The organism is Citrobacter sp. RHBSTW-00859 (assembly GCF_013729795.1).
GTDB lineage: Bacteria > Pseudomonadota > Gammaproteobacteria > Enterobacterales > Enterobacteriaceae > Citrobacter > Citrobacter braakii.
The window spans coordinates 3319791-3377461 of the sequence record NZ_CP056284.1 but is presented as its reverse complement, the minus strand read 5'-3'; the positions used below and the strand labels follow the sequence as shown (position 1 = coordinate 3377461).

Below are 57671 nucleotides of genomic sequence, written 5' to 3'. Positions count from 1 at the left end.
CGTGTGGCGGGATCACCTGAACATGCAGCGTCATTACCGGTTTTTCGCCCACCATCCAGACATGGACATGGTGAACGTTGCGGACTTCAGGAATATCCCGGCTGAGATGGCGCTGCAGTGCGGCGATATCCAGCGTCAGCGGGGCACCTTCCAGTAATTCATTAACGCTATCTTTTAGCAATCGCCAGGCGCTACGCAGCACCAGCACGGAAACCAGAATCGAGAGAATTGGGTCCGCGGGTGTCCAGCCCGTCCAGATAATAATCAGCGCAGCGATGATTGCCCCGACCGAGCCGAGTAAATCGCCCATCACATGCAGCGCCGCGGCGCGGACGTTCAGATTTTTCTCTTCACTGCCGCGATGTAAAACCCAAAAAGCGAGCACGTTGGCCAGTAGACCCGCGATAGCAATAACCATCATCATGCCGCCAGCCACGGGGCGAGGCGTCTGGAAGCGCTCAATCGCCTCCCAGACGATTAAAATGGTGATAACGACCAATGCGATGGCATTAACAAATGCGGCCAGCGTCGTGAGCCTCAGCCAGCCGAAGGTGTGTCGTATTGTGGGCGGGCGACGGGAAAACCGGACGGCCAGCAGCGCGAAAAGTAGTGCCGCAGCATCCGTGAGCATATGCCCGGCGTCGGCCAGCAAGGCCAGTGAACCAGAAAGTATTCCACCCACCACTTCAACCAACATAAATCCGGCTGTAATGCAGAATGCGAACATCAGTCGGCGGGCATTATTGTCCTTGGGTTGCTCAGAGGAAGTATGAGTATGTGCGTGCGCCATTATGCCATCCCTTTGTTATTCTCATCTTTACTGTATGCCATCATACCGTTTTTGGGATGATAAAATTAAAAAGGAGAGCTATTGCTCTCCCGTTATTAGCTTTAATTTCAGCGTTACTGCGTGGTGCCATCAGTTTTTGTGTCAACATCATTGTTGATTCCGTTTCCGGTCTCAACCTTCTTATTCACATCAGGGCAGCGACCGTCCTTACACATAGTGTTTTTGTGCATCTCATCTTTGGTCATCCCTTCATGGTTCATTGATGAACCGTCCGGGTGCAGCATTGTGCCACCTGAATTCACGTTACTGTTGTCGACATTATTTGGCGCCACGTTTTCGCGGGCGTCTGGGGCTATTTGTCCTGCATCAGCCGAGGAATTTGCCTGACCGTTATTGGACTGCGCGTTGCTTTCTGCAGCCAGTGCCGCGCCGCTGGCGAGGCTGAGTGTAGCGGTAAGGAAGAGTGAAGCCAGCTTTGTCATATGCATAATATGCTCCTGTTAAGGTCGATATGTCGGATAACGTCTTCCAACAGTGCATGTGCCAGTTACATCATTAATATGTGGTTAATCAATATGTGGTTAATCGTTTTGCTATGGAAATTAAAACCAGCATAGAATCTTGAAATCTATGAAAATTAAAGCTGTTACAGTTAGAAATTGTAGTTTGGATCTCGTTTTTCGCTACTTTATTGCGTTTTTTTGGCCAATTCCAGGATTAATCCGTCCAAAGTGTAAAACCCCGTTTACACTTTATGATTGAAGATATAGATTGGAGGGATTGCATTCATTTATATAAGTATGGCAACGCTGGAATAATCATGAATTATCAGAACGACGATTTACGCATTAAAGAGATCAACGAGTTATTACCACCAGTCGCACTGCTGGAAAAATTCCCCGCTACTGAAAATGCCGCCAATACGGTGGCTCATGCCCGTAAGGCGATTCATAAAATTCTGAAAGGGAGCGACGATCGCCTTCTGGTGGTGATTGGGCCGTGCTCTATTCATGATCCGGCAGCTGCCAAAGAGTATGCCACTCGTCTGCTGGCGCTGCGCGAAGCGTTAAAAGGTGAGCTTGAAATCGTCATGCGCGTCTATTTTGAAAAACCGCGTACCACCGTTGGCTGGAAAGGGCTTATCAACGACCCGCACATGGACAACAGCTTCCAGATCAATGATGGGCTGCGTATTGCGCGTAAACTGCTGCTGGATATCAACGACAGCGGATTGCCGACTGCGGGTGAATTCCTCGATATGATCACCCCACAATATCTCGCCGATCTGATGAGCTGGGGCGCGATTGGGGCACGTACAACAGAATCTCAGGTGCACCGCGAGCTGGCATCGGGTCTGTCCTGCCCGGTTGGTTTTAAAAACGGTACCGATGGCACCATCAAAGTGGCGATTGATGCAATCAACGCTGCAGGGGCACCGCACTGCTTCCTGTCTGTCACCAAATGGGGTCATTCAGCGATCGTGAATACCAGTGGTAATGGCGATTGCCATATCATTCTGCGCGGTGGCAAAGAGCCGAACTACAGCGCTCAGCACGTTGCGGACGTGAAAGAAGGCTTGGTCAAAGCAGGACTCTCTGCGCAAGTGATGATCGACTTCAGCCATGCCAACTCCAGCAAGCAGTTCAAAAAGCAGATGGATGTTGCTAAGGATGTTTGCGGACAAGTCGCCGGTGGCGAAAAAGCAATTATTGGCGTGATGATCGAAAGCCATTTGGTGGAAGGTAATCAGAATCCGGATAGCGGTGAGCCGCTGACCTACGGTAAGAGCATCACCGACGCCTGCATTGGTTGGGAAGATACCGATGCGGTGTTGCGTCAACTGGCGGATGCGGTAAAAGCGCGTCGCGGTTAACCAAGTCCCGTAGGCCTGAGAAGCGTAGCGCCATCAGGCATTCCGGTGCAGACTATCGGATGGGGCGATGCCTTATCCGGCCTACATTTTCTGGTAGGGCCGAAATAAAAAAGCGTGGAGAAATCCACGCTTTGTCTTTAACTTACCGCGAAAATTACTTCGCTTTACCCTGGTTCGCAACGGCCGCCGCTTTTGCTGCGATCTCGTCAGCGTTACCCAGATAGTAGTGTTTGATCGGCTTGAAGTTTTCGTCGAACTCATACACCAGCGGTACGCCGGTCGGGATGTTCAGTTCAAGGATCTCATCTTCGCCCATGTTATCAAGGTATTTAACCAGCGCACGCAGAGAGTTACCGTGAGCGGCGATAATTACGCGCTCACCGCTTTTCATGCGCGGCAGAATGGTTTCATTCCAGTAAGGGATAACGCGATCTATGGTCAGCGCCAGGCTTTCGGTAACCGGTAACTCTTTGTCGGTCAGCTTCGCATAACGCGGATCGTGACCCGGGTAACGCTCGTCGTCTTTGGTCAGTTCCGGCGGGGTAACCGCAAAGCCGCGACGCCACTGCTTAACCTGCTCATCACCGTATTTTTCCGCGGTTTCTGCTTTGTTCAAACCCTGCAGCGCACCGTAATGGCGTTCGTTCAGTTTCCAGGATTTCTCAACCGGCAGCCAGGCCTGATCCAGTTCGTCCAGTACGTTCCACAGGGTGTGGATGGCACGTTTCAGCACGGAGGTATAAGCAAAATCAAAGCTGTAGCCTTCCTCTTTCAGCAGTTTTCCTGCCGCTTTTGCTTCGCCCACGCCTTTCTCGGACAGATCAACATCATACCAACCGGTAAAACGGTTTTCGTTGTTCCACTGACTTTCACCGTGACGTACCAGAACCAGCTTAGTTACAGCCATACATTCACTCCTATAAATCATATCGAATGATAATAATTCTCATTATATTGCCGTAATGTGTAAGCGGCAATGCTTACGCATAACCATAGCGAAAATAGCGCTACAGTGTAAGGTTCTTGTGAACTCAAGGTTGCGATTTTGTCTTTGAGTGGTGGGGATTTGAGCGGTTCTACTGTGATTAACAAGCACCAGGCCCGAAAAGATACGTCATCGGGCCTGGGAGGGGAAACGATCAAGCTGGAATAAACTGATATTCCGTCACGCTGGCATACTCTTCACCCGGACGCAGGAAGCAATCCGCCTGTGGCCACTCAGGGTGGTTCGGGCTGTCCGGCAGAAATTCACTTTCCAGCGCCAGGCCTTGCCAGTCTTCGTAGGCCTCTGGCCCGCGGGAAGGTGTACCACCGAGGAAATTACCGGAGTAAAACTGCAATGCCGGGGCTGAGGTGTAGACCACCATCTGCAGTTTTTCATCCTGTGACCATAACTGAGCGACCGGCGTACGCGCGTTGCCCTGTGCCTGAAGCAGGAAGGCGTGATCGTAACCTTTCACCTTGCGCTGATCGTCATCGGCCAGAAATTCACTACTGATGATTTTAGGGGTGCGGAAATCGAACGTGCTACCGGCGACGGATTTCAGTCCATCATGCGGGATACCCATTTCGTCAACCGGTAAGTACTCGTCCGCCAGAATTTGCAGCTTATGCTGGCGCACATCCGTTTTATCGCCGTCGAGGTTAAAATAGACGTGATTTGTCAGATTCACCGGGCAGGGTTTATCGACCGTGGCACGATAAGTTATCGAAATACGATTATCATCAGTCAGGCGATACTGCGCGGTGGCGCAAAGATGGCCTGGGAAGCCCTGATCGCCATCGTCTGACGTTAAGGCGAACAGCACCTGACGGTCATTCTGATTGACTATCTGCCAGCGACGTTTGTCGAAACCGTCTGGTCCGCCGTGCAGTTGGTTATTGCCCTGACTTGGCAGTAATTCAACGGTTTCGCCAGCAAAGGTATAGCGGCTGTTGGCGATACGGTTCGCGTAGCGGCCAATCGAAGCCCCCAGAAATGCAGCCTGTTCCGGGTATTGTTCCGGACTGGCGCAGCCGAGTAATGCTTCGCGCACGCTACCATCGCTAAGCGGAATACGCGCAGAGAGCAGGGTCGCGCCCCAGTCCATGAGCGTGACTACCATCCCTGCGTCATTGCGCAGGGTGAGCAGGCGAAACGGTTGACCGTCCGGAGCCTGCACGGGGATTTCGTTTAACATTGTCCGGCTCCTTGTGAAGGTTTGCAGACGTAGAATGTTTCTTTAATACCGGTTTTTGCCTCGTACTGTGCTGCGACAGCCTGCTGTACGGCAGGAACCAAATCTTGCGGGATCAGCGCCACGATGCAGCCGCCGAAGCCGCCGCCGGTCATCCGCACACCGCCTTTATCACCGATGGTCGCTTTGACAATCTCTACCAGCGTATCAATTTGCGGCACGGTGATTTCAAAGTCATCGCGCATTGAGACGTGAGATTCCGCCATCAGCTGGCCCATGCGCAGCAGGTCGCCTTTTTCCAGTGCCTGTGCGGCTTCAACGGTACGCGCATTTTCCGTGATGACGTGGCGCACGCGTTTGGCAACAATCGGATCCAGCTCGTGGGCGACAGCGTTAAACGCTTCGAGGCTGACATCACGCAGCGCTGGCTGCTGGAAGAAACGCGCGCCAGTTTCACACTGTTCGCGACGGGTGTTGTATTCGCTACCGACCAGCGTGCGTTTAAAGTTGCTGTTGATGATCACCACCGCGACGCCCTCAGGCATAGAAACGGCTTTGGTGCCCAGCGTACGGCAGTCGATCAGCAGCGCATGATCTTTCTTGCCAAGTGCGGAGATCAGTTGATCCATGATGCCGCAGTTACAACCGACAAACTGGTTTTCAGCTTCCTGGCCATTCAGGGCAATCTGCGCGCCGTCGAGCGGCAGATGATAGAGCTGCTGGAATACCGTACCAACAGCGACTTCCAGTGAGGCAGAAGAGCTTAAGCCCGCACCCTGCGGGACGTTACCGCTGATCACCAGATCCGCGCCGCCAAAGGCGTTATTGCGCTTTTGCAGATGCTTTACCACGCCACGCACGTAGTTTGACCACTGCTGGCTGTCGTGGGCGATAATCGGCGCATCGAGAGAGAACTCATCAACCTGATTGTCGTAATCAGCGGCGATGACGCGTACTTTTCGATCGTCGCGCGCCGCGCAACTGATGACGGTTTGATAGTCGATTGCGCAGGGCAGAACGAAGCCGTCGTTATAATCGGTATGTTCGCCGATCAGGTTTACACGACCCGGTGCCTGAATAGTATGGGTGGCAGGGTAGCCAAACGTTTCTGTAAACAGAGATTGTGTTTTTTCTTTCAGACTCATTATTTACACTCCGGATTCGCGAAAATGGATGTCGCTGACCGCACGCAGTCGCTCAGCCGCTTGTTCTGCAGTCAGATCTCGCTGGGTTTCTGCCAGCATTTCATAACCGACCATAAATTTACGCACGGTCGCGGAACGCAGCAGCGGCGGGTAAAAGTGCGCGTGCAACTGCCAGTGTTCGTTTTCTTCACCGTTAAACGGCGCGCCGTGCCAGCCCATGGAGTAGGGGAATGAGCACTGGAACAGGTTGTCGTAACGACTGGTCAGTTTTTTCAACGCCAGCGCCAGGTCAGCACGCTGCTCGTTGGTCAAATCGGTAATACGCAGCACATGCGCTTTCGGCAGCAGCAGCGTTTCGAACGGCCACGCGGCCCAGTAAGGGACAACCGCCAGCCAGTGCTCAGTTTCAACGACCGTACGGCTGCCGTCTGCCAGTTCACGTTGGACGTAATCAACGAGCATCGGCGCGCCCTGTTCGGCGAAGTATGCTTTCTGTAGGCGATTTTCACGTTCAGCTTCGTTGGGCAAAAAGCTGTTGGCCCAAATTTGACCGTGCGGGTGCGGGTTCGAGCACCCCATCGCCGCGCCTTTATTCTCAAATACCTGCACCCAGGGATAGGTTTTCCCTAAGTCTTCGGTCTGCTCCTGCCACGTTTTTACGATTTCTGTCAGCGCAGGGATGCTGAGTTCTGGCAGCGTTTTGCTGTGATCGGGCGAGAAGCAAATTACGCGGCTGGTACCGCGCGCGCTCTGGCAACGCATCAACGGATCGTGACTGTCTGGCGCGTCCGGGGTATCGGACATCAGCGCCGCAAAATCATTGGTAAAAACATAGGTCCCGGTGTAATCCGGATTTACATCACCGGTCACGCGCGTATTGCCAGCACACAGGAAACAGTCCGGGTCATGTGCAGGCAGTACCTGCTTAGACGGGGTTTCCTGCGCCCCTTGCCACGGACGTTTGGCGCGATGCGGTGATACGAGGATCCACTGCCCGGTGAGCGGGTTAAAACGGCGATGTGGATGATCGACAGGATTGAATTGCGTCATGATTGGTCCTTAATCCGAATATCCTTGCGGGTGGCGTGACTGCCAGTGCCAGGTGTCTTGTGCCATTTCATCCAGTGTGCGGGTCACGCGCCAGTTGAGCTCGCGATCGGCTTTGCTGGCATCTGCCCAGTAAGCCGGAAGATCGCCATCACGGCGCGGGGCGAAATGGTAATTAATGGGTTTACCGCAGGCTTTGCTGAAGGCGTTGACCACGTCCAGTACGCTGCTGCCGATGCCTGCTCCGAGGTTGTAAATATGCACACCCCGTTTGCCCGCCAGTTTTTCCATCGCGACGACGTGGCCGTCGGCGAGATCCATCACGTGGATGTAGTCGCGAACGCCGGTGCCATCTTCAGTTGGGTAGTCGTTGCCAAATATGGCAAGGGACTCGCGGCGGCCTACGGCAACTTGTGCGATGTAAGGCATCAGGTTGTTGGGAATACCTTGCGGATCTTCCCCCATATCGCCCGACGGATGAGCACCAACCGGGTTAAAGTAGCGCAGTAAGGCGATACTCCAGTCGGGGTGTGCTTTTTGCAGGTCGGTCAGGATTTGTTCTACCATCAGCTTGCTTTTGCCGTACGGACTTTGCGGCGTGCCGGTGGGGAAGCTTTCAACGTAAGGAATTTGCGGCTGATCGCCATAGACGGTCGCGGAGGAGCTGAAAATGAAGTTTTTCACGTTGGCGGCGCGCATTGCATTCACCAGACGCAGGGTGCCATTGACGTTGTTGTCATAGTACTCCAACGGCTTGGCAACGGATTCTCCAACGGCTTTTAAACCCGCAAAATGAATGACCGTGTCAATGGCATGATCGTGCAGAATCTCGGTTATCAGCGCTTCGTTACGGATATCCCCTTCCACGAAGGTCGGCTGCTTGCCACCTAAACGCTCAATGACGGGCAAAACGCTGCGTTTGCTATTGCAGAGATTGTCCAGGATCACCACCTCGTGACCGTTTTTCAACAACTGCACGCATGTGTGGCTTCCAATGTAACCGCTACCACCTGTAACCAATACTCTCATAATTCGCTCCGTTAAGCCTATGGTATGCAATAACCATAGCATAACAAAGATGCGAAAAGTGTGACATGGAATAAATTAGTGGAATCGTTTACACTCCATAAGTTTCACGCATTTTTAATGGTTATTTTATTTTAAATCATTATGTTAGGTTGCTATTTCAGCGTTTGTCTGAAAAAAAGCAGAAAAAAAGGGCGTGATAAACGCCCTGCAATGAAAACTAACGCAGAGACGTTAGTCGATAGGCGTAGATGTCGTTCTCGGGCACAAACTCCAGTCGATGGGTTATGCAGGCTGGGGCATCTTCGGCGTGGTGAGAGACGAACAGCAGTTGAGTTTCACCTTCACCGATTAGCACATCCACAAAACGGCGAATCAGTTGGCGATTGAGCGGATCTAACCCTTGCAAAGGCTCGTCAAGGATCAACAACGTCGGGTGTTTAACCAGCGCGCGAACAATCAGTGCCAGCCGCTGCTGTCCCCAGGAAAGACTATGAAATGGCGCATCCGCGGTACGTTTATCGAAGCCAAGGATATCCAGCCACTGTTGCACCAGCTTGTGCTGCCTGTCGGAAACGGCCTGATAGATGCCGATTGAATCAAAATAACCAGAGAGAATAACGTTGCGAACTGTGGTACTCACCCGGTAATCCAGATGCAGACTGCTGCTGACGTAGCCGATGTGTTTTTTGATATCCCAGATAGTTTCACCGCTGCCACGGCGACGGCCAAACAGGGTCAGGTCGTTGCTGTAGCCCTGGGGGTGATCGCCGGTGATTAAACTGAGCAGAGTTGATTTTCCCGCTCCGTTGGGGCCGACGATTTGCCAGTGTTCCCCCGGATTTACCTGCCAGCTCAAATGGTGAAGGATAGGGCGATCGTTATACGAGACCGTGCCATCGTTAAGCACAATTCGCGGCTCGTTATCTGACAACGTACGGCGCACCGAAGGCTCGTCCGGTTCAGGTAACTGAATTCCTTCCAGCCGCTCGCTATGGGCAAGCTGAGCGATTAATGCTTGTTGCAGAAGGTCGGTTTTTGCGCCGGTTTCTGTCAGTGTGCAATCGGCAAGTACGCCAGCAAACTGCACGAATTCGGGAATCTCATCAAAGCGGTTAAGTACCAGCACCAGCGTAAAGCCGGCCTGATGCAACTCCGCGAGCAGTTCTGCTAACTGACGGCGTGACGCCACGTCCAGCCCGTCAAAGGGCTCATCAAGGATCAGTAAATCCGGCGCGGACATTAACGCCTGACAGAGCAGGGTTTTGCGTGTTTCACCGGTGGAAAGGTATTTGAAACGCCTGTTGAGAAGGGAAGAAATGCCAAACTGCTGCGCCAACGCAGCGCAGCGGGCGGGATCGTTGATCTCATCCTGGATGATTTCGGCGGTGGTGCGCCCGGTGTCGTCTTCACCGGGACTAAGAAGATCGGTGTTGTTTCGCTGCCACTCGTCGCTGACTAGCTTTTGTAGCTGCTCAAAGGAGAGTCGGGTAATACGCGTGAACTGACAGTGGCGCTCGCCTTTCAGAAGCGGCAGCTCACCCGCCAGTGCGCGGGCCAGCGCGGATTTCCCGCTCCCGTTAGCGCCAACAAACGCCCAGCTATCACCCGCGTTTAACGTCAACGCATCTAACTGGAGCGTTTTTGTGTCGCTAAGACGAAACGTGCCTTGCGAAATTTGCAACGATGACATTTTGTATCCCATTATTTGCAGCGATTAATAACAGGGATACGTGTTCTTCAGGCTGATGTCAATCTACTCAGCACAGCGTGGCGATAATCACTCTGTCTGCATTAAACCATGCGGTGACGTTAGCACCTTCTTGCAGCGTTGCGGCGTCTTGGGCCGGAACGGTGGCGCACAGCGTCTGGCCGTCTGGTAACGTCATCAGCACTTCACACTGTTCCGCACCGCGTTCAATATGGCTAATCGTGCCCTGCAACTGGTTATCGGCGGCCTGAGCGATGGCGTCGTCCTGAGTGATTCCTACCCACGGCGCTTTCAGCAGAATCAGTACTTCTTTGCCTTCCTCAAGACCCAGACGCTCGCCGCTTTGCGCAGTGATCGCCACTTTCAGGCGCGTTTCGCCATCGGCCAGCAGGACGTCGACATGCTGCTGGACCTGATCGTGGTCGCGGGCGGTGATTGTGCCAAACCATTGGTTACGGGCGCTGGTTTGCAGTGAAAATCGAGAGATAGCCGCCAGCAGGCTATTGAGCGGTAGCGCATCGTCATCGCTCAAAACATCAAAGGCTTTTTGTTGGATCTGCGCCAGCAAATCATACAACTGAATTAAGCGTTGGCCGTAGCGCGTTAATACCGCGCCGCCGCCGCCTTTGCCGCCGGTGGCGCGCTCAACCAGCGTCTGCTCGCTGAGTTGGTTCATTTCGTTAATCGCATCCCAGGCGCTTTTGTAGCTAATACCTGCATCCTTCGCGCCCTGACTGATGGAGCCGGAAAGCGCAATATGCTTAAGCAGAGAAATGCGACGGGGATCGGCAAACAGTTTTTGCTGAAGTTTCAGCGTAAGAAGGATTTCGGCCTGCATCACAAGCTCCTGGCAAAAGAGGGTATTGTGACGGAAAACCGGGCTTGAGCAAAGTCGACCGCACAAAAGGGGAGTGCTTTTCTGCGTTATGTGGTTAGAATACAGCTAAGGACTACATCTGGAGTTGACCATGTTAGAGTTATTGAAAAGTCTGGTATTCGCCGTAATCATGGTACCTGTGGTAATGGCCATCATTCTGGGTCTGATTTACGGACTGGGTGAAGTGTTCAACATTTTCTCCGGTATCGGTCAAAAAGACCAGTCCAGACAGAATCATTGATTCCCCAAACGCCCGCTCAGTCGGGCGTTTATATTTTTTACGCCTTCCAACCCGTTTTCTCTGTCTAGCGTTTCTCAAGATCCTGCTTTCCCTGCCGATATTTTCTTCGTGTAACCTCAAATTGGTATCAATAACCACTGGGAAAATCCTGGTTTACTCGTTATATTTGCGACTACATAACGAAACGCAAAGGAGTTACAGATGGCACGTACATGGTTACGCTTGTTTGCCGGGGCAACACTTTCTCTTACTGTTGCCGGGCATGCGCTGGCGGATGAAGGAAAGATTACTGTTTTCGCAGCGGCTTCACTGACTAACGCGATGCAGGATATTGCGACGCAATACAAAAAAGAGAAGAACGTTGACGTTGTCTCTTCTTTTGCGTCTTCTTCCACGCTGGCGCGCCAGATTGAAGCAGGCGCTCCGGCCGATCTGTTTATCTCTGCCGATCAGAAATGGATGGATTACGCGGTAGACAAAAAGTCGATTGATACCGCAACGCGTGAAACGCTGTTGGGTAACAGCCTGGTGGTTGTCGCACCGAAAGACAGTGCGCAGAAAGACTTCACCATCGACAGCAAAACCAACTGGACCCGTTTGTTAAATGGTGGGCGTCTGGCCGTTGGCGATCCGGAACATGTTCCGGCGGGCATTTATGCTAAAGAAGCGCTGCAAAAATTGGGGGCATGGGATACCCTGGCCCCGAAACTGGCACCTGCCGAAGATGTGCGCGGTGCGCTGGCGCTGGTAGAGCGTAACGAAGCGCCGCTGGGGATCGTCTATGGTTCCGATGCTGTCGCCAGCAAGGGCGTAAAAGTTGTTGCGACTTTCCCGGAAGATTCACACAAAAAAGTGGAATACCCTATCGCAATTGTTGATGGGCACAAAAACGCAACGGTCAGCGCGTTCTATGATTACCTGAAAGGACCGCAGGCTGCTGAAATCTTTAAACGTTATGGATTTACGACCAAGTAATGATACTGACCGATCCTGAATGGCAGGCCGTTATACTGAGCCTGAAAGTTTCTTCCCTGGCTGTGTTGTTTAGTCTGCCGTTTGGGATCTTCTTTGCCTGGCTGCTTGTGCGATGCAAGTTCCCGGGCAAAGCGCTGCTCGACAGCGTTCTGCATTTGCCGCTGGTACTGCCGCCGGTCGTGGTGGGCTATCTGCTGTTGGTCGCCATGGGACGCCGCGGATTCATTGGCGAATGGCTGTATGACTGGTTTGGCATTACCTTTGCCTTTAGCTGGCGCGGTGCGGTACTGGCTGCGGCGGTGATGTCTTTCCCGCTTATGGTACGGGCTATTCGTCTGGCGCTGGAAGGTGTCGATGTCAAGCTGGAGCAGGCGGCCCGCACGCTGGGCGCTGGACGCTGGCGCGTATTTGTCACGATTACTTTACCGCTGATGCTACCCGGCATTATTGTCGGTACGGTGCTGGCGTTCGCGCGTTCTCTCGGGGAATTTGGCGCAACGATTACCTTTGTCTCCAATATTCCTGGCGAAACCCGCACTATCCCGTCGGCGATGTATACCCTGATCCAGACCCCCGGCGGCGAAAGCGCGGCGGCAAGGTTATGTATCATTTCTATTGTGTTAGCGCTGATTTCACTGCTGATTTCTGAATGGCTGGCGCGTATTAGCCGTGAACGGACGGGGCGGTAATCATGCTGGAACTTAATTTCTCCCAAACGCTGGGGACGCATTGCCTGACGCTCAACGAAACGCTGCCAGCCAGTGGGATCACCGCTATTTTTGGCGTTTCCGGCGCGGGTAAAACCTCGCTGATTAACGCCATCAGCGGCCTGACGCAGCCGCAGTCCGGGCGCATCGTGCTTAACGGTCGGGTTTTGAACGACGTCGAGAACGGTATCTGTTTAACGCCCGAAAAACGCCGGGTGGGCTATGTTTTCCAGGATGCGCGCCTGTTTCCGCATTATAAAGTGCGCGGCAACCTGCGTTACGGTATGGCGAAAAGTATGGCCGGACAGTTTGATAAGCTGGTGGCCCTGTTGGGCATTGAATCGCTGCTTGACCGTCTGCCTGGCGGTCTTTCTGGCGGTGAAAAACAGCGCGTAGCCATCGGTCGGGCGCTGCTTACCGCGCCGGAACTGTTGTTGCTTGATGAGCCGTTAGCCTCGCTGGATATCCCGCGTAAGCGCGAACTGTTGCCTTACCTGCAACGCCTGGCGCGTGAAATTAATATTCCGATGCTGTACGTCAGCCACTCGCTCGATGAAATCTTGCACCTGGCAGACAAAGTGATGGTGCTGGAAAACGGGCAGGTCAAAGCGTTCGGTTCGCTGGAAGATGTCTGGGGCAGCAGCGTGATGCATCCGTGGCTACCAAAGGAACAGCAAAGCAGCATTCTGAAAGTCAGCGTGCTGGAACATCATCCACATTACGCAATGACTGCACTGGCGCTTGGCGATCAGCATCTATGGGTCAATAAGCTGGATCAACCGCTGCAAACTGCGCTGCGTATTCGTATTCAGGCATCTGATGTTTCGCTGGTGCTTCAACCGCCGCAGCAGACCAGTATTCGTAACGTGCTGCGGGCGAAAGTCGCGCAGTGCTATGACGATAATGGTCAGGTGGAGGTTCAGCTTGAAGTGGGCGGTAAAACGCTGTGGGCGAGGATCAGCCCGTGGGCCAGGGATGAACTGGGTATCAAACCTGGCCTGTGGCTGTACGCGCAAATTAAGAGCGTGTCGATTACCGCGTGATTACAGCAGGTGGGAGTAAATAAATTTCGCGATGCTGTCGGTGGTGTTGTCACCAATTACGATGTTGGCGCGGGCTTTGACCGCGTCGTCCGCATTACCCATCGCCACGCCGGTACCTGCAGCTTCCAGCATGCTGATATCGTTAAAGTTGTCACCAAAGGCAATGACGTTTTCCATTGACCCGCCCTGTGCTTCAATCCACTGGGTAAGGCGTCGTCCTTTGCTGTTGCCTTTACGGGCAATGTCGACCTGATCGTGCCAGGACCATTCACACTCCAGCCCCAACTGTTGTTCAACATGCTTACCAAACTGCTGCAGTTTCGGAATATCTTCGTCGGTGAGGGCAAATTTCCAGACGGCGTTAACGTCATGTGCGGCCTGCGCCAGCGAAGGGACCTGGGTGAAGGTCGGGCGCTGTTCCGGCGGCAGGGTTTGCGCCCAGTTAGCGGTACGCACCACATGCCCGGTTGGGCGCTCATACAGCATGGCCTCATCCACATACATCAGTCCGTGGATCTGATGTTCATCCAGCATTTCGATCAGCTCTAATGCCTGGTTTACCGAAAGGGGATCGGATTCCAGTACCGTTTTTGCCTGATAATCATACAAGTAGGTGCCGTTGCAGCAAATTGCAGGTGTATCGAGCGCCAGTGCCTGATAAAAAGGATGAATAGCAACGTGATGGCGACCTGTGACAATGATAAGTTGGTATCCTGCTTCTCTGGCGCGCGCGAGCGCTTCAACAGAGGATGGCAGTAAGGTTTTTTTCGGAGTCAACAGGGTACCGTCTAAATCCAGGGCAATCACGCGTGCGGTCATAGTTATTTCCAGATTAAGGTTGAGAATTTTGTCTGCTGGAATGGTACACCGAGACGGGAGCCGGACAAAATTCTGCGCCTTAATTAAGCATTCACCGTTAAATGCGTCTACCTTAGGCGTGTGTCAGGCAATTGCAGCCACCTGCCAAAAAGCAAAGGAGTATTCATGAAGCAAACCGTTTATACCGCCAGCCCTGAAAGTCAGCAAATCCACGTCTGGAGCCTGAATCATGATGGTTCTTTGACGCTGACGCAGGTGGTTGATGTGCCGGGTCAGGTACAGCCGATGGTCGTCAGCCCGGATAAGCGCTACCTCTATGTTGGCGTGCGCCCGGAGTTTCGCGTGTTGGCTTACCGCATTGCGCCTGATGACGGTGCGCTGACCTTCGCGGCGGAGTCTGCGCTGCCGGGTAGCCCGACGCATATTTCTACCGATCATCAGGGACGTTTCGTGTTTGTCGGCTCTTATAACGCCGGGAGCGTGAGCGTCACGCGTCTGGAAGATGGCCTGCCGGTGGAACAGGTTGACGTGGTTGAAGGTCTGGACGGCTGCCACTCGGCCAACATCTCACCGGATAACCGTATCCTGTGGGTTCCGGCGTTGAAACAGGATCGTATCTGTCTGTTTGAGGTAAGCGATGATGGACATCTGGTGGCGCAGGAACCGGCTGAAGTGACCACCGTTGAAGGCGCGGGCCCGCGTCATATGACGTTCCATCCGAATAAGCAATTTGCCTACTGTGTGAATGAGCTGAACAGCTCCGTTGACGTCTGGGCGCTGAAAGATCCGTACGGCAAGATTGAGTGTGTGCAGACGCTGGATATGATGCCGGCTGATTTCACTGATACCCGTTGGGCAGCGGATATTCACATTACACCGGATGGTCGTCATCTGTACGCCTGTGACCGCACCGGCAGCCTGATTACGATCTTTAGCGTGTCTGAAGATGGCAGCGTGCTGACCAAAGAGGGTTTCCAGCCAACTGAAACTCAGCCGCGCGGTTTTAATATCGATCACAGCGGTAAATACCTGATTGCCGCCGGACAGAAATCGCACCATATTGCGGTGTATGAGATTGCTGGCGAGCAGGGGCTGCTGGCAGAGAAGGGGCGTTATGCAGTGGGGCAGGGACCGATGTGGGTCGTGGTGAACGCCTACTAACGCCATCAGTCAGAGCAGGAAAAGCCTGTTCAAAGATAAAAAGGCGAGGTTCACATCCGTGTGAACCTCGCGGGTAAAATAAGTTATTTCAACGGATAAATACACTTAGCATCGACCCAGGGGAAACATTTTAAATCCGTCTTTTCTAATTGAAAATAAATCCCCGTGTCCTCAGGTGTGTCCCAGTCTGGGTATCGAGAATTATAGAAAAGCTTCACCTTGAGAACGTCAATATTTGTGAAATCGATTTCATCTGCATCACCATGAATAGACGTAGCACCGACATCCCAATATCCATCCGTATCGTTATTGGGGGGCGTCGAAGGGAAAGTAGCCGCAAACATTTCCATTCCCATTCCTGGCTTGGCATGCCTATCCGATCTTAATATCTTCATTTTCTTGCCCTGCCCTGTGGGGACATATTTTACAGCCGCAATAGGGAAGGTATAAAAGGCGTCATTTTTAAACACTCTCTTATTCGTATGCTGGAAACCAATGACTTCAATGACGAGATATTCCAGATCGTTACTTGATATAAGTATGTCTTTAGGGACTTGATGTCCATCCTGGCCACCGCAGAATCGACTGCCTGCTTTCTCACAGGGGGCTTCGCTTTGGGAAAAAAAGATCGCTGAGAGCCGGACATTAGGATCGTCCACCTCATCCTGCTTATTCGCCGGTGGATACTCGTAACCGCCATAGCGATGTCTAAAGAACCGTGTCGCTCTTTGAAGTTTATCGGGGACCTTGCCCTGAATATAAATACCATTGTCAATCTCGAGATAACTATAAAGCAAACCTTCAAGGTGTTCTGACGAAGCCTCCGAATTACCTCTAAGTTTGTCTCTACTGTTATCACATTGCCTTTCCTCTTTAAATGGACAACGCGGTAAATTTGGTGCAGTAACACTAAGATTATTACGACCTTTATCCTGATCGTACCCTTTCGTTTTCCAGTACACGTTCACGCCAAACGATTGTATAGCCTCAGTACTAAATTGCCGACTAAACGTCTCTGCCGTTACCCGAACGGTAAAATAATGTGGCCCCAGTGAGGCCGGCGTGCGTGTCAGAAAACCAAAATTTGCACTGAGGTCGTCTCCTGAATTGGGAGCATTATTCGAAGATATTGCACTTGTGCTAAAAAGCAGCATTGCCGAGATCAGCCCTGCCGATAAAACAGTCCTTTTCATTTGTCACTCCCTCTTTATGCGACGGAAATAATCTGATATTTACCACTGCGCAACAGCACGACCTGATAGTCGCCAAACACCATACTGCCTGGTGCCACGGTGCGCGTTTTGTTGTTAAACCGGACGGTAATCCGGGTTCCGCCCGGTCCCTGAGAAACCAGCACCACCCGAGGCTGAGCGTCGGATTTTTCTTCCGTGGACGCCCGTCCGGCGCGCGCCAGCATCGGGGTGTTGTTCAGCAAGGGCTGCGGGTCGAGCGCCACGCCCCGCCAGGCAATTTCCAGATGCAGATGCGGACCGGTGCTAAAACCGCTGCTGCCGGATGCGGCGATCTCTTCGCCCGCCGTCAGCTTTTCGCCCTTACGCACCCGCGCAGAGGCGAGATGAAAATAGCGGCTCAACCAGCCGTCCGCATGACGGAGAGTGATAAAGTACCCGGTGCCGCGACCGTAGCCGCTCTCCACCACTTCGCCGTCGGCAATTGCATGCACGCTGCTGCCGAATGGCACAGGAATATCCATCCCTTTATGCTGCATCATGCGCCCCAGCACAGGGTGCAGGCGTTGTCCAAATCCTGAGCTGATCTGGCGCTTCGCCACGGGCCAGATAAAGCGTACTGGGGCGTTATCATCATCCACCGCCGCAGCGCTGGACGGCATCCTCAGGTTCTCTTCTGACCACACTTGCGCCGCCTGTAATGACGGAACGAAAGCCTGCTGCCAGGCCTGCTCGCAGCTGGTCGTCGCCAGTGGCGCCATTGTCAGCCATATGCTCCATATCAGACACGACACGATCGACCCCCGTCAGAGCAGCAGTAAAAACGCGACCAGCGCGATAGCCGGACCGAACGGAATATAAAAGCGATGTTTGTCATCCTCTTGCGTATAAAAGAACCGCACGCAGGCGTAAAACAGCAGTCCGGTCAGCGCCGAAAAGCAGAGTAATTCCGGCAGGCGCTGCCAGCCAAGCCATGCCCCGCAGGCGGCGTAGAGCTTGACGTCGCCGTAGCCCAGACCGTCACGTTTGCAGAACGTCTCCCACAGCTTCATCACGCCCCACAGCAATAGCCAGGCGATGGCGACGCCATAAACCGCGTCCTTCACCCGCACCATGGAGTAGCCCGATGCGGCAAGCAGTAGCCCGCCCCAGAGCACGGTGAAGACCAGCGCGTCTGGCAGAATCAGATGTTTAAAATCGATAACCGCCGCGCTGTAGAGCACCATAAACAACAGCGCATATGCCAGCGCGAGCTGAGGAGACCATTGCGGCAGGTAAAACCAGGCCAGCGCCCCCCATACCAGCCCCATCGCCAGTTCAGAAACCGGATAAATAACCGGGATCGCAATGTTGCACTGGCGGCATTTGCCCTTCAGTAACAGCCAACTGAGAACCGGAATATTATCCCAGGGCTTAATATCCGATTTACAGGCAGGGCAGTGCGACGGCGGCCACCACAAATTAACAGCCGCCCCTTCTGAATCATCCTCATCTATTACGCCAAGCATCAGCGGCAGACGATAAATAATCACGTTGGCTAAGCTGCCAAACAGCAATCCAAGTGGGATAAAAACAGCCACCATCCATGGCATTAACAGTTCCATGATTTAATTTTCCTAAAAAGAACCGCTGGCGCCCATCGCCGCCAGCTTGTCGCTGAGCGAAAATAACGCGGCAAAAACCCAAATAACGCAACCGCCTAATATCAACGTGGAGAGCGCTTTTAATAACCCGGAAAGTTTATTGATATATTCCCGAATGTGTTCACGTGATTTATTCGATACCGCCAGCAGAACCTCATTAAACGAAGGTAGCGCGGCGTAAAGACTGATATTGAGCAGCGTTTCCGTGTTCAGTAAACCCGAGTTGAGCGCTTCTCCATAGCTGACGCCCGCCGCCATTTTCTTCTGCATCCCGGCCAGGTGCCAGCGCAGCCAGCGGCTGGAGTTCAGGCTAATAATGCTGAGCGCATCGTTGAGCGGAATGCCGTTTTTTAACATCAGCGCCAGGTTGTTGAGAAAAATAGAGGCAGTCAACTGCTTATACGTTGAGAACGGCATAATTCGGTCAAGAAACTGATTACGAATATTCCCGGTCATTTTGCCCATTGCTATTTTGATCACGGTAACCAGCGCAATAAAACCAATGAGGATATATATCCACAGCCCTTTACACAGCGCCATCCCAAAAATATAGAGCGCGCTGGTGACGCCAGGCCATTTTTCAACCGGTACAACGCCTTCAAAAGCCGGGAACACCTTATAGGCATAACCGCCTATCACCACCAGCGACAGGACCAGCATAATGAGCGGGAAGGTGATGGCGCCGACGATTTTCTTGCGCAGTTCATCATTATAATTAATCACGTTTACCAGGGTGATAAAGCCGTCGGCAAGGCTGCCACTGCGCTCCGCCGCGTTAATCACGCTCAGTTCAGATTCAGGGACCAGCCCCTCGAAAACCATCGCAATGGAGGTGGTTTTCGCCATTTTGCTTGTCAGATCTTCCAGACGTTTAGCAAATCCTTTGCCGAGCAGTTTTTCCCCTTCCGCGCGTAATTTTTGCAACGCGTCATATAACGGAAGTTCAGCGTTAATCATGTCTGCGCAAAACTGATAAAGATAAATACGCTGTTTCTTACCGAATTTTTTCAACTATTACCTCCAGCTCTTCCTGAACGACTTGCCCAAACTCCATTTGAAACCAGGTCGCGCACACGCGTCCCTGAAGTACCGCCGCCATCGTTTTTTCTTTAATTTCGAATCCTTCGCTCAGGCCGGTCTGTTTTAATCGCTTCGCGCGCCAGACGGTATAAACTTTAAGCCATTTCTGTTCAGCAATGGCCTCCAGCTCGTCATACACCGGCAGCAAATACTCCATCACCAGCTGGCGTCCGCCAATACCGGTGTGTTTGCAGTCCGGACAGCCTTCAGCGTTTTTTTCATAAAGCTGGAACTCACGTCCCTTAATGGCAGTGGTCCGTAACGACGTTTTACACTGCGGGCACAGTACAGGTATTAGCTTCTGGCACTGTAAGCCCGCAATAAAACCCGGCGTTGAAAGTTTATCGCTGGTAATACCTAGCGCGGATAAGCGTTGCAATAACGAAACGATGTTGCCTGCGTGCACGGTGGTAAAGCAGTAGTGACCACTTTCCACCGCCCCGGCCAGCGCGTTAGAAGAGATATTGTCGCGAATTTCCCCCACCATCAGTACGTCCGGGTCGCGACGCAGCGAGGATTTGATCGCCGAATGGAATCCTCCGGATTCGCCGCTTAATACCGAACTTTGCGTCGCGCCATAGATCTGATATTCGACCGGATCTTCTACGGTCAGAAAACAGCCGCGATTGTCATAGCGGTTGATCTGCATCCACTCCATCAGATTTTTCAGGGTAGTGGATTTCCCCGAACCGGTTGTTCCGGCAATAATATAAGCCCCGTAGGGGTTACTCAGGATCCTTTTGAGGTCGCTAATTTCCTCATCGGAAACGCCAAGCTTATCCAGGCTCGCGACGCTGGCTCTGTCCAGACCCGATGGAATAATACGCAATACCGCGTGATAGCAATCGCTGGTCTCGCCAAATATCGGATAGTGCGCATAGCGGAAGCGGTAGCTTTTCCCCGCCAGCGAATAGAGGATATTGGCGTTTTGCGCAATATTGCGGTTCCAGGTGGTGTCGCGGGTGCTTGCCTCAACGTTGTAGAGCACGAACACCAGCTCATCGCAGCGTGACGCCTTCATCTGTATAAACGGACAAAGCACGCCGTTAATGCGCAGCTCAATATTCGCCACCATATCATTACGGGTGATGTGCAAGTCGCTGGCCTTCAACGCCACGGCCTTTTTCAGCATCTCTTCCAGCGCAAGCTGTGTGTTACTGCTTTCCTGTTCAAGCAGCTTACTTCCCGCCGACAGCAGTTGTTCAACGATCAGGTAATAATTTTTCTCAGTAACCTGCGCTATTCCCTTAACCTGAATATTATGGGAAACCTGCAGGCGGTGGCACACCGCCTGCATTGGCGCCAGATTATCAATCAAAGGCGTGGATACCAGTAACCAGGCTTCATCCGCATGTTCAGCAACCAGAATATCGCCGTCATACTCCTGGAATTGCCACTCCTGAGAATGAATGTTCTCCTCGTTAAACTGGATATAATCGATCACTTACCCACAACCTCGACCGTCACGTCATTTGCCTGGTTATGACGCGCAATATAGTCATAACCGCCGTAGCTAAAACGCTGATTCAGCGGCACCATCTTCACGCCGCCGTCGGCGCCGGCAATCGCCACGCGTTTTTGACCCGCGATTTCGGAAATCAGCAGCGGCCGCAGCCCAGGCGCAGATTCTGACGTTGCTCCTGGGGAAGCGCTAATATAATCCATTGTGCTGGCGGTGCTCACCGGCATAACCGCCGCGCTACCCTCCTTTTTCTCACCGCGCAGCTTACGCAGCTCGCTGCGGACTTTTTCCAGCGCAAGCTGATTCACCAGCTCACGGTACTGGCTCTCGAAGTTGAAATCTTTTTCTATCATCTCAACAACGTGATCCTGCATCGGCGATACGTCGCTTAACGGTGGCGTGCCTTTCGCTTGTACAACCTCCTGCGCAGGGATGATTTCTGCCGTATCTGCGGCGTAAAGAGCAGGTGAAAGCGTCAACACTATTCCCGCAATAATTAATTTCCCTTTTTGCATGCCAGTCCTCCGGTAACAAGCGTTGATTTTTCATTGAATACGATTGATTTGATAATAAACGCGTCGGCAAAGGGTTGTTTATTCAACACCAACGACACGCCTGAGAAATCCATTTTGGTCGGTGAGGTGATCGTCCAACCGGCGAACAGCATGCCGAATGACGTTACCGCACTTTTCAGCTCGCTTTCATTTTTCTCGACGGCAGAGGAGGGCATCCCCGTTAATACCAGTTCGGTATTTCGTCCGCCTAATGAGTTCCAGGTGCTGATATAACTTAATACATCGGTACAGACCGGCAGATTGACCGTATTTTTACTCTGCCACGCGCTGAGCCATGGGTGTTTATTCATCCCGGACTCAACGCCCGTATAGTCCAGCGTGTTTTTTGAAAAACTGGGCGACCAGGTTTTGCCCCAGAGATTAATATCGGCCACGCTAAATATCCGCCCTGGATTCAGCGCATAGCTGAGTGAGCAACCCGTACTGGTACATTCAATACTTTTTGGCGCAAAGCCCACCTGCGACAGTTTTTTATTCGCCAGCAAGAGCTGCTCCAGCAGCAGGCTGGCATCAGAAATGCTGCCGCCCGTGAGTGACTTGCGATAAAAATCTTCGATAGCTTTGATTTTTTGCTGGCGGGCAGCCTGTTCAGCCTTGACTCTGGCCAATCGTTCCTGCTCCGGTTTCCAGATAAAATAGTAATAGCCCGATCCGCCGCCGCCAGCTAATAAAATCAGTAGCGTAACGACCCAGACGATAATATTACCTCCTCGCCCGGTAGAACCGCCCCCTATATTACGACGCTTCCAGAAATAGAGATTTTCAGAGACCGCCACGTTCTCATCCTTTTATAAATAATTTCAGTAGTGTCATAAACACCAGTAAAAATACGATGCCGCCTGCTATCAGAGCGCCGATCATCATCTGTCGCCGCTTTTTCTGCCGCCGCTGATGTCCAGTACAGCCTTCAATCACCGCCTCAATGTGCTGTTCCGTTAAATGAATTAACGGTAGCTCCGCATACTGTGGCGATTCTTTCAGCTGCTCTTTCAGCTTCATCCAGAAGCGTCTGGAGACCAGACGATCGCTGCCCGAAACGGGAACACCGTGCGAGATAATCAGGAAATAGCAGCTTTCCGCCTGCTCATAATAATAAATACCGTCACCGTACAGGGCTTTCATCCACAGGGCGAAAGGCTCATATAAGGTGGAGTGTTTAGTACAGAAACCTGTAACCATTTCCCCTTCATCAGACTGGCCCGTTAACTGGCGATGGGTTCGCCGCAAATGTGCCAGCCAGTCAAGATAATAAGGTTCGTGAGAGGCAGGCTCGTAGCTCCAGACCAGATCAATTAATACCCGATTTTCTGATAAGTGCTTAAGCATGATGCCCTCATCGGGTCTGCGTTGGGGCACGGTAATTATCAATACCGACTACCATAACCACGGTTTCGACATGATCGCTGTTGGTAACCGAGCCTGCCAGCACCGACCATCCCTGACCGTCAGCATCCTCTTTCGCTTCGTATTTGCTGACCAGCAGCAGGCTACCCGGCGTAATTGTGGAAATGTTAAACATTTCCGTCGTGCTTACCGACGGCAACTGAACTTCATCAAAGGTATCGATTGAGTTGAGGTAGCGCTTGGTAAAGCCGCTGGCCACTTCAATTCGCCCGTCGGTTAAGATACGCGGGGTAAGAATAAAGCTGGTGCCGGTGACCAGTTCCGTGGTTTCCACCTCCGTGCTGACGTCTCCTGAATTGGAATCTTCTTCCCTGGTGCGACTGGAGACATAATATTGCGACGTGGTCATGTTGAGTGGAATAGGGATGTTATTACGGGTAATAAACGAACCGCTCTGGATCACCTTACTGCCGGTGAGTTCGTACAGGGCATCCAGTTGAGAGCTGATATTCATATGCTGATTGGTCCAGCCTGCGGTTAAGCCGCCGGAGAGCTTCATCAGCATTTCTGAGCTGTCGATACCAAAAGAGGAGGTCCCGTCGTTGAAGGTCATATTGACCCCACCGCCCAGCTCTTTCGTTTTGCGCTTATCAAGGGTAAATATTTTGTAAGTCACGACAAACTGACGGGTATTATCCGCCTGGAATTTCTTCAGCGACTCATTCAGCGCGTGATACTCCGAAGGGCGCGCGGTGATCGTCAGAATCGAGGCGTCTTTAAAAATACTGTAAACGCCGCTGGAGACGAATTTTTCCGCCATATCCTCAACGTCGTCCCAGAAGCTGGATTCAAATTTGGTTTCGGCTTTGCCTTTCAGACCGCCGCCGGTAGTGGCTTCATTACCGGACAGGTCGAGACTGGTCTCAAACTTGTTGTCTTCGCCGTAAAAATCCAGCTTCAGCACATAGTTCTGGAAATAAGAGACGACCAGCACGCCGTTGTTATCCAGCACTGGGTTCACGTCATATAGTGCGGAAATATAGCGGGTAAATTCCTCAAACGTTCCGTTGAACTTAACGCTACGGAACTCAGGTTCCCCCGCATCCGATTTTCCACCGGGAATGGAAGTATTAATACGGTAGCTAATACCGGTTTGCGCGGTCACCGCCTCAAGAATTGTCGCCAGATCGGTAGGCTCGTAAGACTGAATACTCACCTGCTTACGCAGCAGCGCCTGTTTACGGGAGTTATATTCAACCTTTTTGCCCAGATAAGGCTCGTTATATTTCATATAACCGGTCGTTTTCATTTCATCCGGAGTGGTCGGGTTGCCGGTTTCCTGCTGGACAATACTTTTATCGTACTTGGTATCAATAGACGTACAACCCTGAAGAGCCAGCGTCAACGCCAGAAGCGAAACTTTAATTTTCATAGCATTATTCCCTTGCTTAATTACTGCTCATCAATGATCAGTACGTTATTCGCCTGGTAGTCTTTTATCACCAGCCCGTAGTTTTCTGACGTAAATACTTGTCCAAGCTTAACCAGCACATCCTGTATTGATTTACCCTGCAAATGAATTGCCTTGTAAATAACAAAATCAGTTGAGCTGTTCCAGAGCAGCTTATAGCCATTTTGCTGCGCCCATTTTGAAAGCTGCTGGCTTAATAACTCCTCCTCCAGTAAATCAATTTTTATTTCCACTACTGGCGCACTGACAGGTGCGACGCTTTTCACCGTATCATCCCCGGAAAAGGGATTTCGCGGCGTGGTTGTACTTTCTTTCACTGGCGTGGTGGTTAACATCCCTGCGTCAATTTTTTGCCCGGCTGGTGCGCTGGCGGCAAAACTTCCCTGGCTGCCTAATAATGCGGACACGGCAGCCCCAATTATCCATGTTTTTTTCATCTTACTCTTCCAATGATTAATAGGTGATTCTTTCATGGTCCGGAATATCAAGTTTATTACCGTTTTCTTTATAAAACTTAAGATCGTTATCTTCCGCAACAAGAGAATGGAGCATATACTTATTCGGCACCGCCTCATCCCAGGCGTAACCTTCGGATGAAATCATTCCCCCTTGCGGGATCGTGCTGCACCACTGGTTAATCACCACTGAGAGAGACTGCGGATTCATTTTATTGATACCATCACCATCGGGATTAATCATTGCCGAGGTGGCGCTGATTAACCAGAAGGGGGCGGGGTCGTCCCTGGTACCTGCACCTTTGAACCAGTCTTCCGCGATCCAGTCCTCAAAGGTTCCGTTTTTGTCCCTTTTCACCGGATCGTTGGCAGGGGCTGCAGTATCTTTGTTAACCACTATATTGGCCTGGATCGCAACACCCGCTACCGCTCCCACTTTGTTGCGGGTTTTAACGGTATTCAAACGCGTTGCCCCCTGCTGGGTGTAGTCAGTATAACCAGTGTCTGTTTCACCAGTGTCTGTTTTACCATTCTGATCTGCCGCGACCGATGATATGGCGACCGACAGGCGGGGATAGAGGCTTCGCAGCGTGGTGTTACCGTCTTTATCGATACCGGTTACTTTAGGACACGTTTGCAACGGTAAACGAATCACGCCTGGCTCACTTAAGAGACCAGCGTAATTTGCACTATCATTTGCGGCTGTATAAATAGCATCAGCCCCTGTCGGACCTTCACCCCGCGGATAATCGTTTTTAAATGACTGATAAAAAGTGGTGGTGGGCGTCACCAGCTCATACTGACCACTGAAGGCATCAGAAAATACGCGTGTGCCATCATCATTACCCTGTTGCCCATCCTTAAGCGCGTTTGCCTCTACTTGATCGTAAGCCACATGCCATTTCTCCGGATGCCTGCGCGAAGTATTTTCCATCACGATATTGGCGTACAGCGTGCCGGTGGTGCCTTTGAGTGAACTCGGCGAAGCAGGTTCCGCCTCGCTACCGTCTGTTTTATCCGCACTGGTACGCAGGTGCAGAATGCGATCGTCCGGGTTATCCGTGCCAGGATTGACTCCGTTGCTATTCATTGCCGCCAGGCACAGCGTGCTCTTGTTTTGCTCTCTGCTCCAGCACATCGCCGGTTCGTTTTTATCTTTGCCTTCCGCATCGCTGCTGGTAATCAGCAGGCGGTCTTCATCAATCGCCGTAATACACGGTCCGGCTTCATCTTTGGCATCGTTCCAGCATAGTTTGGCCGTTGGAACGGAACCATCGGCAGAGATATCTTCACTGCTTTTGTCGAAGCTTAAGCGAATGCCGTAATGTTTATTTGCATCGAGCCTGTCCAGATTGTTGGGAATGTCACCCATCTGCAGCGGCTGGCCTGCGGCCGTTGTTACCAGTTTAAAATTACCGCTACCCTCGATTTCAAACACCACCGCCTGCAGATAGCTGAGATCGACGCCTTTCAGCGCTTTTTCCAACGGTTTAATAAACCCGGCAAAATGGAGACCTTCGTTCTCAACCTCGTTCTGGTAGGCGAGATAGAAGTCGACACGTTCAATACCAGGCCCGATGGTGCCGGCTTGCCGAATGTTGTTGACGAAATCCACGCGTTCCAGCACTAGCTCCAGCGATTCTGCTCCAGGGCGCAGTTCACACGGCAGCATGGACTCCGCAAGGGCGAAGGGCAGTTTCCCTTTCGGGTTATTGCCATTTTTACATTCACTGCCCAGAAACAGATAGCGAGAACCCCGGGTGGGCGATACCTGGGTTTGCGTTGATACACCAACAGACCAGCCGGAATAAAACTTGTCTGTATCCGGGTGATGCTGCCAACTTACTGATTTAGTGTATGATGGTGTTTTTGAGGTGCTCCAGTGGCTTCTGTTTCTATCAGCTGTCCCTCCTGTTCAGCTACTGACGGGGTGGTGCGTAACGGCAAAAGCACTGCCGGACATCAGCGCTATCTCTGCTCTCACTGCCGTAAAACATGGCAACTGCAGTTCACTTACACCGCCTCTCAGCCCGGTACGCACCAGAAAATCATTGATATGGCCATGAATGGCGTTGGATGCCGGGCAACCGCCCGCATTATGGGCGTTGGCCTCAACACGATTTTACGTCACTTAAAAAACTCAGGCTGCAGTCGGTAACCTCGCGCATACAGCCGGGCAGTGACGTCATCGTCTGCGCGGAAATGGACGAACAGTGGGGCTACGTCGGTGCTAAATCACGTCAGCGCTGGCTGTTTTACGCGTATGACAGGATACGGAGGACGGTTGTGGCGCACGTCTTCGGTGAACGCACTCTGGCCACACTGGAGCGTCTTCTGAGCCTGCTGTCGGCCTTTGAGGTCGTGGTATGGATGACGGATGGCTGGCCGCTGTATGAATCCCGCCTGAAGGGAAAGCTGCACGTAATCAGCAAGCGTTACACTCAGCGCATTGAGCGACATAACCTGAATCTGAGACAACATCTGGCAAGGCTGGGACGGAAGTCACTGTCGTTCTCAAAATCGGTGGAGCTGCATGACAAGGTCATCGGGCATTATCTGAACATAAAACACTATCAGTAAGTTGGAGTCATTACCCACGCGATCAATTTAAACCTGCGTTGGTGAAAATATTACCTGTGTGAAGAAAAGACGTTGAAAGCGGTGAAGGGGGCTGGCGGGAGTGTTCCCGCCAGCGGTTTGATGGCTGTGATTACTGCTTCGGTTCGGCAACCACTTTGCTACCGATACCGCGGTTGTTGTATTCCCACATGCGGTTGAAGTTGGTGTCGTTCAGGTTGCGCTGGATTTCACCTTTGTCATCTTCTGCACCGGTATTACCGGCAAAAGGACGCTTCGAGATAACGCTGTCAGCCCATGGTTTTGCCATGTTAAAGCCTTCGTTGATCACGCTGTCGCGGATAACGACCTGACCGTTAGTGTTTGAATCGACATCCAGCGAGCGGCCCAACTGTGCCACGCCATCACCACTCGCCGTGAAGCGGCTATTTGTGGCGAGGAAGCCGTAGTAGATGTTTGACAGCGTCGCGGGTGCAAACACATAGGCTTCCTGCTGAGTACGGGAGTTCACAACGCGGAAATCGGTGTTATCGAACACCACGGCGCCGCGACCGGAAACAATATCCACATCGCCTTCAATGTAGCTGTTGGTTACCAAAGTACGCGGTTGACGATCGTTTTCCAGACGGTTTTGTACGCCGCTGTTGGTCACGAAAAACGTATTCTGGCGACCGAGGATGTTGACCTTATTGATCTGCACTTTATCGCCATCGGTACGTAGCGCAACGGCCGGGTGATTACCCGCATCAACGCTGTCACCCAGATTGTTTTCGATGGTCAGGTTCTGCAATTGCAGACCATTATTTTGCGACCAGACGACGGCAGAACACATCACGCCAATATTCGTGCCGCGCTTGTTCTGGCAATTATCAAACATATACCACGCCGGTTTACCCGGCATGTATTTACCGCCCGGGTTCACCGTACGACGCCAGTCTGCGGTGCTCATGTCACCATCAATAGCCTGGCCAATTTTCACATCCAGCGGTTTTTCGCCCATACCGTACAGCGTCAGACTCCCCGTTGCTGCCGGGATATATACCGTGCCCTGATACTCGCCCGGCATAATCGCGATGTACTGACGTTTGTTAGTACGTTTGATGATTGCCGCATCAACCGCAGCCTGAATGCTGGTATGGGTGACGCCCTGAGTCCCAGCCGGGCCAACCACGAAGTCAGGCTGTGCAGGCAGAGAAATAGCAGAAGGGCTCCACGGCGCGGTGTTTGGCGTCAGCGCGGAAAAATAGTGCGCAGCAACGAAGTTTTTCGCTTCATTGGCCGACAAGATCGGGCGCGAAGAGGTACCTGGCGCGGTCTGATCGGAAGGAATTTGATCGGGCGGCGTAGAGCTACAGGCGGTCAGCGTCACGCCAAAAGCCATTGCCAGCGCCAGACGGGAAACTGATGATATGTTCACAGGTTGCTCCGGGCTTTGAAAGTTATCCATTGAAGCCTGCTTTTTTATACTAAGTTGAGCGAAACGGGAAGGTTAAAAGGTAAAAAGTTGTTTTTATCGCCGTAATGCCCGGCGCGGAGAGTCCTTATATCACAAATACATAACAATTACGGTCCTTCAGGTTGACAACATCCATATAATCAAAAATAAATGTCTATACAACCTATGACAAGTGGTGAGTCGAATGCAGCAATTCTTCCCTGATGATGTTATCTGGCGCAATGTTCGTCTGGCGACCATGGATCCCGAACGTAACACCCCGTATGGGCTGGTGGAGGGTCATGCGCTGATCGTCCGTCAGGGGAAGATTCGCGATATCGTCCCGGAGTCATCGCTCTATCTCACACATGACAATACCTTTGATATGCAGGGCAGGCTAATTACACCTGGCCTGATTGACTGTCATACGCATCTGGTCTTTGGTGGAAACCGCGCAGGTGAATGGGAGCAGCGGCTAAACGGTGTCTCCTACCAGCAGATAAGCGCCCAGGGCGGGGGTATCAATGCCACGGTATCAGCGACCCGCAGCGCCAGTGATGAACAACTCTTACATCTAGCGCATCAGCGTATGGAACAGCTGATCAAAGAAGGCGTTACGTTGCTGGAAATAAAATCCGGTTACGGCCTGGATTTGCAGACAGAAGAGAAAATATTGCGCGTGGCAGCGGCGCTGGCGGCGGAGAATATCATTGAAATAAGCCCCACGCTGTTGGCTGCCCATGCGACTCCAGCAGAATATCGGGATGATCCTGACGGCTATATTACGCTGGTGTGCGAGACCATTTTGCCGCAGCTGTGGGAACAAGGGCTGTTTGAGACCGTCGATCTGTTTTGTGAAAGCGTGGGTTTTTCGTTGGCGCAGAGCGAGCGGGTGTTTCAGGCCGCGCAGGCGTTGGGCATCCCGATTAAAGGCCATGTTGAACAACTGTCATTGCTGGGTGGCGCACAGCTGGTAAGCCGCTACCACGGGTTATCCGCCGATCATATTGAATATCTCGATGAAGCGGGCGTAGCGGCGATGAGCCAAAGCGGTACGGTCGGCGTGCTGCTGCCCGGCGCATTCTATTTCCTTAAAGAGCAACAGCGTCCGCCGGTGGCGTTGCTGCGTCAGTATCAGGTACCGATGGCGGTGGCGACAGATTTTAACCCCGGTACCAGCCCGTTTATCAGCCTGCACTGGGCGATGAATATGGCCTGCGTTCAGTTTGGCTTAACGCCGGAAGAAGCATGGGCGGGTGTCACCCGTCATGCGGCCCGGGCGCTGGGACGTCATGCCACTCATGGTCAATTGAAGGCCGGGTTTGTGGCCGATTTTGTGGTGTGGGATGCAACTCTCCCGGTCGAGATCCTGTATGAACCGGGGCGTAACCCGCTCTACCAACGCGTATTCAAAGGACAAATAGTATGACTCACTGGCAACCTGTTTCACCTGCGCTGTGGCAGGGACGTGATGACCGCGCCGAATCGCCGAATGCGCTGCGCCTGTTTCAGACTATTACGCTGAGCCCGACATTTAGCCCAGAAATGTATCGCGAGAAGATAGCGCTGCTTGGGTTTGCCTGCGACGAAGGCGTGAAACGTAATCAGGGCCGGACGGGAGCCGCCGGAGCGCCCGATGTGCTGCGCAAGGCGCTGGCGAATTTAGCCAGCCACGATGGGCATCATCGGCTGGTAGATCTGGGAAATATTGTGGCCCAGGCCCCCGACCTTGAGGGCGCGCAGCAGGCGCTACGCAATGCGGTGCAGCGCTGTCAGCAGGAGAATATACGTACCTTTGTTCTGGGGGGAGGACACGAAACCGCATTTGCGCACGGCGCAGGCGTGTTGGATGCGTTCCCGCAGGCGAAAGTGGGGATCGTCAACTTCGATGCGCACCTCGATTTGCGCCATGCCGATCAGGCTACTTCCGGTACACCGTTTCGCCAACTGGCGCAGCTTTGCGATGAACAGCAGCGTGAATTTCACTATGCCTGTATCGGCGTCAGTCGGGCGGCAAACACCCAGGCGCTATGGGATGAGGCGCAACGGCTCGGTGTGACCGTGGTGGAAGATCTGTACTGTGCAACGGCGCAGGCGCAGTTAGCGCAGTTTGTCGCCAACCTGGATGTTATCTATCTGACTATCGATCTCGACGTGCTGCCGGTGTGGGAAATGCCCGGCGTGTCGGCGCCCGCTGCGCTGGGCGTACCGTTGGCGACGCTGCTGAATCTGATTGAACCCCTGTGTCGTAGCGGTAAACTGCAGGCGGTGGATATGGTTGAATTTAATCCACGCTTTGACGATGATGGCAGAGCGGCGCGCGTTGCGGCGCGATTAGGTTGGCAAATCGCGCACTGGTGGCACTGATATACCTGATGGCGTTGCGCTTATCAGGTTCGGGTAATGTCTGTAAACTGTACCCACTCACATTCTCAGCTTAAGGAAGGCTTACGCATGCTCCCATCCCGTTCTGCTCCGGCACCTTTTTACGAAAAGGTCAAACAGGAGATCAGCGAAAAGATTGCCAGCGGTATCTGGCAACCTCACGATCGCATTCCCTCTGAGGCGGAGCTGGTGGCGCAGTATGGTTTCAGCCGCATGACCATCAACCGGGCGCTGCGTGAGTTAACGGATGAAGGGTTACTGGTTCGCTTGCAGGGCGTAGGGACGTTTGTCGCCGAGCCGAAGGGCCAGTCTGCGCTGTTTGAAATTCGCAGCATCGCGGATGAAATCAACGCCCGTCAGCATCAGCACCGCTGCGAGGTGATCACGCTTGAACGAACCCAGGCAAGCGCGCAGCAGGCTTTGGTGTTAAACGTCAAAGAAGGCACCTCCATTTTTCACTCTGTCATGGTGCACTACGAGAACGAACTGCCGGTGCAGATTGAAGATCGCTGCGTGAATGCCGAAATTGTGCCAGCGTATCTGGCGCAGGATTACAGCCAGACTACGCCGCACGCGTATCTGTCGCTGATAGCCCCTTTAACGGAAGGCGAGCATATTGTTGAAGCGGTCCGCGCCAGTGCCGAAGAGTGCGCGCTGCTGAATATCAAAGAACACGATCCCTGCCTGCTGATCCGCCGTAAAACCTGGTCTGCGTCATCCATTGTCTCTCATGCCCGTTTGCTCTTCCCGGGTTCCCGCTATCGCCTGCAAGGGCGGTTTATGTCCTGAAAAGCGTGATTGCTGCCGCAGTATAATAAAATTGTATCTTTTTTGTTAAAAGCACGCTTGCGACAACTTGTATAGACAAGTATATGTTACTTATCTGTCCGATCGTTCGCGAGGAGTGCTCTACCATGTCTCATAGCAAGTACCGTCAGCAGGATATTCGTGCCCCACGCGGCACCACGTTAACGGCCAAAAGCTGGCTGACCGAAGCGCCGCTGCGCATGTTAATGAACAACCTGGATCCCGATGTGGCGGAAAATCCGCATGAGCTGGTGGTATACGGCGGGATTGGTCGCGCCGCGCGGGACTGGGAATGTTATGACGCCATCGTCAACGCGCTGACCAAACTGGAGACCGATGAGACCCTGCTGGTCCAGTCCGGTAAACCGGTTGGCGTTTTCAAAACCCATGACAATGCGCCGCGCGTGCTGATTGCCAACTCCAACCTGGTGCCACATTGGGCTACATGGGAACACTTCAACGAGCTGGACGCCAAAGGGCTGGCGATGTATGGCCAGATGACCGCCGGGAGCTGGATCTACATCGGCAGCCAGGGCATCGTGCAGGGGACTTATGAAACCTTCGTTGAGGCCGGGCGTCAGCATTATCAGGGTAACCTGAGCGGACGCTGGGTGCTGACCGCCGGGCTGGGCGGCATGGGGGGGGCGCAACCGTTAGCCGCAACGCTGGCAGGTGCTTGCTCGCTGAATATTGAGTGCCAGCAAAGCCGGATCGATTTCCGTCTGCGTACCCGCTACGTGGACGAGCAGGCGACATCGCTTGACGACGCGCTGGCACGTATCGAAAAGTACACCCGCGAGGGTAAAGCGGTCTCCATTGCGCTATGCGCTAACGCCGCCGACGTTGTGCCGGAACTGGTGAAGCGCGGTGTGCGCCCGGATATGGTCACTGACCAGACCAGCGCCCACGATCCGCTGCATGGTTATCTGCCGTCCGGCTGGAGCTGGGAAGCGTATCAGGCGAAAGCGGTGTCCGATCCGCAGGGCACGGTACAGGCGGCGAAACGCTCAATGGCAACACACGTTGAGGCAATGCTGGCGTTCAACAAAATGGGTGTGCCGACGTTTGATTACGGCAATAACATTCGCCAGATGGCCAAAGAGATGGGCGTGGAAAACGCCTTTGATTTCCCTGGTTTCGTCCCTGCTTATATTCGCCCCCTGTTCTGCCGCGGCATTGGCCCGTTCCGTTGGGTGGCGCTTTCCGGCGATCCGCAGGATATTTATAAAACGGATGCCAAAGTGAAAGAGATCGTGGCTGACGATAAACATCTGCACCACTGGCTCGATATGGCGCGTGAGCGGATTAACTTCCAGGGATTACCGGCGCGTATCTGCTGGGTCGGTCTGGAATGGCGTCAAAAACTGGGGCTGGCGTTTAATGAAATGGTGCGCAGCGGCGAAGTGTCTGCGCCGATTGTTATTGGCCGTGATCATCTGGATTCCGGCTCCGTCGCCAGCCCGAACCGCGAAACCGAGGCCATGCGCGACGGTTCTGATGCAGTATCCGACTGGCCGCTGCTGAACGCGCTGCTTAACACCGCCAGCGGTGCAACCTGGGTGTCACTGCATCACGGTGGTGGGGTAGGAATGGGCTTCTCCCAGCATGCCGGGATGGTGATTGTTTGCGATGGCACTGATGAAGCCGCAGCGCGTATCGCCCGGGTATTACATAACGATCCGGCTACCGGGGTGATGCGCCACGCCGACGCCGGGTATGACATTGCGGTGGAATGCGCCGTCGAAGAAGGGCTGAATTTGCCGATGGTCGCGGCGACGCAGGAGAAACGCTGATATGAACACCATGACATTAACGCCGGGTCATCTGAGCTTTGCGCAACTACGCGACATCTGGCAGCAGCCGGTCAAACTGAGCCTGGATGCCGGGGCGATTGATGCGATCAACGCAAGCGTCGCCTGCGTCAATAATATTGTCGCTGAAGGCCGTACGGCGTATGGCATTAATACCGGCTTTGGCCTGCTGGCTCAGACCCGTATCGCCACGGAAGATTTGCAGAATTTACAGCGTTCGCTGGTGCTTTCCCATGCGGCAGGCGTTGGTGAGGCGCTCGATGACGCGATGGTTCGCCTGATTATGGTGCTGAAAATCAACAGCCTGGCGCGGGGTTTTTCGGGTATTCGTCTCAGCGTGATTGAAGCGCTGATTGCGCTGGTGAATGCCGAGGTGTATCCGCTGATCCCGGCGAAAGGGTCAGTGGGCGCATCGGGCGACCTGGCACCGCTGGCGCATATGTCTCTGACGCTGCTGGGCGAAGGTGAAGCGCGCTGGCAGGGGGAATGGCTTCCGGCGACCGAAGCGCTGAAAAAGGCCGGGCTGGAGCCGATTACGCTGGAGGCGAAAGAAGGGCTGGCGCTGCTCAACGGTACCCAGGCTTCCACAGCCTTTGCGCTGCGCGGGTTAATTGAAGCCCAGGAGCTGTTCGCGTCTGCGACGGTATGTGGGGCGCTGACCACCGAAGCCGTTTTGGGCTCTCGTCGTCCGTTTGATGCCCGTATTCATGCCGCACGAGGACAGCGTGGGCAGATTGATGCCGCAACGCTGTACCGCCACGTGTTGACCGACACCAGCGCGCTTTCTCAGTCGCATCATAACTGTGAAAAAGTGCAGGATCCGTATTCTTTGCGCTGTCAGCCGCAGGTGATGGGGGCGTGCCTGACGCAAATGCGTCAGGTAATGGAGGTCTTGCTGGTAGAAGCCAACGCGGTTTCCGACAACCCGCTGGTGTTTGCCGAAGAGGGCGATGTCATTTCCGGCGGCAACTTCCATGCTGAACCGGTGGCGATGGCGGCAGATAATCTGGCGCTGGCGATTGCGGAAATCGGGGCGTTATCAGAGCGACGGATTGCGCTGATGATGGACAAACATATGTCGCAGTTGCCGCCGTTCCTGGTGAAAAACGGCGGGGTGAACTCCGGCTTTATGATTGCTCAGGTAACAGCGGCCGCGCTGGCGAGCGAGAACAAAGCGCTGGCGCATCCGCACAGCGTGGACAGCTTGCCGACCTCCGCCAACCAGGAAGATCATGTGTCTATGGCGCCGGCAGCGGGCCGCAGGTTGTGGGAGATGGCGGCGAATACGCGCGGCGTGATTGCCGTGGAGTGGCTGGCGGCGTGTCAGGGGATTGACCTGCGTGAAGGGTTAACCTCAAGCCCGCTGCTGGAGCAGGCGCGCCAGGCTCTGCGCGAGCAGGTTGCCCACTATACGCAGGATCGCTTTTTTGCTCCGGATATTGAGTGCGCAACCGAACTGTTAGCCCAGGGGACGTTGTTGAAATTGTTGCCTGAATTTCTGTAGAGAAGCCTTGTTTAGTAGGCCGGATGCGGCGAAGCCGACATCCGGCACAACACAGCTTAACTGAACATCGCCGTAATCGAGGCGCTGGCGAGCGAGTGGAAGTGAACGTTAAAGCCAACCATCGCGCCGCTGGCGTCCTCATCGACATCAATACGCTCCACATCCAGCGCGTGAACCGTAAAGATATAGCGATGGGTTTCCCCCTTCGGCGGCGCAGCACCGCCATAACCTGCTTTACCAAAATCCGTACGGGTCTGAATCACCCCATCCGGCAGCGCAACCAGCCCGGAGCCGAAGCCTTGCGTGAGTACGCGGGTATCTGCTGGCAGATTTACCACCACCCAGTGCCACCAGCCGGAGCCGGTTGGCGCATCAGGATCGTAGCAGGTCACGACAAAGCTTTTGGTCCCTGCTGGCACGTCATCCCACGCCAGATGCGGGGAAATATTATCCCCGTCATACCCCATGCCGTTAAAGACGTGGCGATGCGCAAGCTTTTCGCCATCGCGCAGATCGTTACTGATTAGTTTCATGCTGACTCCTCTCGTTAGCCAAAAAGTGTAGCCAGAAACCGTAGAGCTTACCGCTGATTAATCGCTAAAAAATGTTGCACTGCGCACTGCCTCGTTTACGGCCTGGGTCAGACGACGCAACTGATTGGGCTGAATAATGTACGGCGGCATCAGATAGATCAGTTTGCCAAACGGTCGTACCCACACACCCTGTTCAACAAAGAACTTCTGTAACGCCGCCATATTCACCGGATGCGTGGTTTCGATCACACCGATGGCGCCGAGTACGCGCACGTCGGCTACCCAACTGGAGTCTGCCGCAGGGGCGAGTTCTGTCCGCAGTTGCGCTTCAATAGCCGCTACCTGTGAGCGCCAATCGCCGGTTTCGAGTAACGACAGGCTGGCGGAGGCGACGGCGCAGGCCAGCGGATTACCCATAAAGGTTGGGCCGTGCATGAAGCATCCGGCTTCACCGTTGCTGATGGTTTCCGCGACCTGACGCGTGGTCAGGGTGGCGGAAAGGGTCATCGTTCCGCCGGTTAACGCTTTGCCGAGGCACAAAATGTCCGGAGTTATGTTGGCGTGTTCACAGGCAAAAAGCTTGCCTGTACGACCAAATCCGGTGGCGATTTCATCGGCAATCAGCAGGATCCCTTCACGGTCGCACATCTTACGGATGCGTTTTAACCATTCGGGATGATACATGCGCATGCCGCCAGCACCCTGCACAATCGGCTCAAGGATCACCGCCGCAATCTCGTGGCGATGCGCGGCCATCAGGCGGGCAAAAGGCACCATATCCAGTTCGTCCCACTCGCCGTCCATGCGGCTTTGCGGGGCGGGCGCAAACAGGTTCTCCGGCAGATAACCCTTCCACAGACTGTGCATCGAGTTGTCGGGATCGCAGACCGACATCGCGCCGAAGGTATCGCCGTGATAACCGTTTCGAAATGTCAGGAAACGCTGACGGGATTCGCCTTTGGCTTGCCAGTATTGCAGCGCCATTTTCATTGCTACTTCTACGGCGACCGAACCTGAATCCGCGAGAAAAACGCACTCCAGCGCCTCTGGCGTCATCGCCACCAACTGGCGGCACAGCGCAATGGCCGGGGCATGGGTAATGCCACCAAACATCACATGTGACATGGCATCAATCTGCGTTTTCATCGCGGCGTTCAGCTGTGGGTGATTGTAACCGTGGATCGCCGCCCACCAGGACGACATGCCGTCTATCAGCCTCTCACCGCTGGCTAAAATCAGTTCGCAACCTTCGGCACGCGCCACCGGATAAACCGGTAACGGGGAGGTCATGGAGGTGTAAGGGTGCCAGATATGGCGTTGGTCAAACGCAAGATCGTCCGTTGTCATAATCGACTTGTAAACCAAATTAAAAAGATTTAGGTTTACGAGTCTACACCAAACTCATAACGAAACGTATACCAATATGGCTCATTCTTCTCGCTGGACAATGTCGCAAGTCACCGAATTATTTGATAAACCGCTGTTGGATCTGCTGTTTGAAGCGCAGCAGATTCACCGTCAGCACTTTGATCCGCGGCAGGTTCAGGTCAGTACGCTGCTGTCGATTAAGACCGGTGCCTGCCCGGAAGACTGCAAATACTGCCCGCAAAGCTCCCGCTATAAAACCGGTCTGGAAACGGAACGTTTGATGGAGGTTGAACAGGTACTGGACTCAGCGCGTAAAGCGAAACAGGCCGGTTCAACGCGGTTTTGCATGGGCGCGGCGTGGAAGAATCCACACGAACGCGACATGCCTTACCTGGAACAGATGGTTCAGGGCGTAAAAGAACTGGGGCTGGAAGCGTGTATGACGCTGGGTACGCTGAACGAAAATCAGGCCCAGCGGCTGGCCAATGCGGGTCTGGACTACTACAACCATAACCTCGACACCTCGCCGGAATTCTACGGCAATATCATCACAACCCGGTCGTACCAGGAGCGCCTGGATACGCTGGATAAAGTGCGTGAGGCGGGCATTAAAGTTTGCTCCGGCGGGATTGTGGGACTGGGGGAAACGGTGACTGACCGCGCGGGTCTGTTGCTGCAATTAGCGAATCTGCCAACGCCGCCAGAAAGCGTGCCGATCAACATGCTGGTGAAAGTGAAAGGCACGCCGCTTGCCGATAACGACGATGTGGATGCCTTTGATTTTATTCGTACTATCGCCGTAGCGCGGATCATGATGCCGACTTCATATGTCCGTCTTTCAGCCGGACGCGAGCAAATGAACGAACAAACCCAGGCGATGTGCTTTATGGCCGGGGCTAACTCGATTTTCTACGGCTGCAAACTGCTGACCACGCCGAACCCGAACGAAGATAAGGATTTGCTGCTGTTTCGCAAACTGGGCCTCAATCCGCAGCAAACGGCGGTGCTGGCGGGTGATAACGAACAGCAGCAACGCCTGGAGCAGGCGCTGCGTAACCCGGATACCGACGAATACTACAACGCGGCAACCGTATGACCTGGCAGCAAAAAATAGTCGATGCGTTAACGGCGCGTCGTCGTGCTGATGCGTTGCGTCGGCGCTATGTGGTGACGCAGGGCGCCGGTCGCTGGCTGCAGGCCGACGGTCGCCAGTATCTGAACTTTTCCAGCAACGACTACCTTGGCTTAAGCCACCATCCGCATATTATCTGCGCGTGGCAGCAAGGCGCTGAGCGTTTTGGCGTCGGCAGCGGCGGCTCGGGTCATGTCAGCGGTTATTCCGTTGCTCATCAGGCGCTGGAAGATGAGCTGGCGCAATGGCTCGGCTATTCACGGGCGCTGTTGTTTATCTCCGGTTTTGCCGCTAATCAGGCGGTTATTGCCGCGCTGATGGGCAAAGAGGACAGGATTGTTGCTGACCGGCTCAGCCATGCCTCACTGCAGGAGGCTGCCAGCCTTAGCCCTGCCGTGCTACGTCGCTTTACCCATAACGCTCCGCAACATCTGGAACGTCTGCTGACTACCCCCTGTCCGGGGCAACAACTCGTGGTCACTGAAGGTGTGTTCAGCATGGATGGCGATAGCGCACCGCTGGCGGAAATTCACGCGGTAGCAGAGCGGCATGGCGCATGGTTGCTGGTGGATGATGCGCACGGGATTGGCGTCAGCGGTGAGGAAGGGCGCGGTTCGTGCTCCCGACAGCAGGTGAAACCCGAGCTGTTAGTGGTGACGTTTGGCAAAGGGTTTGGCGTCAGCGGCGCGGCAATCTTGTGCTCAGACAGCGTGGCCGATTATCTGCTGCAGTTTGCCCGTCATCTGATCTACAGCACCAGTATGCCTCCGGCCCAGGCCCAGGCCTTGCGTGCCGCGCTGGAGGTGATCCGCAGCCGCGAAGGCGATGAGCGCAGAGAAAAACTGGCGATGCTGATCCAGCGTTTTCGCGCTGGGGTGAATACGCCGGACTTAACGCTGGCGCAGTCAGACAGCGCCATTCAGCCACTGATCGTGGGCGACAATCATAAAGCCTTGCAGCTGGCGGAGGCATTACGTCAACAGGGATGCTGGGTGACGGCTATTCGCCCACCGACGGTGCCGGTTGGTACGGCCAGGCTGCGGCTTACGCTGACCCAGGCGCATGAAGTCCAGGATATCGATCGCTTACTGGAGGTGCTACATGGCGCAGGTCAATAAGCAGGCGATTGCTGCCGCGTTTGGCCGCGCGGCTACTCACTATGAGCAACACGCGGAACTCCAGCGTCAGAGCGCCGATGCGTTACTGGCGCGACTCGATGGTCGGGCATTCTCTCAGGTTTTAGATGCGGGCTGCGGACCCGGGCGTATGAGCCGTTACTGGCGGGAGCAGGGGAGCGAGGTCTGCGCGCTGGATCTGTCGGCGCAAATGCTGACTGAAGCACAGCGTCACGATGTCGCCCACCGCTATTTGCTGGCGGATATTGAAGCCATTCCGCAGGCTGCTGCTACTTTCGACCTCGCCTGGAGCAATCTGGCCGTACAGTGGTGCAGTGACCTGCGCGGCGCGTTACGTGAGCTTTACCGGGTGGTGCGTCCTGGCGGGACGGTGGCGTTTAGTACCCTGGCGCAGGGGTCAATGCCGGAACTTCGTCAGGCGTGGCGAGCGGTTGATGAGCGGGAGCACGCCAATCGTTTTTTGCCCGTGGAGCAACTGGAAAACGCCCTGCATGGGTGGGACGTTGAATACCAGTCTCATGCCGTCACGCTGTGGTTTGACGATGCGCTGAGCGCCATGCGCTCGCTGAAGGGCATTGGCGCGACGCATTTGCATGATGGCCGCGAGCCGCGCGTCCTCACCCGCTCACAGCTGCGCCAGCTACAGTTAGCCTGGCCCTGCCAGCAGGGGAAATATCCGCTGACCTATCATCTATTTTTGGGAGTGATTCAACGTGACTAACACTTTTTTTGTCACCGGGACGGATACCGAAGTGGGTAAAACTATCGCCAGCTGCGCGTTGCTGCAGGCGGCGGGGCAGAGGGGATTGCGAACCGTCGGCTATAAGCCAGTGGCGTCGGGCAGTGAAATGACGGTTGAAGGTCTGCGTAATAGCGATGCCCTGGCATTACAGCGCAACAGCGTTGTGACGGTGGACTATGCGGCTATCAACCCCTATACCTTCGCGGAACCTACCTCACCGCATATCATCAGCGCGGACGAAGGTCGCCCCATTCAGGCCTCTGTAATGTCTGCGGGTTTACGCGCGCTGGAACAACAGGCTGACTGGGTGCTGGTGGAAGGTGCCGGCGGGTGGTTTACGCCGCTTTCGCCAACGCTGAGTTTTGCTGACTGGGTGAAAACAGAGCAGCTGCCGGTTATTCTGGTGGTTGGCGTTAAGCTCGGCTGCATCAACCACGCTGTGCTGACCGCCCAGGCGGTGCAGCAGGCCGGACTGACGCTTGCCGGATGGGTCGCCAATGATGTGACGCCACCTGGCAAGCGTCATGCTGAATATATGGCAACGCTCAGGCGTGTGCTTGCGGCTCCGCTGCTGGGGGAAATTCCCTGGCTGGCAGAAGAGCCGGAGCGGGCATCAACAGGACGTTATATCGATCTTAGCGTTTTGTCTGTGGCGTCACCCAATAGTTGATTAGCGGGTTGCTGAGCTGTGTGATTTGCCCCTGAGCCACGTTGCGCCCACGGTGTAACAGGCAGTAGCAGTCAGCGACCCGACGAATAAACGGCAGGCTCTGCTCCGCGAGCATTATGGCGATGCCGAGCTCATGGCTTAATCTTACAACCAGGTTCCCCAGCTTGTGGATATATGCCTGGCCACTTCCCCGCGTGGGCTCATCGAGGATCAGCAGGCGCGGGCGTGTGACCAGCGCGCTGGCGAGCGCAAGCTGGTGCTGATCATCTTCCGATAATGCCGCCCCTTTGGCCTGACGCAGTACGAACAACTGTGGAAACAGGCGGTAAATATCACTGCTGTTCATCGTTTCGCTTTCCTCAACCGCCTGGCGCGCAATATGCAGATTTTCCTCTACCGTCAATTGCGAAAAAATCCGTCTCTCTTGTGAAACGTAGTTAATGCCCAGCGCGATGCGATTTGCCGCCGGAATGGGACTCAGGTCGCGCGGTGGTGCGCCAGCCTGATGCCAGAACATGGTGCCGCTTTCGATCGGTAAATTGCCGATAATGCAATTGGTCAGCGTAGTCTTTCCCATCCCTGGAAGCCCCAACACACCGGTACATTTACCGGGCAGCAGGTCGAGATCCACATCCCATAGGGAGTGTTGATTACCGTAATAATGATTCACTGCGCGAAGACTCAACATAGATTCCTCCAGCATGATGCTATCCGCCCTACGTACAGGTCGTCGGAAGAAAATTGCAATTCTCTTGCCAGAAGAGGGATTGGGGTCAAAAAACAGCAGGAGAGTGTGCCGCGCAGGCGGTAACGTCTGGCTGGCCGGAGGGCTGGCGTTGTTTTGTGCACATTGCCAGTGCCTGGCGGTGTCGTAATGGTGCAGGCAAGAAAATGATGAAAATGCGAGCAAGATCCCGGCCATTCCAGGCCGCTTCGTTAGCTGATAAATATCAAAAAATAGCGATAAATTTTTTTTATCCCTCCGGAAAAGGGAGTGAGGGCGTTTTTGCCAGGCTACAGTCCATACGGGCTGGAGGCAGTTATCCACTATTCCTGTGGATAACCTTGTGTATTAGAGTTAGAAAACACAATGTAAGCGAGAGAAGACGCGGCCTGCGACTAAATTGATGCGAAAGACGGCTCGGGATAATAGTCATTAAATTACAGAATGTTAGATAAAATCAATGGCTGTCGCAGAAGTGTCATGCGTTGCCACAAAACTTTCATCGGGCGGCTTGACAAATGTTAAAAAAGTCATTGCTTTGGGGATAACACGTTTTTGCTGGTGTTTTATCTTGTCTGAGGCCAAATTTTAGCCTGCGGTCACGGTCATTCTGATGGCGTATCAGAAATATTCTGGTGCGTTACTGTTTTTTCATCCAGTATATTTTACTGGCAAAATATACGACTGCGAGTAAAATTACACACCTGCCCGCCCATTGCTTCAGGTAGCTGCTCATGAGTAAACCGTTCAAACTAAATTCCGCTTTTAAACCCTCTGGCGATCAGCCTGAGGCTATTCGCCGTCTGGAAGAAGGGCTGGAGGATGGTCTGGCGCATCAGACGCTGCTGGGGGTGACGGGCTCGGGGAAGACATTCACCATCGCTAACGTAATTGCGGACTTGCAGCGGCCTACCATGGTGCTGGCTCCCAATAAGACGCTGGCCGCGCAGTTGTACGGTGAGATGAAAGAGTTCTTCCCGGATAACGCGGTGGAGTATTTCGTCTCCTACTACGACTATTATCAACCGGAAGCCTACGTACCAAGTTCTGACACCTTCATCGAGAAGGATGCCTCGGTTAACGAACATATTGAGCAAATGCGTCTGTCGGCGACCAAAGCGCTGCTGGAACGTCGGGATGTCGTTGTCGTCGCGTCAGTTTCCGCTATCTATGGTTTGGGCGATCCGGATCTGTATCTGAAAATGATGCTGCATCTGACGGTGGGGATGATTATCGACCAGCGTGCGATCCTGCGCCGCCTGGCGGAACTGCAATATACCCGCAACGATCAGGCATTTCAGCGCGGAACCTTCCGCGTGCGTGGTGAAGTGATCGACATTTTCCCGGCTGAATCCGACGATATCGCGCTGCGCGTGGAACTGTTTGATGAAGAGGTCGAACGTTTATCGCTGTTTGACCCGCTTACCGGGCAGGTTGAATCCACGATTTCGCGCTACACCATCTATCCTAAAACGCACTACGTGACGCCGCGCGAACGTATCGTGCAGGCGATGGAAGAAATCAAAGTGGAGCTGGCAGAGCGGCGTAAGGTCCTGCTGGCAAATAACAAACTGCTGGAAGAACAGCGGCTAAGTCAGCGTACGCAGTTCGATCTGGAAATGATGAATGAGCTGGGTTACTGCTCGGGGATTGAAAACTACTCCCGCTATCTGTCCGGGCGTGGCCCCGGCGAGCCGCCGCCGACGCTGTTTGATTACCTGCCTGCCGACGGCCTGCTGGTGGTGGATGAATCCCACGTCACTATCCCGCAAATTGGCGGTATGTATCGTGGTGACCGGGCGCGTAAAGAGACTCTGGTCGAATACGGATTCCGTCTGCCGTCGGCGCTGGATAACCGTCCGCTTAAATTTGAAGAGTTTGAAGCGCTGGCCCCGCAGACCATCTACGTCTCAGCGACGCCGGGCAACTATGAACTGGAGAAATCCGGTGATGACGTCGTCGATCAGGTAGTACGACCGACCGGCCTGCTGGATCCTATCATTGAGGTACGCCCGGTGGCGACGCAGGTTGACGATCTGCTGTCTGAGATCCGCATCCGTGCGGCGATTAACGAACGTGTGCTGGTCACTACGCTCACGAAACGGATGGCAGAGGATCTCACCGAATACCTCGAAGAGCACGGTGAGCGGGTGCGCTATCTGCACTCAGACATCGATACCGTGGAACGTATGGAAATCATTCGTGACCTGCGTCTGGGCGAGTTTGACGTGCTGGTGGGTATCAACCTGTTACGTGAGGGTCTGGACATGCCTGAGGTCTCACTGGTGGCGATTCTGGACGCAGACAAAGAAGGGTTCCTGCGTTCTGAACGTTCGCTTATTCAGACCATCGGTCGTGCGGCGCGTAATATCAACGGGAAGGCTATTCTCTACGGCGACAAAATTACCGCCTCAATGGCTAAGGCGATAGGTGAAACTGAACGCCGTCGTGAGAAACAGCAGCTCTACAACGAAGAACACGGTATTACGCCGCAGGGGCTGAACAAGAAAGTGGTCGATATTCTGGCGCTGGGTCAGAATATTGCGAAGACTAAGGCGAAAGGCAAAGGGAAGTCACGCGCAGGCGCGAAGTCTGAAATTGTCGAACTGGATATGACGCCAAAAGCGCTGCAGCAGAAGATTCATGAGCTGGAAGGGCAGATGATGCAGCATGCGCAGAATCTTGAATTTGAAGAGGCTGCGACAATCCGCGACCAGTTGCATCAGCTGCGCGAGTTGTTTATCGCGGCATCGTAAGATTGTTTCCACTTTCCAATTCGCCATCGCGTAAATGCCATGGCGATTGGAAAAATACAGAATGTATTATCATTTATAATTATATTATTCGTTTTTCTATTGCCATTTATTATTCTTAAAATTAATGCGCTCACTCTAATTTATTTTTTGCTGAATTGATTTTTGTTTTTCAGCTTTGTGAACCTCATCGTTTTATTCTTTACATTTCTGACGATTCTTTCAGCATTTTGGCAGCAAGAAAAAGGCTGTCATTGTTCCTTTTTTTATAATTGTCCTGTTATAGAAATTTCCCTGACGAAAATATAAAGGAAAGTTATGAAAGAGATAATATGCAATTACGCTGAGAATGATTATGCCGTTCAGGACGCCATGATATGTTCTGGAGTTGGTGAACAACACCAGAAAAATTATGGTGCAGTCAGCCCTCCGTTAGTAAAAACCAGTCTGTTTGTGCAGCAGAGCTATCAGCAATACTGTGATGATATGCAACACGAAGCTGAACGTTACATCTATTCCCGGGGGCTTAACCCAACAACGGAACTGTTAGAACATAAACTGGCAGCGTTGGAGCGTGGAGCGGCCTGCAAAGTTTTTGGATCGGGCATGGGTGCGATAAGCGCAACATTGTTTGGCCTGCTGAAAAGTGGCGACCATATTATTCTGGTGAATAATGTTTATGGACCAACAGTTGTGCTGGTGAAGCAAATGCAACAACGCTTTGGTATTGACTATGACATTGTTCTCAGTGGCGATGTTGAGGATATTCGGCAGAAAATAAAGCCGAATACTCGCATGATATACACGGAATCCCCAGGAACAATGACCATGCGAGTTGTGGATCTGCAGATGATAGCAGGGTTGGCGAAAGAGAATAATATTATTACTGCCATTGATAATACATGGGCTACGCCACTCTTCCAAAAGCCATTGACTCTTGGTTTCGATTTAGTGCTCCACTCTTGTACTAAATATATCGGCGGTCACAGTGATTTAACGGCGGGTGCTGTGGTAGGCGCAAAAGTCTATCTTGATATTATTCGTGATTTTTCACATCAGCTTCTTGGCGCAGTGCTGGCCCCGGATAGTGCATGGCTAGTGATTCGCGGTTTACGAACGTTGCCGCTGCGCATGAGACAACATCAGAATAATACCTATGCAATTCTTACTTTTCTCAATAGCAGAGCAGAGGTTGAGAATATCTGTCATCCTCTTATGGCTGATGCAAAACAACGTGAAATTGTTTCACAACAAATGTTTGGTACTTCTGGCCTCATTAGTTTTGAACTTAAAGATGGCAGTTTTGAAAAAGTTAAAGCCATTATTGATAGTTGTAGAATTTTCAAACCGGGATGCAGTTGGGGGGGATATGAAAGCCTGATTATTTCTCCAAATCGCGGTTATAACCAGGATGTAATATGCAAAGATGGGATGGCGCCTGGTTTAATTAGGATTTCAATTGGACAAGAATCTCCAGAGATGTTAATCGCGGACTTAGAGAATGCGTTTGATTCTATAAAAACATATTAATAGCGGGAAAATAACATGGTAAGCACAAATAAGCAACCGAGCTTTTATGCAGCATTGATGTTATTAGTGGCTATTTTCCTGGTTTTCTTTATAGGTATTGGGGTTTTAAATTACCCAGTTGAATTTATCTTAATTGTTATTACGATTATTACAGGTTTTTTTGCCAGATACTATGGCGCGGGCTGGAAGGAAATTCTCCAGACTTTTATAGAAAAAATAAAAGATGCCGTCCCTGCGATGTTAATTTTACTGTCGATCGGTATGTTGATTGGATGCTGGATGGTTAGTGGTACCATTCCGTTAATGGTCTATTATGGCCTGGAAATTATCAACCCAGCTTACTTATATCTTACAGCTTTTTTAGTGACGGTTTGCATCTCGACATTTACAGGCACTTCATGGGGTTCCGCAGGAACAATTGGTGTGGCGTTGGTTGCCGTTGCTGCGGCGATGAATGTGTCATTGCCGATTACTGCTGGAGCCGTTATCTCCGGTGCCTACTTTGGTGATAAATTATCTCCTTTATCAGATACCACAAACATGGCCGCGTTAGCTGCGGGGGCTGAGCTTTATCAAAGTATTAGAAATATGTTGTATACATCGGTTCCTGCTTTTTTGTTTGCCTGCCTGGGGTTTTATATCGCGGGGTTAGATTTAAATGTGGTAAATTCAATCCAACTAGATACTATCCCGGTCATGAAAAAAACGCTAAACTCATTATTCTGGCTTAACCCTTTATTAATATTACCGACATTGCTGGTCTTTATTGGTGCGATAAAAAAATGGGATACCATTACTGTCTTGATCGCATCTTCTTTTTTTGCTCTGGCAATATGCGCAATTTTTCAGCCGTTTACCATGATGGACCTCGTTCAAGCATCGATTAATGGCTTTAATACCAATATGATCAGCAATTTTTCAGATGTCGCGATGAATGAATCTACGACTAAAAATATTAATATATTGCTTAATCGTGGCGGTATGTATTCAATGGTTAGCCCAATTGTGGTTATGCTTTGTGCATTTATGTTCGCTTCGGCACTTGATGTTTCTGGCGGCCTTAATGTACTGCTTGGGCGACTGGTTCAGAAATTAAAAACGGTGACCAGTACTTTGTTGGCGACAATGTTCACAAGTTCTTTATTAGTTGCCTGCACTGGCAATGCAGTCATCAGTTTCTTTCTGGTGAAGAATATTTATGATCCTTGTTTTAAAAACAAAAAATTGCATATAGTTAATATGTCCCGATCAATGGAGTCTGGAGCCACGCTACTTGAAGGGCTTTTCCCTTGGACAATATCTGGTATGTTCATGGCGAAAACGCTGGGGGTGGCGACGCTGGATTATGCACCCTGGGTTTTGTTCAATTTAAGTTGCCTGGTTATGGCCGTATTCTTTGCCATTCTTGCCCGGTGGTCTAATTTTGGCACAAGATACGAAGAGCCAATATCCGCCGAGCATGTACCTGTGCTGAGAGGTTAATGCAGTAAGCTACAAGTACAATCCTCATTACGATGAGGATTGTATGCTAATCACGCACTTGGGATTACCCCAGCGCCTGTACCGCTTTCTCCAGCGCGTAATGCAATAGCTGGCGGTCATGGCGGTAGGGAATGTCGCTGGCTTCCAGCACTTCCTGAATAACAACGCGGTCGGTAACGGTGGATACATCCACTTTCGGGCCTACAACCACCGCATCAATTACTTTCCTGCCAACGTACTGTTCAATGATTGCCAGCTTATCGTTAAGCGTCAGGCTGGCTGCTGGCAGGCTTAATTCACGACCCAGATTGCCGATGTAGACCATCGGGGCAGGTGTGCGACGTAATGCCTGCGCCAATTCGTCGAGCAGCAGGAGCGGCATCAAGCTGGTGTAAAAACTGCCGGGTCCGATCAAAATCAAATCCGCTTCGGCGATAGCTTCAACTGCCTCCCGCGTGGTGGGGACTTTTGGCGACAGCATCAGTTCCTGAGGCGGGATGGTGAGCTGATCGATATTCACTTCGCCATAGACTTCATGTCCCTGATCGTCGATAGCCATCAGATCCACCGGCAGCTCCGACATCGGAATTAAATGCGCGTCAACTTTCAGCAGACTACGAATTAAATTGATGGCTTCCAGAGGCCGCACACTGAGGTGATCGAGCGCCTTTAACATCAGATTTCCGAGGTTATGCCCGGAAAGCTCACCATTACCGCCAAAACGATACTCAAACATGGCGGATGCAACGCTGGGTTGAGTAATTAACTGGTTCAGACAGTTACGCATGTCTCCCCAGGCAATTCCTCCTTCAGAGCGACGAATACGACCTGTCGACCCGCCGTTATCGGTCGTGGTGACGATCCCCGTCAGGCGTGAACCTAAAGGGGAAAGAGAGGAGAGAACGCGTCCCAGTCCATGCCCTCCGCCGAGAGCGACAACGCGGTCCAGATCTGCCAGCGTGCGAGTGCGCATATATTTTCCTGATATCAATTGATCGGCGCTACAGTAACGTAAATAGTGTGTTTTCAGCAATTATCCAGGCGGAATCTGGCGTAATTTTTTTCTGCGATCTACTCCTTTCTGACGAGATGCACCTGCCGGCAAGATGATGTATATCAATGCAAAACTGTGGTTTTTGCTTATTCTGTAGCGAAATTGCACGATCATGTCGCTATGTATGTGTTTATACAACGAAAGTGTACATGGCAAAAGCGTCATTTACACGCTAGTATCGGCATAACCACAATGTACTCTGAATAATTTGAGTTGCAGGAAGGCAGTGAGGGAGAAAATCCCCCGTAAGCGGACATAAGTACGTGACTGGGGTGAACGAACAAAGCCCACGCTTCTGCAATTTGAAGTATGACGAGAATAAACACTCTAGCCTCTGCACCTGGGTCAAATGATACGGTGCTTTGGCCGTGACAATACTTGAATAAGTTTGTCACCAGGGCGTAGGAAGAAATGACTACGTCTCCCGTATTTGGAAAGGTGTACATGGGCTCTCAACTTACCGATGCTTTCGCACGTAAGTTTTACTACTTACGTTTGTCGATTACCGATGTGTGTAACTTTCGTTGCACCTACTGTCTGCCGGATGGCTATAAGCCCGGCGGTGTCACCAATAACGGCTTTTTGACCGTTGATGAAATTCGCCGCGTCACGCGCGCGTTCGCCAGTCTGGGAACGGAAAAAGTGCGTCTAACAGGGGGCGAACCTTCATTGCGTCGCGACTTTACCGACATTATCGCCGCCGTGCGCGAAAACCACGCCATCCGTCAGATTGCGGTGACCACTAATGGTTATCGTCTGGCGCGTGATGCTGCTGCCTGGCGCGATGCCGGACTGACCGCACTTAACGTCAGCGTCGACAGCCTCGATGCCCGTCAGTTTCACGCCATTACCGGGCAGGACAAATTTCAGCAGGTGATGGCAGGCATTGACGCCGCTTTTGATGCGGGTTTTGAAAAAGTGAAAGTCAATACCGTGCTGATGCGCGATGTAAACCATCATCAACTGGACACCTTCCTGGCGTGGGTTCAGCCCCGTCCTATCCAACTACGCTTTATTGAACTGATGGAAACGGGTGAGGGCAGCTCTCTCTTCCGTAAACACCATATCTCAGGCCAGGTCCTGCGCGATGAGCTGCTGCGTCGCGGCTGGATCCACCAGATCCGACAGCGCAGCGACGGCCCGGCTCAGGTTTTCTGTCATCCTGACTATGCTGGTGAAATTGGTCTGATCATGCCTTATGAGAAAGACTTCTGCGCCACCTGCAACCGTCTGCGCGTTTCCTCTGTCGGCAAGCTGCATCTGTGTTTATTTGGTGAAGGCGGCGTAAGCCTGCGTGATTTGCTGGAAGATGACGCTCAGCAGTCGGCGCTGGAAGAACGCATTTCAGCCGCGCTGCTGGAGAAAAAGCAGACTCATTTCCTGCATCAGAACAATACCGGTATTACGCAAAACTTATCTTACATTGGCGGCTGATCGCTAAAAGGAGTTTTTCATGAGTCAGGTAAGCGCTGAATTTATCCCGACACGCATTGCTATTCTTACTGTTTCCAACCGTCGCGGCGAAGAAGATGACACCTCCGGCCATTATCTGCGTGACTCGGCGCAAGAGGCGGGTCATCAGATTGTCGACAAGGCGATTGTCAAAGAGAACCGCTACGCCATTCGCGCCCAGGTTTCTGCATGGATTGCCAGTGAGGATGTGCAGGTTGTGCTCATTACAGGCGGCACGGGCTTAACCGAAGGGGACCAGGCGCCAGAAGCGCTGCAACCGCTGTTCGACAGAGAAGTCGAAGGGTTTGGTGAAGTATTCCGTATGCTGTCGTTTGAAGAGATTGGCACCGCGACGCTGCAATCCCGGGCGATTGCCGGAGTGGCCAACAAAACGCTGATTTTCGCCATGCCTGGGTCGACTAAGGCGTGTCGTACCGCATGGGAAAATATCATTGCGCCGCAGCTCGATGCCCGTACGCGTCCGTGTAATTTCCACCCACATTTGAAGAAATAAGTATGTCGCAACTGACTCATATTAACGCCGCTGGCGAAGCGCATATGGTGGATGTCTCCGCCAAAGCGGAAACCGTACGCGAGGCGCGTGCAGAAGCATTCGTGACCATGCGTAGCGAAACGCTGGCGATGATTATCGACGGCAGCCACCATAAGGGCGACGTTTTCGCCACGGCGCGTATTGCCGGTATTCAGGCCGCCAAACGGACCTGGGATCTTATCCCGCTGTGCCATCCGCTGATGTTGAGCAAGGTTGAAGTTAATCTGCACGCCGAGCCGGAACACAACCGCGTACGCATTGAAACGCTGTGTCGCCTGACCGGGAAAACCGGCGTCGAAATGGAAGCGTTAACGGCGGCCTCCGTGGCAGCGTTGACCATCTACGATATGTGCAAAGCGGTGCAAAAGGATATGGTGATTGGTCCGGTGCGTCTGCTGGCTAAAAGCGGCGGTAAATCGGGAGATTTTAAGGTGGATGCGCATGATTAAGGTTCTTTTCTTTGCTCAGGTACGGGAATTGGTGAACACGGATGCGATAGAGGTCGCCGCTGAGTTTGCAACGGTAGAAGCGTTGCGCCGGAGTCTTGCGGCAAAAAGCGATCGCTGGGCGTTGGCGCTGGAAGACGGCAAGCTGCTGGCAGCGGTAAACCAGACGCTGGTCAGTTTTGACCATCCCCTTAATGCGGGTGACGAAGTGGCTTTCTTCCCACCGGTAACCGGAGGCTAAGATGGCTGAAACGCGAATTGTTGTTGGTCATGCGCCGTTCAGCGTCGGGGATGAGTATCCCTGGCTGGCCGAACGCGATGAAGATGGCGCGGTGGTCACTTTCACCGGTAAAGTCCGCAATCACAATCTCGGCGATAGCGTGCAGGCGTTAACGCTGGAACACTATCCGGGAATGACCGAAAAAGCGCTGGCGGAGATTGTCGACGAAGCGCGTGCGCGCTGGCCGCTGGGACGAGTAACGGTCATTCATCGCATTGGCGAACTGTGGCCGGGTGACGAAATCGTTTTTGTTGGCGTGACCAGTGCGCATCGCAGCAGCGCGTTTGATGCCGGGCAGTTCATTATGGATTATCTGAAAACCCGCGCACCGTTCTGGAAGCGCGAGGCCACGCCAGAAGGTGAGCGCTGGGTTGATGCCCGCGACAGCGATAAGCTAGCAGCAAAACGCTGGTAGAGTACAATTGGTGTAGGCTCATACTGATTCAGGAGATTGTCATGGACCGATTCCCACGATCCGATTCTATTGTACAGGCCCGTTCCGGCCTGCAAACGTATATGGCGCAGGTGTACGGCTGGATGACCTGCGGATTGTTGCTGACGGCGTTTATCGCCTGGTATGCGGCAAATACGCCCGCGGTGATGATGTTTGTCTTCTCCAGCAAAATCACCTTCTTTGGACTGATCATCGCCCAGCTAGCGCTGGTGTTCGTCCTGTCCGGCATGGTGCAAAGGCTTAGCGCGGGAATGGCGACCACGCTGTTTATGCTCTATTCGGCATTAACCGGGCTGACGCTATCAAGCATTTTTATCGTCTATACCTACTCGTCTATCGCCAGCACCTTTGTGGTCACCGGCGGGATGTTCGGGATCATGAGTTTGTACGGCTACACTACCAAACGCGATCTGAGCGGCTTCGGCAATATGCTGTTTATGGCGCTGATCGGTATTGTGCTGGCCTCGCTGGTTAACTTCTGGCTGAAGAGCGAAGCGCTGATGTGGGCGGTGACCTATATTGGGGTGATTGTGTTTGTCGGCCTGACCGCTTATGACACGCAGAAGCTGAAAAATATCGGTGAGCAGATCGACCTGCGTGACAGCTCAAATCTGCGTAAATACGCAATTCTTGGGGCCTTAACGCTGTATCTGGACTTCATCAACCTGTTCCTGATGCTGCTGCGTATCTTCGGCAATCGTCGTTAATTCTCTGTTGCCGGATGGCGTAAGCCGCCATCCGGTGAATCATTTCGCCATCGCCTTCTCGTTTTTTACCCGCAACTTTTTCGCCCGACTCTCCAGCAGCAAATAGCACATCAGCGCCAGCAGCAGCGGAATAAAATAGTACAGCACGCGATACGCGAGCAGGGCGGCAATGATTGTCCCCTGAGAGGTATTCTCTCCTGCCAGCAGCGCCATAAAGACCGCCTCCAGCACGCCAATCCCCGCCGGAATATGCATGATAACACCGGCAATACTGCTCACCAGTAGTACGCCCAGCACGAAGAAATAGTTGATATTCTGACCCAGCAACAGCCAGATAATCGCCCCCATTACCATCCAGTTAGTACCGGATATCGCCATTTGCGCGAGGGCAAATTTCCAGGAGGGCAGTACCAGTTTTTGGCCCTTGATGGTGATGTGGCGATGTTTAGCGAAAGCGCAAAACCACAGATAAACAACAATCATCAGCAGCAGCGCAATGCCTAAGAGGCGTAGCGTACCTTCATCGATATACCAGTGCGCGGGCAGTTCAACGACGCCGAAGGTGAAAATAAAACCGCCCAGCAGAATATAGCCCAGCCAGTTGGTGGTAATGCTCAGTGAAAAAATTCGCGTAATTGTGCTCCCCGGTAATCCGAGACGCGAGTAGAGACGATAACGCATCCCAATACCGCCCACCCAGGTGCTTAACGTCAGGTTGAAGGCGTAACAGATAAACGACACCAGCATGACCTGGCGTTTTGCCAGCTTGTGCCCGCAGTAGTAGCGCCCGAGCAGGTCATAGCAGCCGTAAAGTAAATAACTGACAATCACCAGCCCTACGGCGCTGAGCAGGGCGATCCGATTGTAATCGCGAATTACCGTCCACACTTCCTGCCAGTTGACCTTACTGGCATAAACGACCAGCAATACGATGACCGCAATAAAAAATAGCCATGTGAGGATCTTTTTCGCTAAGCGCCAGCGTCGGTGGTTTTTTGGCATCAGGTTTCCCCTCCTGCATCCTCAGTTGGAATACGATCCTGGGTTTCCAGAGTTGGCTGTGCGGGTGGTTCTACCTCGGCCAGATGCGGGGTATGCGCCGGTAGCCAGCCGACCAGCGCCGGGAAGTGGCGTAAAAAGTGGAAGGCCAGCACGCTTTTGGTCAGGTTCCACCAGGTGCGTTTTGGCAGCATTGATTCATCAACTCGCTTGCAGTCCTGCGCAATAATGGGGTTCAGGTTGTCACGCAGGGTCTGGTTAAACGTGCGGTCATGAATAATAAGATTCGCCTCCAGATTGAGCGACAGACTGAGCGGGTCGAGATTGCTGGAACCTACCGTCGCCCAATGATCGTCCATCAGCGCGACTTTACCATGCAGGGGCTTACGCCGGTATTCATAGACATGGACGCCGCCTTTAACCAGATAGTTATACAGCAGGCGGGCACCCACTTTCACAATCGGCATATCCGGTTCACCCTGGACGATGAGTTTTACCCGAACGCCGCGTCGCGCAGCTTTTCGTAGGGCATGCAGCAGGCGATAACCCGGAAAGAAATAGGCATTGGCAATGATCACTTCCCGCCGGGCCTGGGTCAGCATTTTCAAATAGTGGCGTTCAATATCATCGCGATGCTCTTCGTTATCGCGCCAGACAAACAGCGCCTGCGCTTCGCCTGGCCGATGATTCTCAATTGCCCGGTGATGACGTCGCCACCAGCGTCGTACGGCGCTCTGTCCTGGTAAGTTATCCAGCACGAATTTCAGGATGTCGGCCACGACTGGACCTTCCACGCGAACGGCGTAATCCTGCTTGGCCTCGGGACCGTAATCAGACATGTGTTCAGCGGAATAATTAATACCGCCGACAAAGGCAACACGATCATCAATGACCACAATTTTGCGATGCATACGGCGAAAGAGATTGGTGCGCATACCGAACAGACGCGGGCGCGGATCGTAGTAGCGGAAAACAACGCCTGCTACGGTCAACTCTTCGACAAAACTGTCGCTAAGATCCGGCGAGCCGTAACCGTCCAGCAACACCTCTGCTTTGATTCCGCGCTGGGCGGCTCCGAGCAAGGCGGCATGCAGCTGTTTTCCGACCGCATCTTCAAACCAGATAAAAGTCTCAAGGATAATTTTTTGCTGTGCCTGTGCAATGGCGTCAAAGACGGCGGGATAGTATTGATCGCCGTTTTCCAGCAGTTGAATTTGATTGCCTTCACGCCAGCCATTTTTCATAAATGAATCTCCGCACTCAGGGGGGCATGATCGGACAAATGTCGCCAGTGACGCAGCGCCAGCGTCGTTGGGGTACTGGCATTCGCGTTTTTCACATAGATCCTGTCCAGACGCAGCAGGGGAAACTGCACCGGAAACGTCCGCGCCGGGCGACCGTGGGCGCGGGTAAAAATCTCGTCAAGGCCGGCCCTGGCTTTCAACGGGTGATTGGCCGTTTGCCGCCAGTCGTTAAAATCTCCGGCGATCACCACAGGCTCCGCGTCGGGCAGGGCATTGACCCAGTCAGCCAGCATAGCGAGCTGGGCCTGACGGTGTGCTTCACGCAAACCGAGATGCACGCACATGACATGGATTGGGTGCGAGAGCATTGGCGGCGCGATGCGGCAGTAGAGGACCCCGCGCTTTTCACTCGCGCCGACGGACACATCGCGATTTTCATAATGTTCAATAGGATAACGCGACAACACCGCGTTACCGTGATGCCCTTGCGGGTACACGGCGTTACGCCCGTAGGCGAAGTCGCTCCACATCGTGTCCGCCAGAAATTCGTAGTGGGTGGTATCCGGCCAGTTCTCAATCTGCAGCGAGTGAGCATCGTGCGCGCCCATAACTTCCTGCAGGCACACAATGTCTGCCCCGACCGTTCTGACAGCCTCCCGTAGTTCAGGCAAAATAAAACGCCGGTTGAAGGCGGTGAACCCTTTGTGAGTATTAATGGTGAGCACATTGAATGAAAATTGAACTCCCGATCCGCTCATGAGCCTCCCGTTGGCGTCACTTCCTAAATAAAATAGTGTAGTCGTCGTCACAAAAAGATGCGGTGTTGCGGAATTTTCCGTAAAGTCCGGTACTCTGAATAATTAGTTGAAAATCCTTCAGGAGAAAAGCCATGAGGTGGCAACAACGTGTTCGTGTCGCAACGGGTCTAAGTTGCTGGCAGATTGTGTTGCATTTACTGGTAGTGGCGTTGCTGGTAATGGGCTGGATGAGCGGTACGCTGGTGCGCGTCGGCCTGGGATTATGCGTCGTTTACGGCGTAACGGTTTTATTAATGCTGGCCTTGCAACGTCACCATGAACAGCGCTGGCGCGACGTAGCTGATGTGCTGGAAGAGCTGACTACCACGTGGTATTTCGGTGCCGCGATGATCGTACTGTGGTTGCTGTCGCGCGTGCTGCAAAACAACGTCTTGCTGGCCCTGGCGGGGCTGGTGATCCTTGCCGGACCCGCCGTGGTCTCGCTGTTGGCGAAAGACAAAAAGCTACATCACCTTGCGTCTAAACATCGCATACGCCGCTGAGCCGGTCGTGGCCGCTATTACCAACAGCGGCCACAAACTTCCCCACACAATCTGCAGACTCGCATCCTTCAGGTAAATCTGTTTCGTGATGTCCGTAAAATGGCGGATTGGGTTTATCCACGTCAGATTCTGTAGCCAGACCGGCATATTTTCGACCGGCGAGACGTAGCCTGAAAGTAAAATCGCCGGCATCATAAACACAAACACGCCGATAAACGCCTGCTGCTGGGTGGCGCACAGTGATGAAATCAGCAGACCAAAGCCGACCAGCGACAGCCCGTAAATCACCATCGTGAAATAGAACAGCGCCAGTGAACCGGCAAACGGGATGTGATAAGCCCAGATGCCGATCGCCAGCACAATGGTGGCCTGAAACGTTGCCACAATTAACGCGGGCACCGCTTTACCGATGAATATCTGCCAGGTGGTAAGCGGGGAGACCAGCAGTTGATCCAGCGTGCCCTGCTCGCGCTCGCGGGCAACCGAGAGCGAAGTGACGATCATGACGCCGATGGTGGTGATCATGGCGATCAGCGACGGAACCACAAACCATTTGTAATCCAGATTCGGGTTATACCAGTTACGCACCACCAGCTCGCTGTTGTTCGGTTTCGGCTTGCCGTCCATCAGCTCCTGCTGATACTCCTTAACGATTTGTTGCAGGTAATTCGCGGCAATTTGCGCACTGTTAGAGTTACGCCCGTCGAGAATAATCTGCATGGGAGCCTGCTGAAAGGTATCCAGATTACGCGAAAAGTTGGCCGGGAAGCGCACCAGCAACAGGGCTTTTTGCGTGTCGATGGTGGGCTGGATCTCCTGCGGGCTTTTCAGCAGCAGAACGTGCGTAAAGGCGCTGGCGCGAGCGAAGCGCTGGGTTAGCTCCACCGAATGTTTACCGTTGTCTTCGTTATAGATAGCGATAGTGGCGTTGGTGACTTCCAGCGTGGCCGCGAACGGGAACAGAATAACCTGAATCAGCACCGGTAAAATCAGAATGGCTCGCGTCTGCGGTTCACGTAACAGCGATTGCAGCTCTTTACGAATTAATGTCCATAAGCGATGAAACATGCCCGTCCCCTTAATCCAGCCGACGTTTGGTTTTAAGCCACGTCAGGCCAATAAACATCACCGCCGAAGCGATTAAAAACAGCACGTTGATAATCAGCACCACCGGAATATTTCCCGCCAGAAACAGGCTTTGTAGGGTGCTGACGAAATAACGAGCCGGAATAATATAGGTTACTGCCCGGATAATCGCCGGCATGCTGTCTATCTGGAAGATAAAACCCGACAGCATAATCGAAGGCAGGAAGGCGGCGTTTAGCGCGACCTGCGCGGCGTTAAACTGATTGCGGGTGATGGTGGAGATAAGCAACCCCATGCCGAGCGTGCTGAGCAGAAACAGACTGGTAATGAAAAACAGGATCAGCAACGAACCGCGATAAGGCACGCCGAGAATGAACACCGACACCAGCATACACAGCAGCATCGCCAGCATGCCCAGAAAGTAATAGGGGATCAGTTTGCACAGCAGCAGTTCGACGCGGGTGACTTCGGTAGACAACAGCGCTTCCATGGTTCCGCGCTCCCATTCGCGCGCCACCACTAATGAGGTGAGGATAGCGCCAATAACCGTCATGATGATGGTTACCGCCCCGGGAATAATAAAATGTTGGCTGATGGCCGCCGGGTTAAACCAGTAGCGGGTCTGCACGTCGATCAAAGGTTCAAATGATTCTCCGCGATCTTCCGCCCGCTGTTGTTGCCAAATCTGCCAGATG

The 57671-nt window shown here is 53.0% G+C and carries 57 protein-coding genes and 1 riboswitch (2 of these 58 cut by a window edge); of the genes, 26 read left to right on the top strand and 31 right to left on the bottom strand.

Features of this window, described 5'->3' with window-relative positions:
- Together zitB and HV302_RS16885 are read right to left on the bottom strand one after the other, a co-directional pair.
- Positions 1-790 carry the 5' portion of a CDF family zinc transporter ZitB gene (gene zitB / locus HV302_RS16890; protein ID WP_103766042.1) on the bottom strand. Its footprint begins 152 nt before the window's first position, so the window shows 790 of its 942 coding nt (coding positions 1-790); its start codon is at positions 788-790; its stop codon lies beyond the left edge, outside the window.
- Positions 791-903: 113 nt separating this feature from the next.
- The gene (locus tag HV302_RS16885) at positions 904-1278 is read right to left on the bottom strand and encodes a YbgS-like family protein (protein ID WP_016156018.1); all 375 of its coding nucleotides are present in this window, start codon (positions 1276-1278) and stop codon (positions 904-906) included.
- 332 nt (positions 1279-1610) lie between these two features.
- On the opposite strand from HV302_RS16885, the gene aroG reads away from it, so the two are divergent.
- Complete coding sequence (gene aroG / locus HV302_RS16880; RefSeq protein WP_016152319.1) at positions 1611-2663, top strand: 3-deoxy-7-phosphoheptulonate synthase AroG; 1053 nt, start codon at positions 1611-1613, stop codon at positions 2661-2663.
- A 154-nt stretch (positions 2664-2817) separates the two neighbouring features.
- Here the strand turns inward: aroG and gpmA are convergent, their stop codons facing one another.
- The 7 genes from gpmA to modE all read right to left on the bottom strand — a co-directional run bounded on the left by gpmA (position 2818) and on the right by modE (position 10607).
- Positions 2818-3570 (bottom strand): 2,3-diphosphoglycerate-dependent phosphoglycerate mutase, encoded by a 753-nt coding sequence (gene gpmA, locus HV302_RS16875; protein WP_003022999.1) that lies wholly within the window; start codon positions 3568-3570, stop codon positions 2818-2820.
- A gap of 232 nt (positions 3571-3802) precedes the next feature.
- Positions 3803-4843, bottom strand: a complete 1041-nt coding sequence (galM, locus tag HV302_RS16870) for a galactose-1-epimerase (RefSeq protein WP_019076309.1) — start codon at positions 4841-4843, stop codon at positions 3803-3805.
- The gene (galK, locus tag HV302_RS16865) at positions 4837-5985 is read right to left on the bottom strand and encodes a galactokinase (RefSeq protein ID WP_181626320.1); all 1149 of its coding nucleotides are present in this window, start codon (positions 5983-5985) and stop codon (positions 4837-4839) included. The genes galM and galK overlap by 7 nt, the downstream gene beginning before the upstream one ends.
- Positions 5986-5988: 3 nt before the next feature.
- On the bottom strand, positions 5989-7035 hold the full coding sequence (gene galT, locus HV302_RS16860; RefSeq protein ID WP_181626319.1) for a galactose-1-phosphate uridylyltransferase: 1047 nt from the start codon (positions 7033-7035) through the stop codon (positions 5989-5991).
- A 9-nt stretch (positions 7036-7044) separates the two neighbouring features.
- Positions 7045-8061, bottom strand: a complete 1017-nt coding sequence (gene galE / locus HV302_RS16855) for a UDP-glucose 4-epimerase GalE (RefSeq protein ID WP_181626318.1) — start codon at positions 8059-8061, stop codon at positions 7045-7047.
- A gap of 217 nt (positions 8062-8278) precedes the next feature.
- A complete protein-coding gene (gene modF, locus HV302_RS16850; protein WP_181626317.1) occupies positions 8279-9751 on the bottom strand; it encodes a molybdate ABC transporter ATP-binding protein ModF in 1473 nt (490 codons plus the stop codon).
- A gap of 67 nt (positions 9752-9818) precedes the next feature.
- Positions 9819-10607, bottom strand: coding sequence for a molybdenum-dependent transcriptional regulator (modE, locus tag HV302_RS16845; protein ID WP_016152325.1), 789 nt, complete (start codon positions 10605-10607; stop codon positions 9819-9821).
- A gap of 130 nt (positions 10608-10737) precedes the next feature.
- Here modE and HV302_RS16840 point away from each other — a divergent pair, with 130 nt between their 5' ends.
- The 4 genes from HV302_RS16840 to modC all read left to right on the top strand — a co-directional run bounded on the left by HV302_RS16840 (position 10738) and on the right by modC (position 13612).
- Positions 10738-10887 carry an AcrZ family multidrug efflux pump-associated protein gene (locus HV302_RS16840; RefSeq protein WP_003023026.1) on the top strand — a complete coding sequence of 50 codons (150 nt, stop codon included), beginning with the start codon at positions 10738-10740 and terminating at the stop codon, positions 10885-10887.
- Positions 10888-11088: 201 nt separating this feature from the next.
- Complete coding sequence (gene modA, locus HV302_RS16835) at positions 11089-11862, top strand: molybdate ABC transporter substrate-binding protein (RefSeq protein WP_016152326.1); 774 nt, start codon at positions 11089-11091, stop codon at positions 11860-11862.
- Positions 11862-12551 (top strand): molybdate ABC transporter permease subunit, encoded by a 690-nt coding sequence (gene modB, locus HV302_RS16830; protein WP_016152327.1) that lies wholly within the window; start codon positions 11862-11864, stop codon positions 12549-12551. Before modA ends, modB begins: the two co-directional genes overlap by 1 nt.
- 2 nt (positions 12552-12553) lie before the next feature.
- Positions 12554-13612 (top strand): molybdenum ABC transporter ATP-binding protein ModC, encoded by a 1059-nt coding sequence (modC, locus tag HV302_RS16825; RefSeq protein ID WP_016152328.1) that lies wholly within the window; start codon positions 12554-12556, stop codon positions 13610-13612.
- On the opposite strand, the gene HV302_RS16820 is transcribed toward modC, so the two are convergent.
- On the bottom strand, positions 13613-14431 hold the full coding sequence (locus HV302_RS16820; RefSeq protein ID WP_181626316.1) for a pyridoxal phosphatase: 819 nt from the start codon (positions 14429-14431) through the stop codon (positions 13613-13615).
- Positions 14432-14596: 165 nt separating this feature from the next.
- Here HV302_RS16820 and pgl point away from each other — a divergent pair, with 165 nt between their 5' ends.
- Positions 14597-15592 carry a 6-phosphogluconolactonase gene (gene pgl, locus HV302_RS16815; RefSeq protein ID WP_181626315.1) on the top strand — a complete coding sequence of 332 codons (996 nt, stop codon included), beginning with the start codon at positions 14597-14599 and terminating at the stop codon, positions 15590-15592.
- An 83-nt stretch (positions 15593-15675) separates the two neighbouring features.
- On the opposite strand, the gene HV302_RS16810 is transcribed toward pgl, so the two are convergent.
- Genes HV302_RS16810 through HV302_RS16760 form a run of 11 tightly spaced genes read right to left on the bottom strand, consistent with a single transcriptional unit; the run spans position 15676 to position 26550 of the window.
- On the bottom strand, positions 15676-16785 hold the full coding sequence (locus HV302_RS16810) for a hypothetical protein (RefSeq protein ID WP_181626314.1): 1110 nt from the start codon (positions 16783-16785) through the stop codon (positions 15676-15678).
- Between the two features lie 14 nt (positions 16786-16799).
- Positions 16800-17543 carry a M23 family metallopeptidase gene (locus HV302_RS16805; RefSeq protein ID WP_181627477.1) on the bottom strand — a complete coding sequence of 248 codons (744 nt, stop codon included), beginning with the start codon at positions 17541-17543 and terminating at the stop codon, positions 16800-16802.
- Positions 17544-17588: 45 nt separating this feature from the next.
- Complete coding sequence (locus HV302_RS16800) at positions 17589-18386, bottom strand: prepilin peptidase (RefSeq protein WP_181626313.1); 798 nt, start codon at positions 18384-18386, stop codon at positions 17589-17591.
- Positions 18387-18398: 12 nt separating this feature from the next.
- Entirely contained in the window at positions 18399-19436 is a 1038-nt protein-coding gene (locus tag HV302_RS16795; RefSeq protein WP_049040748.1) for a type II secretion system F family protein, read from the bottom strand.
- A complete protein-coding gene (locus tag HV302_RS16790; RefSeq protein WP_109017317.1) occupies positions 19420-20949 on the bottom strand; it encodes an ATPase, T2SS/T4P/T4SS family in 1530 nt (509 codons plus the stop codon). Before HV302_RS16790 ends, HV302_RS16795 begins: the two co-directional genes overlap by 17 nt.
- On the bottom strand, positions 20946-21482 hold the full coding sequence (locus HV302_RS16785) for a hypothetical protein (RefSeq protein ID WP_103283644.1): 537 nt from the start codon (positions 21480-21482) through the stop codon (positions 20946-20948). Before HV302_RS16785 ends, HV302_RS16790 begins: the two co-directional genes overlap by 4 nt.
- Positions 21464-22318 (bottom strand): hypothetical protein, encoded by an 855-nt coding sequence (locus HV302_RS16780; RefSeq protein ID WP_049040753.1) that lies wholly within the window; start codon positions 22316-22318, stop codon positions 21464-21466. Before HV302_RS16780 ends, HV302_RS16785 begins: the two co-directional genes overlap by 19 nt.
- Positions 22319-22322: 4 nt before the next feature.
- Positions 22323-22868: a hypothetical protein gene (locus HV302_RS16775; protein ID WP_181626312.1), complete on the bottom strand. Its 546-nt coding sequence runs from the start codon at positions 22866-22868 to the stop codon at positions 22323-22325.
- 7 nt (positions 22869-22875) lie between these two features.
- On the bottom strand, positions 22876-24318 hold the full coding sequence (locus HV302_RS16770; protein ID WP_131348113.1) for a type II and III secretion system protein: 1443 nt from the start codon (positions 24316-24318) through the stop codon (positions 22876-22878).
- A gap of 20 nt (positions 24319-24338) precedes the next feature.
- Positions 24339-24794 carry a TcpQ domain-containing protein gene (locus HV302_RS16765; RefSeq protein WP_016156036.1) on the bottom strand — a complete coding sequence of 152 codons (456 nt, stop codon included), beginning with the start codon at positions 24792-24794 and terminating at the stop codon, positions 24339-24341.
- Between the two features lie 16 nt (positions 24795-24810).
- Positions 24811-26550, bottom strand: coding sequence for a prepilin-type N-terminal cleavage/methylation domain-containing protein (locus HV302_RS16760; RefSeq protein ID WP_442780529.1), 1740 nt, complete (start codon positions 26548-26550; stop codon positions 24811-24813).
- A 144-nt stretch (positions 26551-26694) separates the two neighbouring features.
- On the opposite strand from HV302_RS16760, the gene HV302_RS16755 reads away from it, so the two are divergent.
- Positions 26695-27392, top strand: a protein-coding gene (locus HV302_RS16755) for an IS1 family transposase (protein WP_326928720.1) whose coding sequence is annotated in 2 segments (ribosomal slippage) — positions 26695-26944 and positions 26944-27392 — 699 coding nt in all. Because the reading frame shifts where the segments join, the coding sequence is not laid out codon by codon here.
- A 130-nt stretch (positions 27393-27522) separates the two neighbouring features.
- Here HV302_RS16755 and HV302_RS16750 read toward each other — a convergent pair.
- The gene (locus HV302_RS16750) at positions 27523-28806 is read right to left on the bottom strand and encodes a putative acyl-CoA thioester hydrolase (protein ID WP_047502440.1); all 1284 of its coding nucleotides are present in this window, start codon (positions 28804-28806) and stop codon (positions 27523-27525) included.
- Positions 28807-29029: 223 nt separating this feature from the next.
- On the opposite strand from HV302_RS16750, the gene hutI reads away from it, so the two are divergent.
- From hutI to hutH, 5 genes are all read left to right on the top strand, one after another.
- Positions 29030-30253, top strand: a complete 1224-nt coding sequence (gene hutI, locus HV302_RS16745; RefSeq protein WP_049269855.1) for an imidazolonepropionase — start codon at positions 29030-29032, stop codon at positions 30251-30253.
- A complete protein-coding gene (gene hutG / locus HV302_RS16740; RefSeq protein WP_047415223.1) occupies positions 30250-31191 on the top strand; it encodes a formimidoylglutamase in 942 nt (313 codons plus the stop codon). The genes hutI and hutG overlap by 4 nt, the downstream gene beginning before the upstream one ends.
- An 87-nt stretch (positions 31192-31278) precedes the next feature.
- Positions 31279-31998 carry a histidine utilization repressor gene (locus HV302_RS16735; protein ID WP_016152334.1) on the top strand — a complete coding sequence of 240 codons (720 nt, stop codon included), beginning with the start codon at positions 31279-31281 and terminating at the stop codon, positions 31996-31998.
- A 125-nt stretch (positions 31999-32123) separates the two neighbouring features.
- Positions 32124-33809: a urocanate hydratase gene (gene hutU, locus HV302_RS16730; protein ID WP_181626310.1), complete on the top strand. Its 1686-nt coding sequence runs from the start codon at positions 32124-32126 to the stop codon at positions 33807-33809.
- A 1-nt stretch (position 33810) separates the two neighbouring features.
- Positions 33811-35331, top strand: a complete 1521-nt coding sequence (hutH, locus tag HV302_RS16725; RefSeq protein ID WP_181626309.1) for a histidine ammonia-lyase — start codon at positions 33811-33813, stop codon at positions 35329-35331.
- Positions 35332-35387: 56 nt separating this feature from the next.
- Here hutH and HV302_RS16720 read toward each other — a convergent pair whose 3' ends face one another.
- Positions 35388-35864, bottom strand: a complete 477-nt coding sequence (locus tag HV302_RS16720; protein WP_016156043.1) for a kinase inhibitor — start codon at positions 35862-35864, stop codon at positions 35388-35390.
- A gap of 57 nt (positions 35865-35921) precedes the next feature.
- Entirely contained in the window at positions 35922-37211 is a 1290-nt protein-coding gene (gene bioA, locus HV302_RS16715) for an adenosylmethionine--8-amino-7-oxononanoate transaminase (protein WP_181626308.1), read from the bottom strand.
- A gap of 76 nt (positions 37212-37287) precedes the next feature.
- Between bioA and bioB the strand changes: the two genes are divergently transcribed.
- Genes bioB through bioD form a run of 4 tightly spaced genes read left to right on the top strand, consistent with a single transcriptional unit; the run spans position 37288 to position 40912 of the window.
- Positions 37288-38328, top strand: a complete 1041-nt coding sequence (gene bioB, locus HV302_RS16710) for a biotin synthase BioB (protein WP_181626307.1) — start codon at positions 37288-37290, stop codon at positions 38326-38328.
- Entirely contained in the window at positions 38325-39482 is a 1158-nt protein-coding gene (bioF, locus tag HV302_RS16705; protein WP_181626306.1) for an 8-amino-7-oxononanoate synthase, read from the top strand. Before bioB ends, bioF begins: the two co-directional genes overlap by 4 nt.
- The gene (bioC, locus tag HV302_RS16700; protein ID WP_016156049.1) at positions 39466-40221 is read left to right on the top strand and encodes a malonyl-ACP O-methyltransferase BioC; all 756 of its coding nucleotides are present in this window, start codon (positions 39466-39468) and stop codon (positions 40219-40221) included. Before bioF ends, bioC begins: the two co-directional genes overlap by 17 nt.
- Complete coding sequence (bioD, locus tag HV302_RS16695; protein ID WP_016152342.1) at positions 40214-40912, top strand: dethiobiotin synthase; 699 nt, start codon at positions 40214-40216, stop codon at positions 40910-40912. The genes bioC and bioD overlap by 8 nt, the downstream gene beginning before the upstream one ends.
- On the opposite strand, the gene HV302_RS16690 is transcribed toward bioD, so the two are convergent.
- Complete coding sequence (locus tag HV302_RS16690; RefSeq protein WP_181626305.1) at positions 40878-41600, bottom strand: ATP-binding cassette domain-containing protein; 723 nt, start codon at positions 41598-41600, stop codon at positions 40878-40880. The genes bioD and HV302_RS16690 overlap by 35 nt on opposite strands.
- A 770-nt stretch (positions 41601-42370) precedes the next feature.
- Here HV302_RS16690 and uvrB point away from each other — a divergent pair.
- The 3 genes from uvrB (at position 42371) to nhaC (ending at position 47401) form a co-directional block, all read left to right on the top strand.
- The gene (gene uvrB, locus HV302_RS16685) at positions 42371-44392 is read left to right on the top strand and encodes an excinuclease ABC subunit UvrB (RefSeq protein WP_016152344.1); all 2022 of its coding nucleotides are present in this window, start codon (positions 42371-42373) and stop codon (positions 44390-44392) included.
- Positions 44393-44707: 315 nt separating this feature from the next.
- Entirely contained in the window at positions 44708-45919 is a 1212-nt protein-coding gene (locus HV302_RS16680) for a trans-sulfuration enzyme family protein (RefSeq protein WP_169330266.1), read from the top strand.
- Between the two features lie 15 nt (positions 45920-45934).
- Entirely contained in the window at positions 45935-47401 is a 1467-nt protein-coding gene (gene nhaC / locus HV302_RS16675; protein WP_181626304.1) for a Na+/H+ antiporter NhaC, read from the top strand.
- 64 nt (positions 47402-47465) lie between these two features.
- Here nhaC and yvcK read toward each other — a convergent pair whose 3' ends face one another.
- Positions 47466-48374 (bottom strand): uridine diphosphate-N-acetylglucosamine-binding protein YvcK, encoded by a 909-nt coding sequence (gene yvcK, locus HV302_RS16670; protein ID WP_016152345.1) that lies wholly within the window; start codon positions 48372-48374, stop codon positions 47466-47468.
- A 392-nt stretch (positions 48375-48766) separates the two neighbouring features.
- Positions 48767-48912, top strand: a riboswitch (molybdenum cofactor riboswitch).
- On the opposite strand from yvcK, the gene moaA reads away from it, so the two are divergent.
- From moaA to HV302_RS16640, 6 genes are all read left to right on the top strand, one after another.
- Positions 48900-49889 carry a GTP 3',8-cyclase MoaA gene (gene moaA / locus HV302_RS16665; RefSeq protein ID WP_016152346.1) on the top strand — a complete coding sequence of 330 codons (990 nt, stop codon included), beginning with the start codon at positions 48900-48902 and terminating at the stop codon, positions 49887-49889. (Overlaps the previous riboswitch by 13 nt.)
- 19 nt (positions 49890-49908) lie before the next feature.
- Positions 49909-50421 carry a molybdenum cofactor biosynthesis protein B gene (gene moaB / locus HV302_RS16660; protein ID WP_016152347.1) on the top strand — a complete coding sequence of 171 codons (513 nt, stop codon included), beginning with the start codon at positions 49909-49911 and terminating at the stop codon, positions 50419-50421.
- Between the two features lie 2 nt (positions 50422-50423).
- Positions 50424-50909, top strand: coding sequence for a cyclic pyranopterin monophosphate synthase MoaC (moaC, locus tag HV302_RS16655; RefSeq protein ID WP_003035188.1), 486 nt, complete (start codon positions 50424-50426; stop codon positions 50907-50909).
- Positions 50902-51147 (top strand): molybdopterin synthase sulfur carrier subunit, encoded by a 246-nt coding sequence (moaD, locus tag HV302_RS16650; protein WP_016152348.1) that lies wholly within the window; start codon positions 50902-50904, stop codon positions 51145-51147. The genes moaC and moaD overlap by 8 nt, the downstream gene beginning before the upstream one ends.
- A gap of 1 nt (position 51148) precedes the next feature.
- Entirely contained in the window at positions 51149-51601 is a 453-nt protein-coding gene (moaE, locus tag HV302_RS16645) for a molybdopterin synthase catalytic subunit MoaE (RefSeq protein ID WP_046274634.1), read from the top strand.
- 41 nt (positions 51602-51642) lie between these two features.
- On the top strand, positions 51643-52347 hold the full coding sequence (locus HV302_RS16640) for a Bax inhibitor-1/YccA family protein (RefSeq protein ID WP_003831536.1): 705 nt from the start codon (positions 51643-51645) through the stop codon (positions 52345-52347).
- 39 nt (positions 52348-52386) lie between these two features.
- Here HV302_RS16640 and HV302_RS16635 read toward each other — a convergent pair whose 3' ends face one another.
- From HV302_RS16635 to HV302_RS16625, 3 genes are read right to left on the bottom strand one after another with little or no spacing between them, the layout of a single operon-like run.
- Positions 52387-53349: a lysylphosphatidylglycerol synthase domain-containing protein gene (locus HV302_RS16635; protein WP_181626303.1), complete on the bottom strand. Its 963-nt coding sequence runs from the start codon at positions 53347-53349 to the stop codon at positions 52387-52389.
- Complete coding sequence (clsB, locus tag HV302_RS16630) at positions 53349-54590, bottom strand: cardiolipin synthase ClsB (RefSeq protein ID WP_153646788.1); 1242 nt, start codon at positions 54588-54590, stop codon at positions 53349-53351. The genes HV302_RS16635 and clsB overlap by 1 nt, the downstream gene beginning before the upstream one ends.
- Positions 54587-55348, bottom strand: a complete 762-nt coding sequence (locus HV302_RS16625; RefSeq protein ID WP_053388796.1) for an endonuclease/exonuclease/phosphatase family protein — start codon at positions 55346-55348, stop codon at positions 54587-54589. The genes clsB and HV302_RS16625 overlap by 4 nt, the downstream gene beginning before the upstream one ends.
- Before the next feature lie 131 nt (positions 55349-55479).
- On the opposite strand from HV302_RS16625, the gene HV302_RS16620 reads away from it, so the two are divergent.
- Entirely contained in the window at positions 55480-55890 is a 411-nt protein-coding gene (locus HV302_RS16620) for a YbhQ family protein (RefSeq protein ID WP_016152353.1), read from the top strand.
- Here the strand turns inward: HV302_RS16620 and HV302_RS16615 are convergent.
- Positions 55852-56958, bottom strand: coding sequence for an ABC transporter permease (locus tag HV302_RS16615; protein ID WP_016152354.1), 1107 nt, complete (start codon positions 56956-56958; stop codon positions 55852-55854). The genes HV302_RS16620 and HV302_RS16615 overlap by 39 nt on opposite strands.
- 10 nt (positions 56959-56968) lie before the next feature.
- A protein-coding gene (locus HV302_RS16610; protein WP_181626302.1) for an ABC transporter permease crosses the window boundary here: on the bottom strand, positions 56969-57671 show its 3' portion. It continues 431 nt past the right edge of the window; 703 of the gene's 1134 nt are visible here — the last part of the coding sequence; its start codon lies off the right edge, out of view; it ends in the stop codon at positions 56969-56971.

Excerpts from the sequence above, each read along its gene's own strand:
- galM (WP_019076309.1), bottom strand. The coding sequence starts at position 4,843 with ATGTTAAACGAAATCCCCGTGCAGGCTCCGGACGGTCAACCGTTTCGC.
- moaE (WP_046274634.1), top strand. The coding sequence starts at position 51,149 with ATGGCTGAAACGCGAATTGTTGTTGGTCATGCGCCGTTCAGCGTCGGG.
- HV302_RS16625 (WP_053388796.1), bottom strand. The coding sequence starts at position 55,348 with ATGAGCGGATCGGGAGTTCAATTTTCATTCAATGTGCTCACCATTAAT.
- modC (WP_016152328.1), top strand. The coding sequence starts at position 12,554 with ATGCTGGAACTTAATTTCTCCCAAACGCTGGGGACGCATTGCCTGACG.
- HV302_RS16640 (WP_003831536.1), top strand. The coding sequence starts at position 51,643 with ATGGACCGATTCCCACGATCCGATTCTATTGTACAGGCCCGTTCCGGC.
- hutG (WP_047415223.1), top strand. The coding sequence starts at position 30,250 with ATGACTCACTGGCAACCTGTTTCACCTGCGCTGTGGCAGGGACGTGAT.
- moaB (WP_016152347.1), top strand. The coding sequence starts at position 49,909 with ATGAGTCAGGTAAGCGCTGAATTTATCCCGACACGCATTGCTATTCTT.
- bioB (WP_181626307.1), top strand. The coding sequence starts at position 37,288 with ATGGCTCATTCTTCTCGCTGGACAATGTCGCAAGTCACCGAATTATTT.
- modB (WP_016152327.1), top strand. The coding sequence starts at position 11,862 with ATGATACTGACCGATCCTGAATGGCAGGCCGTTATACTGAGCCTGAAA.
- gpmA (WP_003022999.1), bottom strand. The coding sequence starts at position 3,570 with ATGGCTGTAACTAAGCTGGTTCTGGTACGTCACGGTGAAAGTCAGTGG.
- modA (WP_016152326.1), top strand. The coding sequence starts at position 11,089 with ATGGCACGTACATGGTTACGCTTGTTTGCCGGGGCAACACTTTCTCTT.
- moaC (WP_003035188.1), top strand. The coding sequence starts at position 50,424 with ATGTCGCAACTGACTCATATTAACGCCGCTGGCGAAGCGCATATGGTG.
- modE (WP_016152325.1), bottom strand. The coding sequence starts at position 10,607 with ATGCAGGCCGAAATCCTTCTTACGCTGAAACTTCAGCAAAAACTGTTT.
- hutH (WP_181626309.1), top strand. The coding sequence starts at position 33,811 with ATGAACACCATGACATTAACGCCGGGTCATCTGAGCTTTGCGCAACTA.
- HV302_RS16785 (WP_103283644.1), bottom strand. The coding sequence starts at position 21,482 with ATGCAAAAAGGGAAATTAATTATTGCGGGAATAGTGTTGACGCTTTCA.
- HV302_RS16840 (WP_003023026.1), top strand. The coding sequence starts at position 10,738 with ATGTTAGAGTTATTGAAAAGTCTGGTATTCGCCGTAATCATGGTACCT.
- HV302_RS16800 (WP_181626313.1), bottom strand. The coding sequence starts at position 18,386 with ATGGAACTGTTAATGCCATGGATGGTGGCTGTTTTTATCCCACTTGGA.
- yvcK (WP_016152345.1), bottom strand. The coding sequence starts at position 48,374 with ATGCGCACTCGCACGCTGGCAGATCTGGACCGCGTTGTCGCTCTCGGC.
- pgl (WP_181626315.1), top strand. The coding sequence starts at position 14,597 with ATGAAGCAAACCGTTTATACCGCCAGCCCTGAAAGTCAGCAAATCCAC.
- galE (WP_181626318.1), bottom strand. The coding sequence starts at position 8,061 with ATGAGAGTATTGGTTACAGGTGGTAGCGGTTACATTGGAAGCCACACA.
- HV302_RS16735 (WP_016152334.1), top strand. The coding sequence starts at position 31,279 with ATGCTCCCATCCCGTTCTGCTCCGGCACCTTTTTACGAAAAGGTCAAA.
- HV302_RS16765 (WP_016156036.1), bottom strand. The coding sequence starts at position 24,794 with ATGAAAAAAACATGGATAATTGGGGCTGCCGTGTCCGCATTATTAGGC.
- HV302_RS16770 (WP_131348113.1), bottom strand. The coding sequence starts at position 24,318 with ATGAAAATTAAAGTTTCGCTTCTGGCGTTGACGCTGGCTCTTCAGGGT.
- galK (WP_181626320.1), bottom strand. The coding sequence starts at position 5,985 with ATGAGTCTGAAAGAAAAAACACAATCTCTGTTTACAGAAACGTTTGGC.
- nhaC (WP_181626304.1), top strand. The coding sequence starts at position 45,935 with ATGGTAAGCACAAATAAGCAACCGAGCTTTTATGCAGCATTGATGTTA.
- HV302_RS16680 (WP_169330266.1), top strand. The coding sequence starts at position 44,708 with ATGAAAGAGATAATATGCAATTACGCTGAGAATGATTATGCCGTTCAG.
- HV302_RS16615 (WP_016152354.1), bottom strand. The coding sequence starts at position 56,958 with ATGTTTCATCGCTTATGGACATTAATTCGTAAAGAGCTGCAATCGCTG.
- HV302_RS16775 (WP_181626312.1), bottom strand. The coding sequence starts at position 22,868 with ATGCTTAAGCACTTATCAGAAAATCGGGTATTAATTGATCTGGTCTGG.
- bioA (WP_181626308.1), bottom strand. The coding sequence starts at position 37,211 with ATGACAACGGACGATCTTGCGTTTGACCAACGCCATATCTGGCACCCT.
- modF (WP_181626317.1), bottom strand. The coding sequence starts at position 9,751 with ATGTCATCGTTGCAAATTTCGCAAGGCACGTTTCGTCTTAGCGACACA.
- HV302_RS16805 (WP_181627477.1), bottom strand. The coding sequence starts at position 17,543 with ATGGCGCCACTGGCGACGACCAGCTGCGAGCAGGCCTGGCAGCAGGCT.
- hutI (WP_049269855.1), top strand. The coding sequence starts at position 29,030 with ATGCAGCAATTCTTCCCTGATGATGTTATCTGGCGCAATGTTCGTCTG.
- bioF (WP_181626306.1), top strand. The coding sequence starts at position 38,325 with ATGACCTGGCAGCAAAAAATAGTCGATGCGTTAACGGCGCGTCGTCGT.
- clsB (WP_153646788.1), bottom strand. The coding sequence starts at position 54,590 with ATGAAAAATGGCTGGCGTGAAGGCAATCAAATTCAACTGCTGGAAAAC.
- HV302_RS16820 (WP_181626316.1), bottom strand. The coding sequence starts at position 14,431 with ATGACCGCACGCGTGATTGCCCTGGATTTAGACGGTACCCTGTTGACT.
- aroG (WP_016152319.1), top strand. The coding sequence starts at position 1,611 with ATGAATTATCAGAACGACGATTTACGCATTAAAGAGATCAACGAGTTA.
- HV302_RS16720 (WP_016156043.1), bottom strand. The coding sequence starts at position 35,864 with ATGAAACTAATCAGTAACGATCTGCGCGATGGCGAAAAGCTTGCGCAT.
- hutU (WP_181626310.1), top strand. The coding sequence starts at position 32,124 with ATGTCTCATAGCAAGTACCGTCAGCAGGATATTCGTGCCCCACGCGGC.
- HV302_RS16635 (WP_181626303.1), bottom strand. The coding sequence starts at position 53,349 with ATGCCAAAAAACCACCGACGCTGGCGCTTAGCGAAAAAGATCCTCACA.
- galT (WP_181626319.1), bottom strand. The coding sequence starts at position 7,035 with ATGACGCAATTCAATCCTGTCGATCATCCACATCGCCGTTTTAACCCG.
- moaA (WP_016152346.1), top strand. The coding sequence starts at position 48,900 with ATGGGCTCTCAACTTACCGATGCTTTCGCACGTAAGTTTTACTACTTA.
- HV302_RS16690 (WP_181626305.1), bottom strand. The coding sequence starts at position 41,600 with ATGTTGAGTCTTCGCGCAGTGAATCATTATTACGGTAATCAACACTCC.
- HV302_RS16885 (WP_016156018.1), bottom strand. The coding sequence starts at position 1,278 with ATGCATATGACAAAGCTGGCTTCACTCTTCCTTACCGCTACACTCAGC.
- moaD (WP_016152348.1), top strand. The coding sequence starts at position 50,902 with ATGATTAAGGTTCTTTTCTTTGCTCAGGTACGGGAATTGGTGAACACG.
- bioC (WP_016156049.1), top strand. The coding sequence starts at position 39,466 with ATGGCGCAGGTCAATAAGCAGGCGATTGCTGCCGCGTTTGGCCGCGCG.
- uvrB (WP_016152344.1), top strand. The coding sequence starts at position 42,371 with ATGAGTAAACCGTTCAAACTAAATTCCGCTTTTAAACCCTCTGGCGAT.
- HV302_RS16810 (WP_181626314.1), bottom strand. The coding sequence starts at position 16,785 with ATGAAAAGGACTGTTTTATCGGCAGGGCTGATCTCGGCAATGCTGCTT.
- HV302_RS16620 (WP_016152353.1), top strand. The coding sequence starts at position 55,480 with ATGAGGTGGCAACAACGTGTTCGTGTCGCAACGGGTCTAAGTTGCTGG.